The sequence below is a fragment of the Photobacterium lipolyticum genome (genome assembly GCF_003026475.1).
Classification (GTDB): domain Bacteria; phylum Pseudomonadota; class Gammaproteobacteria; order Enterobacterales; family Vibrionaceae; genus Photobacterium; species Photobacterium lipolyticum.
In genome coordinates, this window is sequence record NZ_PYMC01000014.1 from 57,672 (window position 1) to 114,042 (window position 56,371).

General features: G+C 45.8%; 48 protein-coding genes and 1 riboswitch (1 of these 49 running past the window's edge). Of the genes, 25 read left to right on the top strand and 23 right to left on the bottom strand.

What is annotated here, in order from left to right:
• On the bottom strand, positions 1-371 hold the 5' end (the start) of the coding sequence (gene ushA, locus C9I89_RS17110; RefSeq protein WP_281258263.1) for a bifunctional UDP-sugar hydrolase/5'-nucleotidase UshA. It extends 1,363 nt beyond the left edge of the window; only the first 371 of its 1,734 coding nucleotides appear in the window; it begins with the start codon at positions 369-371; its stop codon lies beyond the left edge, outside the window.
• A gap of 545 nt (positions 372-916) precedes the next feature.
• On the opposite strand from ushA, the gene uvrB reads away from it, so the two are divergent.
• The 3 genes from uvrB to C9I89_RS17125 all read left to right on the top strand — a co-directional run bounded on the left by uvrB (position 917) and on the right by C9I89_RS17125 (position 5,094).
• Positions 917-2,941 (top strand): excinuclease ABC subunit UvrB, encoded by a 2,025-nt coding sequence (uvrB, locus tag C9I89_RS17115; protein ID WP_107284537.1) that lies wholly within the window; start codon positions 917-919, stop codon positions 2,939-2,941.
• A 351-nt stretch (positions 2,942-3,292) separates the two neighbouring features.
• Complete coding sequence (gene luxO, locus C9I89_RS17120) at positions 3,293-4,741, top strand: quorum-sensing sigma-54 dependent transcriptional regulator LuxO (protein ID WP_245905513.1); 1,449 nt, start codon at positions 3,293-3,295, stop codon at positions 4,739-4,741.
• Positions 4,735-5,094 (top strand): Hpt domain-containing protein, encoded by a 360-nt coding sequence (locus C9I89_RS17125; protein ID WP_107284539.1) that lies wholly within the window; start codon positions 4,735-4,737, stop codon positions 5,092-5,094. The genes luxO and C9I89_RS17125 overlap by 7 nt, the downstream gene beginning before the upstream one ends.
• On the opposite strand, the gene yvcK is transcribed toward C9I89_RS17125, so the two are convergent.
• The 3 genes from yvcK to C9I89_RS17140 all read right to left on the bottom strand — a co-directional run bounded on the left by yvcK (position 5,056) and on the right by C9I89_RS17140 (position 7,052).
• Positions 5,056-5,955, bottom strand: a complete 900-nt coding sequence (gene yvcK / locus C9I89_RS17130) for a uridine diphosphate-N-acetylglucosamine-binding protein YvcK (protein ID WP_107284540.1) — start codon at positions 5,953-5,955, stop codon at positions 5,056-5,058. The genes C9I89_RS17125 and yvcK overlap by 39 nt on opposite strands.
• 117 nt (positions 5,956-6,072) lie before the next feature.
• Positions 6,073-6,648 carry an LON peptidase substrate-binding domain-containing protein gene (locus C9I89_RS17135; RefSeq protein WP_107284541.1) on the bottom strand — a complete coding sequence of 192 codons (576 nt, stop codon included), beginning with the start codon at positions 6,646-6,648 and terminating at the stop codon, positions 6,073-6,075.
• A 176-nt stretch (positions 6,649-6,824) separates the two neighbouring features.
• Complete coding sequence (locus tag C9I89_RS17140) at positions 6,825-7,052, bottom strand: hypothetical protein (RefSeq protein ID WP_107284542.1); 228 nt, start codon at positions 7,050-7,052, stop codon at positions 6,825-6,827.
• Positions 7,053-7,232: 180 nt separating this feature from the next.
• Positions 7,233-7,400: riboswitch (molybdenum cofactor riboswitch) on the top strand.
• Here C9I89_RS17140 and moaA point away from each other — a divergent pair.
• From moaA to C9I89_RS17165, 5 genes are all read left to right on the top strand, one after another.
• Positions 7,374-8,396 carry a GTP 3',8-cyclase MoaA gene (moaA, locus tag C9I89_RS17145; RefSeq protein ID WP_211315272.1) on the top strand — a complete coding sequence of 341 codons (1,023 nt, stop codon included), beginning with the start codon at positions 7,374-7,376 and terminating at the stop codon, positions 8,394-8,396. It overlaps the preceding riboswitch by 27 nt.
• A 58-nt stretch (positions 8,397-8,454) precedes the next feature.
• Positions 8,455-8,934 carry a cyclic pyranopterin monophosphate synthase MoaC gene (gene moaC, locus C9I89_RS17150; RefSeq protein ID WP_107284543.1) on the top strand — a complete coding sequence of 160 codons (480 nt, stop codon included), beginning with the start codon at positions 8,455-8,457 and terminating at the stop codon, positions 8,932-8,934.
• Complete coding sequence (gene moaD / locus C9I89_RS17155; RefSeq protein WP_107284544.1) at positions 8,931-9,176, top strand: molybdopterin synthase sulfur carrier subunit; 246 nt, start codon at positions 8,931-8,933, stop codon at positions 9,174-9,176. The genes moaC and moaD overlap by 4 nt, the downstream gene beginning before the upstream one ends.
• A 2-nt stretch (positions 9,177-9,178) precedes the next feature.
• Positions 9,179-9,628 carry a molybdopterin synthase catalytic subunit MoaE gene (gene moaE, locus C9I89_RS17160; RefSeq protein ID WP_107284545.1) on the top strand — a complete coding sequence of 150 codons (450 nt, stop codon included), beginning with the start codon at positions 9,179-9,181 and terminating at the stop codon, positions 9,626-9,628.
• Positions 9,629-10,083: 455 nt separating this feature from the next.
• Complete coding sequence (locus C9I89_RS17165; protein ID WP_107284546.1) at positions 10,084-10,620, top strand: hypothetical protein; 537 nt, start codon at positions 10,084-10,086, stop codon at positions 10,618-10,620.
• A gap of 219 nt (positions 10,621-10,839) precedes the next feature.
• Here C9I89_RS17165 and C9I89_RS17170 read toward each other — a convergent pair whose 3' ends face one another.
• Positions 10,840-11,256 (bottom strand): MerR family transcriptional regulator, encoded by a 417-nt coding sequence (locus C9I89_RS17170; protein WP_107284547.1) that lies wholly within the window; start codon positions 11,254-11,256, stop codon positions 10,840-10,842.
• A gap of 647 nt (positions 11,257-11,903) precedes the next feature.
• Here C9I89_RS17170 and C9I89_RS22575 point away from each other — a divergent pair.
• From C9I89_RS22575 to oppF, 6 genes are all read left to right on the top strand, one after another.
• Positions 11,904-12,071 (top strand): hypothetical protein, encoded by a 168-nt coding sequence (locus C9I89_RS22575; protein ID WP_170107728.1) that lies wholly within the window; start codon positions 11,904-11,906, stop codon positions 12,069-12,071.
• A 460-nt stretch (positions 12,072-12,531) separates the two neighbouring features.
• Positions 12,532-14,163 carry an ABC transporter substrate-binding protein gene (locus tag C9I89_RS17175; RefSeq protein WP_107284548.1) on the top strand — a complete coding sequence of 544 codons (1,632 nt, stop codon included), beginning with the start codon at positions 12,532-12,534 and terminating at the stop codon, positions 14,161-14,163.
• Positions 14,164-14,254: 91 nt separating this feature from the next.
• Positions 14,255-15,175 carry an oligopeptide ABC transporter permease OppB gene (oppB, locus tag C9I89_RS17180; RefSeq protein WP_107284549.1) on the top strand — a complete coding sequence of 307 codons (921 nt, stop codon included), beginning with the start codon at positions 14,255-14,257 and terminating at the stop codon, positions 15,173-15,175.
• Positions 15,176-15,189: 14 nt separating this feature from the next.
• A complete protein-coding gene (gene oppC / locus C9I89_RS17185) occupies positions 15,190-16,101 on the top strand; it encodes an oligopeptide ABC transporter permease OppC (RefSeq protein ID WP_107284579.1) in 912 nt (303 codons plus the stop codon).
• 15 nt (positions 16,102-16,116) lie between these two features.
• Positions 16,117-17,082, top strand: coding sequence for an ABC transporter ATP-binding protein (gene oppD / locus C9I89_RS17190; protein WP_107284550.1), 966 nt, complete (start codon positions 16,117-16,119; stop codon positions 17,080-17,082).
• A complete protein-coding gene (oppF, locus tag C9I89_RS17195) occupies positions 17,082-18,071 on the top strand; it encodes a murein tripeptide/oligopeptide ABC transporter ATP binding protein OppF (protein ID WP_107284551.1) in 990 nt (329 codons plus the stop codon). The genes oppD and oppF overlap by 1 nt, the downstream gene beginning before the upstream one ends.
• A 110-nt stretch (positions 18,072-18,181) precedes the next feature.
• On the opposite strand, the gene C9I89_RS17200 is transcribed toward oppF, so the two are convergent.
• From C9I89_RS17200 to rluE, 7 genes are all read right to left on the bottom strand, one after another.
• Entirely contained in the window at positions 18,182-19,315 is a 1,134-nt protein-coding gene (locus C9I89_RS17200) for a ribosomal protein uL16 3-hydroxylase (RefSeq protein WP_107284552.1), read from the bottom strand.
• 256 nt (positions 19,316-19,571) lie between these two features.
• Complete coding sequence (gene norW, locus C9I89_RS17205) at positions 19,572-20,717, bottom strand: NADH:flavorubredoxin reductase NorW (protein ID WP_107284553.1); 1,146 nt, start codon at positions 20,715-20,717, stop codon at positions 19,572-19,574.
• 10 nt (positions 20,718-20,727) lie between these two features.
• The gene (gene norV / locus C9I89_RS17210) at positions 20,728-22,209 is read right to left on the bottom strand and encodes an anaerobic nitric oxide reductase flavorubredoxin (protein ID WP_107284580.1); all 1,482 of its coding nucleotides are present in this window, start codon (positions 22,207-22,209) and stop codon (positions 20,728-20,730) included.
• A gap of 247 nt (positions 22,210-22,456) precedes the next feature.
• Positions 22,457-23,824: an adenylosuccinate lyase gene (gene purB, locus C9I89_RS17215; protein ID WP_107284554.1), complete on the bottom strand. Its 1,368-nt coding sequence runs from the start codon at positions 23,822-23,824 to the stop codon at positions 22,457-22,459.
• Between the two features lie 141 nt (positions 23,825-23,965).
• A complete protein-coding gene (hflD, locus tag C9I89_RS17220) occupies positions 23,966-24,583 on the bottom strand; it encodes a high frequency lysogenization protein HflD (RefSeq protein WP_107284555.1) in 618 nt (205 codons plus the stop codon).
• 14 nt (positions 24,584-24,597) lie between these two features.
• Entirely contained in the window at positions 24,598-25,713 is a 1,116-nt protein-coding gene (mnmA, locus tag C9I89_RS17225; protein ID WP_107284556.1) for a tRNA 2-thiouridine(34) synthase MnmA, read from the bottom strand.
• A 316-nt stretch (positions 25,714-26,029) separates the two neighbouring features.
• Entirely contained in the window at positions 26,030-26,680 is a 651-nt protein-coding gene (rluE, locus tag C9I89_RS17230) for a 23S rRNA pseudouridine(2457) synthase RluE (protein ID WP_107284557.1), read from the bottom strand.
• 142 nt (positions 26,681-26,822) lie between these two features.
• On the opposite strand from rluE, the gene icd reads away from it, so the two are divergent.
• Positions 26,823-28,076, top strand: coding sequence for an NADP-dependent isocitrate dehydrogenase (icd, locus tag C9I89_RS17235; protein ID WP_107284558.1), 1,254 nt, complete (start codon positions 26,823-26,825; stop codon positions 28,074-28,076).
• Positions 28,077-28,409: 333 nt separating this feature from the next.
• Here the strand turns inward: icd and cspD are convergent, their stop codons facing one another.
• Entirely contained in the window at positions 28,410-28,631 is a 222-nt protein-coding gene (gene cspD, locus C9I89_RS17240; protein WP_107284559.1) for a cold shock domain-containing protein CspD, read from the bottom strand.
• A 983-nt stretch (positions 28,632-29,614) separates the two neighbouring features.
• On the opposite strand from cspD, the gene clpS reads away from it, so the two are divergent.
• On the top strand, positions 29,615-29,935 hold the full coding sequence (gene clpS / locus C9I89_RS17245; protein WP_107284560.1) for an ATP-dependent Clp protease adapter ClpS: 321 nt from the start codon (positions 29,615-29,617) through the stop codon (positions 29,933-29,935).
• A gap of 47 nt (positions 29,936-29,982) precedes the next feature.
• Positions 29,983-32,247, top strand: a complete 2,265-nt coding sequence (gene clpA, locus C9I89_RS17250; protein ID WP_107284561.1) for an ATP-dependent Clp protease ATP-binding subunit ClpA — start codon at positions 29,983-29,985, stop codon at positions 32,245-32,247.
• A gap of 170 nt (positions 32,248-32,417) precedes the next feature.
• Here the strand turns inward: clpA and infA are convergent, their stop codons facing one another.
• The 3 genes from infA to aat all read right to left on the bottom strand — a co-directional run bounded on the left by infA (position 32,418) and on the right by aat (position 34,267).
• Positions 32,418-32,636, bottom strand: a complete 219-nt coding sequence (gene infA, locus C9I89_RS17255; RefSeq protein ID WP_006231244.1) for a translation initiation factor IF-1 — start codon at positions 32,634-32,636, stop codon at positions 32,418-32,420.
• 216 nt (positions 32,637-32,852) lie between these two features.
• Positions 32,853-33,545, bottom strand: a complete 693-nt coding sequence (locus tag C9I89_RS17260) for an arginyltransferase (protein ID WP_107284562.1) — start codon at positions 33,543-33,545, stop codon at positions 32,853-32,855.
• Positions 33,546-33,553: 8 nt separating this feature from the next.
• On the bottom strand, positions 33,554-34,267 hold the full coding sequence (aat, locus tag C9I89_RS17265; protein WP_107284563.1) for a leucyl/phenylalanyl-tRNA--protein transferase: 714 nt from the start codon (positions 34,265-34,267) through the stop codon (positions 33,554-33,556).
• A gap of 50 nt (positions 34,268-34,317) precedes the next feature.
• On the opposite strand from aat, the gene C9I89_RS17270 reads away from it, so the two are divergent.
• Entirely contained in the window at positions 34,318-34,776 is a 459-nt protein-coding gene (locus C9I89_RS17270) for an outer membrane lipoprotein (protein WP_107284564.1), read from the top strand.
• A gap of 208 nt (positions 34,777-34,984) precedes the next feature.
• Here C9I89_RS17270 and cydC read toward each other — a convergent pair whose 3' ends face one another.
• From cydC to ald, 4 genes are all read right to left on the bottom strand, one after another.
• Complete coding sequence (gene cydC / locus C9I89_RS17275) at positions 34,985-36,706, bottom strand: heme ABC transporter ATP-binding protein/permease CydC (RefSeq protein ID WP_107284565.1); 1,722 nt, start codon at positions 36,704-36,706, stop codon at positions 34,985-34,987.
• On the bottom strand, positions 36,699-38,471 hold the full coding sequence (cydD, locus tag C9I89_RS17280) for a heme ABC transporter permease/ATP-binding protein CydD (protein ID WP_107284566.1): 1,773 nt from the start codon (positions 38,469-38,471) through the stop codon (positions 36,699-36,701). Before cydD ends, cydC begins: the two co-directional genes overlap by 8 nt.
• 101 nt (positions 38,472-38,572) lie before the next feature.
• The gene (trxB, locus tag C9I89_RS17285) at positions 38,573-39,535 is read right to left on the bottom strand and encodes a thioredoxin-disulfide reductase (protein WP_107284567.1); all 963 of its coding nucleotides are present in this window, start codon (positions 39,533-39,535) and stop codon (positions 38,573-38,575) included.
• Positions 39,536-39,778: 243 nt separating this feature from the next.
• On the bottom strand, positions 39,779-40,900 hold the full coding sequence (ald, locus tag C9I89_RS17290) for an alanine dehydrogenase (protein ID WP_107284568.1): 1,122 nt from the start codon (positions 40,898-40,900) through the stop codon (positions 39,779-39,781).
• A gap of 157 nt (positions 40,901-41,057) precedes the next feature.
• On the opposite strand from ald, the gene lrp reads away from it, so the two are divergent.
• From lrp to serS, 5 genes are all read left to right on the top strand, one after another.
• Positions 41,058-41,552, top strand: coding sequence for a leucine-responsive transcriptional regulator Lrp (gene lrp / locus C9I89_RS17295; protein WP_007467256.1), 495 nt, complete (start codon positions 41,058-41,060; stop codon positions 41,550-41,552).
• A 615-nt stretch (positions 41,553-42,167) separates the two neighbouring features.
• The gene (locus tag C9I89_RS17300) at positions 42,168-45,296 is read left to right on the top strand and encodes a DNA translocase FtsK (RefSeq protein ID WP_107284569.1); all 3,129 of its coding nucleotides are present in this window, start codon (positions 42,168-42,170) and stop codon (positions 45,294-45,296) included.
• 31 nt (positions 45,297-45,327) lie between these two features.
• Positions 45,328-45,945, top strand: coding sequence for an outer membrane lipoprotein periplasmic chaperone LolA (gene lolA / locus C9I89_RS17305; protein ID WP_107284570.1), 618 nt, complete (start codon positions 45,328-45,330; stop codon positions 45,943-45,945).
• A gap of 237 nt (positions 45,946-46,182) precedes the next feature.
• Positions 46,183-47,523 carry a replication-associated recombination protein A gene (locus tag C9I89_RS17310; RefSeq protein WP_107284581.1) on the top strand — a complete coding sequence of 447 codons (1,341 nt, stop codon included), beginning with the start codon at positions 46,183-46,185 and terminating at the stop codon, positions 47,521-47,523.
• 126 nt (positions 47,524-47,649) lie between these two features.
• A complete protein-coding gene (gene serS, locus C9I89_RS17315; protein WP_107284571.1) occupies positions 47,650-48,942 on the top strand; it encodes a serine--tRNA ligase in 1,293 nt (430 codons plus the stop codon).
• A 137-nt stretch (positions 48,943-49,079) separates the two neighbouring features.
• Here serS and C9I89_RS17320 read toward each other — a convergent pair whose 3' ends face one another.
• The 3 genes from C9I89_RS17320 to metG form a co-directional block, all read right to left on the bottom strand.
• Positions 49,080-49,946, bottom strand: a complete 867-nt coding sequence (locus C9I89_RS17320) for a hypothetical protein (protein ID WP_107284572.1) — start codon at positions 49,944-49,946, stop codon at positions 49,080-49,082.
• A 259-nt stretch (positions 49,947-50,205) separates the two neighbouring features.
• Positions 50,206-51,519, bottom strand: coding sequence for a dicarboxylate/amino acid:cation symporter (locus C9I89_RS17325; protein WP_107284573.1), 1,314 nt, complete (start codon positions 51,517-51,519; stop codon positions 50,206-50,208).
• Between the two features lie 517 nt (positions 51,520-52,036).
• Positions 52,037-54,082 (bottom strand): methionine--tRNA ligase, encoded by a 2,046-nt coding sequence (metG, locus tag C9I89_RS17330; protein WP_107284574.1) that lies wholly within the window; start codon positions 54,080-54,082, stop codon positions 52,037-52,039.
• A 169-nt stretch (positions 54,083-54,251) separates the two neighbouring features.
• Between metG and apbC the strand changes: the two genes are divergently transcribed.
• Together apbC and udk are read left to right on the top strand one after the other, a co-directional pair.
• Positions 54,252-55,343 (top strand): iron-sulfur cluster carrier protein ApbC, encoded by a 1,092-nt coding sequence (apbC, locus tag C9I89_RS17335; RefSeq protein WP_245905514.1) that lies wholly within the window; start codon positions 54,252-54,254, stop codon positions 55,341-55,343.
• Between the two features lie 142 nt (positions 55,344-55,485).
• A complete protein-coding gene (gene udk / locus C9I89_RS17340) occupies positions 55,486-56,130 on the top strand; it encodes a uridine kinase (RefSeq protein WP_107284575.1) in 645 nt (214 codons plus the stop codon).
• Positions 56,131-56,371: the final 241 nt, after the last annotated feature.

The window sequence follows — 56,371 nt, forward strand, 5'->3', positions numbered from 1 at the left end:
GCCATCGCATCGTATTTAATACGGTTCATGCCAATGAAGTCTGGCACGGCATCTTGCAAGTCTGATTCTGGTACCCCGGTATTAATATCACCACCTGAGAGCAGTAGTACTTCACCACCATCGGCTTCAACTTCTGCGCGCAGCTGATTGATCAGTGTCTTACGAGCAGCCATACCATACTCGCCATTATCATTCTGCCAGAAGCGACCATGGTTATCATTGGTATGAAGAACAGTAAATTTAGTTGTGGTTGCAACACCTGTTGTCGGTGTTGCGGTGTTAGTCGAATCACTGTCATTACAGCCGACAAGGGCGGTTAATATCGCAGCACTTAAGAGACTTATCGTTATTTTTTTATGTGCGTTCATCATATTATTCACTTAGCTAATTAAGGTAATAGGTGTCTTTGCTCATTTTTATACATAGGCAAAGATCATTAATTGTTCGAAGCGAACGCCAAAATAGCTAAATTGAGTAATTACTCCAACATGGTAAATGATTGAATGTGCGAATGATCACCTAGTGATAGGTAACTTAATTCAATAAGAATGGGTGCATCAACAAACCAACACAAAAAGTAAATAAGCAATAAATAACATACACGCATGTATGTATTTATGACCACCATCACGGATGCCGTGTAACCATTCGGTGTATCTAAGGCGTTGAAGTGTGATCTCACTCATTATGATATAACTATGCTGTATCCAATTGAGCGATACCATTAAACGACTGCCGAGGAAAATCAGTGTGCCCACTTTTGCGGCAAATGAGCTTGAAAGGGCCCCCCTCCTGTACTCAACTGCCTTGAATTGAACTCGCAGAGCGCACTCTGAATCCTGTATCTTGCAGTTACTTGGGTATAGTTGCAAAATAGCTAACTGAGTATTGTCTTCCCCTGCAACGGAAACTAAGCATGAGCAAAGCGTTCAAACTGTCTTCTCATTTTTCACCGTCGGGTGATCAGCCTACTGCGATCAATCAACTGCTTGATGGGTTAGATGCTGGCCTTGCTCATCAAACACTGTTAGGGGTTACCGGTTCAGGTAAAACTTTTACGGTGGCGAATGTGATTGCGAAAGCCAATCGTCCCACATTTATATTGGCACCTAATAAGACGCTGGCAGCGCAGCTATATGGGGAAATGAAAGAATTTTTTCCTGATAATGCAGTGGAATATTTCGTCTCTTACTATGACTATTATCAACCTGAAGCGTATGTGCCGACGACGGATACCTTCATCGAAAAAGATGCGTCGGTGAATGCCCATATTGAGCAGATGCGGTTGTCGGCAACGAAAGCGCTGATGGAGCGTCGTGATGTGATCATCATTGCTTCGGTTTCGGCGATTTATGGCCTGGGTGATCCTGACTCTTATCTTAAAATGATGTTGCATGTTCGCCGGGGCGATATGCTTGATCAGCGTGATATTCTGCGTCGTTTAGCTGAACTACAATACAAGCGGAACGATATGGTATTTGAGCGCGGTACTTTCCGCGTTCGGGGGGAAGTGATAGATGTCTTCCCGGCAGAATCGGAGCATGATGCAATTCGCATTGAGCTGTTTGATGATGAAGTTGATTGTATTAGTGTTTTTGACCCGTTGACCGGGGCGGTCCAGCAGCGTGATTTGCCACGGTGTACGATTTATCCGAAGACCCACTATGTAACCCCGCGCGAAAAAATACTGGAAGCGATCGATAAGATCAAAGATGAACTGGTAATACGCCGTAAGCAATTAATCGATAATAACAAGCTGGTCGAAGAGCAGCGTATTGCCCAACGCACTCAATTTGATATTGAGATGATGAACGAACTGGGTTTTTGTTCTGGGATCGAAAACTATTCTCGTTACCTCAGTGGACGTGCCGAGGGTGAGCCGCCTCCGACGTTATTTGATTATCTGCCTGCTGATGGCCTGCTAATTATCGACGAATCTCATGTCACGGTGTCGCAGATTGGTGCCATGTACCGTGGTGATCGCTCTCGAAAGGAAAACCTTGTCGAATACGGTTTTCGCCTGCCTTCAGCATTGGATAATCGTCCGATGAAGTTTGAAGAATTTGAATCATTAGCTCCACAAACCATTTATGTGTCGGCCACACCGGGCAAATATGAAATAGAGCGCTCCGGTGGTGATATCGCTGAGCAGGTGGTGCGTCCGACAGGATTGCTCGATCCGATCATCGAAGTTCGCCCGGTTGCCACACAGGTTGATGATTTATTGTCAGAAATCCGAATCCGAGAAGTAAAAGGAGAGCGAGTACTGGTTACAACACTGACCAAACGCATGGCGGAAGACCTGACGGAATACCTGGCGGAACATGGCGTTAAGGTGCGCTACCTACACTCCGATATTGATACGGTTGAGCGGGTTGAGATCATTCGCGATCTGCGTCTGGGTGAATTTGATGTTCTGGTTGGGATCAACCTGTTACGAGAAGGTCTGGATATGCCTGAAGTGTCGCTGGTGGCGATACTTGATGCCGACAAAGAAGGATTTTTACGTTCTGAACGTTCGTTGATCCAGACCATTGGTCGTGCGGCGCGTAACCTGGAAGGGCGTGCTATTTTATATGGCGATAAAATTACGGGCTCAATGGAGCGAGCAATTAACGAAACCAACCGCCGCCGAGAGAAGCAGCATGCCTATAATGAAAAACGTGGCATCGTACCTCAGGCGCTGAATAAAAAAGTTGGAGATATTCTTGAGTTGGGTAAGCCAAGTTCGCGCTCAAGGATCAACAAAGCAGCCCAACTAAACAGGGTTGCAGAAAGCAAGGGAACTTACACCAGCATGTCACCGCAGCAACTGGAAACGGAAATTCAGAAGCTGGAAACAGAAATGTATGATTTGGCGCAGAACTTAGAGTTCGAAAAAGCTGCCGAAACCCGTGACAAGATCCATACTCTTCGACAGCAGTTTATTACGAATAGCTAATCCTGCCATTCTGAATTTCAGGCAAAAAAAAACCAACCGATAATTATTTCGGTTGGCCTCATTGTTTTAGTGAAAAAATCCACAAACAACGTCAGTTGGCTAGGTTGACTCTTAATTCAGAGTCACTTTATATAATGCAGGCATCGTGCCAACTTTTTTGTGGTAATGATTTGTACTTTTTACCAATGGTAAAGATATTTTTGTCATATTTATTTGCTAAACTGGAGTTGTAATTCGCATTTTGCAAACCGTTTTGCGATTCATAGTGAGACGGAGGAAAATGAAAATCGTATTAACGCAACTACTTGTATTGATTAAAATTGGTTCATGGGACTCATGTCTGAGGTGGAAATGGAAAGCAGGGCACAACAACGGCAAGTATTGATGGTAGAAGACACCGCTTCTGTCGCGGCGTTGTATAAATCTTACCTTAATCCTCTGGGGCTAAGTGTCAATATTGTCGGCACGGGAAGAGAAGCACTCAGTTTCATTCAGGATATTGTTCCAGATCTGATCCTTCTTGATTTACGCTTGCCCGACATGACGGGTATGGAAGTCCTGGAAGCAGTTCGACGCGAGCATACCAATCTTCCTGTTGTGATCATGACAGCCCATGGGTCGATTGATGTAGCCGTTGAAGCCATGAGATATGGCGCTCAGGATTTTTTAATCAAACCCTGTGAAGCTGATCGGCTGCGTATTACCGTTAACAATGTTTTGAGGGAAGGCTGCCAAACTCGGGATGCTTCTCAATCCAAGCAAGGTGGCGCGCAATATCAAGGCTTCATTGGCAACAGTATTCCGATGCAAGCGGTATATCGTGTGATCGAATCAGCCGCGGCAAGTAAGGCGACGGTATTTATTACAGGTGAAAGCGGCACCGGGAAAGAGGTTTGTGCTGAGGCGGTTCATGCCGCGAGTCCGCGAAATGACAAACCGTTCATAGCCTTAAACTGTGCCGCAATTCCAAAAGAGTTGATTGAAAGTGAGTTGTTCGGCCATGTAAAAGGGGCATTTACCGGAGCTTCAACTGAACGTCAGGGAGCGGTAGAGCTCGCCCATCAAGGAACATTGTTCCTCGATGAGCTTTGCGAAATGGACTTAGATTTACAAAGTAAGTTGCTGCGTTTTATTCAAACCGGCACTTATCAGAAAGTGGGCTCTTCAAAAACCAGTACGGTAGATGTTCGTTTTGTTTGTGCGACTAACCGAAACCCTTGGGTGGAAGTGCAAGAAGGGCGTTTTCGGGAAGACTTGTATTATAGGTTACACGTTATTCCTATTGCACTGCCGCCTTTGCGTGATCGCAGTGATGACATGATTGAGATTGCCCATGCTTTACTGGCTTTGATGTCGGTGGAAGAAGGTAAAAACTTCAGTCGCTTTTCGCCAGATGTCATTGCGTCACTTAAAGCACACTCCTGGCCAGGCAATGTACGAGAGTTACAGAATGTCATCCGGAATATAGTGGTATTAAATGCTGGCGAAGAAGTGACTTTGCAAATGCTTCCACCGCAGATAAGCAGTATAGCTGGCGCTGAAATTGCATCTTCTATAAATAGTTCACCAGATATTGAAAACCGTCCAATCGAATTTGGTGCAAATTTACATATTGAACAAAGTGGACGGTGGACGATTGAGCCGCTTTGGGTGGTTGAAAAACGTGCAATTCAGGCTGCAATTGATGTCTGTAACGGAAACATTCCGCGTGCTGCAGGTTTACTGGAAGTTAGCCCTTCGACCATATACAGAAAATTACAAACCTGGCAGGAAACAACAGGGAGATCAAATAAATGGTAAAGAGTATTAATGCGGAAACCATCAAACGACTGGCAGAAGAAGTCGGTGAAGAAACGGTCATACTCTTACTTAATGTATTTAGTGATGAGCTACAGCAGTACTTACGCCAGTTATCTGATCAACCGTCGGTGAATCAGGTCGGGGAGATCAGCCATGCCATTAAAAGCAGCGCTGCCAGCTTTGGGGCTGACAGTCTAGCTGAAATGGCTCAAGAATGTGAATCGCGTGTGAGACAAGGGCAAAATGAGTGGATGGTGGATCATTTGCCTGAATTGACACAAATGGTTAAGGGCATGGCACACGAGTATAAGCAATTAGCCGGTAACGATCAGTCTATCAATCGCTTGTTTTAACTTCATTCGGTCATGTCGCCACTCATGATTGCTGGAAGCTAAATCTTCAATCCGCTGTTCATACCTTGGGGCAAGTTCTGGACAAGGGTGATCTGTAATTATGCTATCAATGTGGCGCCCCTGCATTGCACGTTCACACCAATGCAGCATAGTACTAAGAGACATTTTTCCGGCAGGCCCCTTCTCTTTATCCAGATTGGTTATAAATACGATTTTGGCCGGACTTTCTTTTAGCGCTGAACCAATATCTTTGAGTAGTAAAGGCGGCATAATACTGGTTAGAAAGCTGCCAGGCCCTAACAATATGATATTGGCATCTTTAATTGCCTTCACCGTTTCCTTTGTGGCGGGTACCGCAGGCTCAATATAAAGCCGTTGCGGTACTTCTTCCAGTTCATCGACACTGGTTTCACCGCAAATAATCTCGCCCGCCGGCGTCAATGCAGATAAGTCAGCCGGGTGCTCAGACATCGGGATGATATGGGGTTTGACCTTCAGCATATCCCGGATAAGATTAATAGCTTCTAAGGGGCGAATGCAGAGATTATCGAGTGCGGTTAGCATCAAATTACCCAGATTATGCCCATTCAATTCGCCATTACCGCGAAAGCGATATTCAAAAATCATCGAACCGACAGAGGGCTCTGTGATTAATTGATTAATGCAATTACGGGTATCTCCCCATGCAATTCCTCCCTGACAAGCACGAATACGACCAGTCGATCCGCCATTATCAGTAGTGGTGACAATGCCGGTAACTTGGGAGCCATAATCAGACAGAGAGGAGAGCATACGGCCCAAGCCATGACCACCACCGATAGCAACGATCTTGGTTTTAATTTCAGTCTTTGTGTTTGTCATGAGCTTATTGCAATTTTTTGTGATCTTGATTGATGCCTAGAGTATACAAAGCAGCAAAATGAATACAAGACTTCGCTGGGGATATGCTATTAATGTCACTTTTTGCACACCCTAATATTAGTGAGGCTCTTGCATCATATTCATTAAATAATCACAGGTATCCAGACAATTTGGGGTATTAAGTAGTGCTTGTTTTTCACTGGCGGGAACGGGCAAAATCTCTAACCAGCGCTGACATAACCAGCTTAAATTATTGAATTCTTTGGTTTGGTGTAAACGGTCGAGTTCCGGGTATTTCTCAAACATAATTCTCAACTTAACTGCCAGCAATCGCTGGTTATTGTGGAGTTGGATTTCTGTCCACTGAGGTATTGTCTGATATTCGGCATAAAACACGCCATTGTTATCTTGCGTTAATGACTTAATACGGAAATTGTCGTGTCCGTAGACGGTAACGATGAGGGAGCCATCATCTGTTGAACGGTCAAAGTCTTCGACTGTGACGCGGGTGCCGATATGGAAAAAATGCTGACCGGGATTGCTTTCATCATGCATACAGACACCAAAGCCATCGGTTGATGACAAAGCCACTTTAAATGCTTCTGTTTGTGAGCCGGGAGCGATACGCATAGGCATTCTGCCCGTAGGTAAGACATGGCGTTTTTGAAAAAGTAGCGGTATTGATTGCGTCATACACAGCTCCATTCATCATTATTAGCGTCTGGTACCGTAAATAGTGCAAATGTGATGCCGAAGTGTCATGCCGCTAATGTGGTGAAGTTAAGTGTCTCAATTGATAAGCAAGAGATGCACTTTTTTTCATATTGCAAACCCCTGATGCAAATTGCAAAGCAGTTTACCCCCAAACCTCACTTACGGTTGGCAATGATTTTAAGCGCATTATCGCTGGGTAATAACTCAAGATGACCTTGTTCATTGAAGTACCAGCCTTTAATGATCCCTTTTGCCATCATGTCATGAAAGCCATCAATAATATGTTGCGCTTCCTGATGTGCATTCTGTGCATCAATGCCATCTTCGCGCTGGAGATAGAGAGCAATATCATCAACGCTGGCAGATTCGATAATGTTGGACATAATAGCCTCACTTGACATTAGATTAATCACTAATATTCCCTTTAGTAGTATTGTCGGGATCTTTCTCGAAAGGTAGAATGCAGCACGTTTTTTTTCGGTGTATTGTTTATATTGTCATTTCACTGATTTTTTTATGATGAGATTAGCAGCTGTGTGAGTGACTCTAAATGAGCGTTACATAGCAGCCCATAACTCCGAGCTTTGTTCACTAAGTTGCCGCCTTTTGTGTTCTGTAATATGGACCTGTGTCGGTAATAAGGGACCAACGCCAGTGACAGTCTGTCACCAGGGTCGATTTAGAAATGAATCGGCCTCCCGTATTTGGAAAGGTGTTCCGTGGCGAAACAATTAGAAGACAATCTTCATTTTGAAGATCGCTTTAATCGTAAGTTTTATTACTTGCGACTTTCAGTTACCGATGTGTGTAACTTCAAATGTACATATTGCCTGCCTGATGGTTATCATCCGACGGAAAAGAAGAAGCCTTCATTTCTAACGTTAGATGAGATCCAGCGTGTAACGGGTGCCTTCGCCGAATGTGGTACGACAAAAGTGCGTATTACAGGTGGCGAGCCGAGCTTACGTCGTGATTTTACCGATATTATCCGCACTGTTGCTTCTCAGCCCGGTATAACCAAAGTGGCGACAACTACTAATGGTTACCGTATGGCTAAACATGTTAAAAGTTGGAAAAAAGCAGGCCTGACTCATATTAACGTGAGTGTTGATAGTCTGGACCCGAAAATGTTTCATCAAATCACGGGTGAGAATATGTTTCATCAGGTGATGTCGGGTATAGATGCCGCTTTTGATGCGGGCTTTGAACAAGTCAAAATTAACACAGTGTTGCTCAAAGACTTAAATTCACAAGAGTTGCCGAAGTTTCTTGATTGGATAAAAACCAGGCCGATTCAACTGCGTTTCATTGAATTGATGCAGACTGGCGAGATGGACGATATGTTTAATAATCATCATCTCTCTGGGGTTAGCATCCGTAATCATCTGATTGGCAATGGTTGGATTTTAAAGATTAAGAGCAACAATGATGGTCCTGCCCAAGTCTTTTGTCACCCTGATTATGTCGGTGAAATCGGACTGATCATGCCTTACGAAAAAGATTTCTGCCAAAGTTGTAACCGTTTACGCGTATCGGCGAAAGGTAAGCTTCATCTGTGCCTGTTTGGCGAGCACGGGGTGGACTTGCGCGATTTGCTTGCCGAAAACGGGCAGCGTGCTGAGCTGATTGGGCGTATTCAAGGTGGCTTACAACAAAAAGCGGTGGGTCATTTTCTTGATGAAGGAAATTCTGGTATGACACCGCACCTTGCCTCTATTGGTGGTTAATACCGGTAAACCAAATAATTGATGACTGCTATCACCCATGTGAACGGAAGTAATAATAATGACACAACTAACGCATATCAATGCTTCAGGTGAAGCGAATATGGTCGATGTTTCAGCTAAGGTTGATACTGTTCGTGAAGCGCGAGCTGAAGCCTTCGTACATATGGCGCCGCAAACACTCGCTCTGATTGTATCGGGCAAGCACCATAAAGGTGATGTATTTGCAACGGCCCGTATTGCGGGTATTCAGGCGGCGAAAAAAACATGGGATTTGATCCCGCTATGTCACCCCTTGTTGCTGTCTAAAGTTGAGGTGCAGTTAGAGGCGATAGAAACGGAGAATATGGTGCGTATAGAATCGTGCTGTAAGCTGGCGGGTAAGACCGGCGTTGAAATGGAAGCATTAACAGCGGCATCGGTAGCGGCGCTGACCATTTACGATATGTGTAAAGCGGTACAGAAAGACATGGTTATTGGTCAGGTTCGTTTGTTAGAAAAAACGGGCGGTAAATCAGGTCACTTTAAGGTTGAAGCATGATTAATGTACTTTTCTTTGCTCAGGTAAAAGAGCTGGTTGGGGTTGATCGCTTAGAGATTGACGGAGAATTTACGACGGCAGAAGCCTTACGCGTTCATCTGACTGAACGTGGTGATAAATGGCCGCTGGCGCTGGAGTCTGGCAAATTACTGGTTGCTGTTAACCAGACAATTTGCCATTTAGAATCTGAAATCAAAGATGGTGATGAGGTTGCCTTCTTCCCGCCAGTAACCGGAGGCTAATTATGGTTTCTGTTCAGGTTGAGGATTTCTCAGTCGCTGATGAGTATGCAAAACTGGCTGAAGGCACTGATGCAGGAGCGGTTGTGACGTTTATCGGTAAAGTGCGTGATTTTAATCAAGGTGATGACGTCACGGGCCTGTCGCTAGAGCATTATCCGGGAATGACCGAGAAGGCCTTAGCTGAAATTATTGAGCAGGCCGGTGAGCGCTGGCCACTTATTAAAACCCGGGTTATTCACCGGGTGGGTGATTTGGAACTGGGTGATCAGATTGTGTTTGTTGGTGTAACCAGCGCACACCGGGGCGCAGCATTTGAAGCCTGTGAATTTATTATGGACTATCTGAAAACCCGCGCACCATTTTGGAAGAAAGAACAGACAAACAGTGAGAGTCGCTGGGTTGATGCCAGAGATACTGATACTTCTGCGGCTGATCGTTGGCAGATAAAATAACCTAATACAGGATGGTTAGGGTGTGAAAAAAGGAGCTGATAATCAGCTCCTTTTTTAATGGTTAAAATTCGTCATCCCTGGATGATTCGATAAGACATCGATAAAGAACTAATCTGTTCAATCATAATTAATGAGTAACGGTACTCGCTTTCACGAACTTCGCCCCTCCTCCCCGCATGAAATAGCATCTTCGGCTGTATTGCCTTGCGGAATATTTCTCTTTAATTGTCGAAACTGTAACATAAATGCAACTGCCAAGGGTGTTGGTAAATCGCCAAAAAAAAAGAGGGTTAACCATGTTGTAACAAGGGCTGGATAATCTTTCATAAATATTCAGGTTTTGTTTCAAAAAAAGCTGTGCTATGTTTTTCGTATGAGAATAAAAAACCATTTTTAATGAATGGTTATAAGGTTTTTGGTTAAGGTTTGAGTACGCGTAGTTATAGGAGGGGATTATGATCAGGAGCGATCGTTTACTCTATGAAATTGCACCCGATGGTTTTGGTGAACGTCGGTGTGAGCCTTGGGATCTCTGGCGTGACCGAGCACACTTGATGTTGCCTCATTTCCCCGATGAAGTACTTGAGCAATGGGTATATCGCCATTGGAAAGCGGTGCTATGTAATTGGGGCTGGCTTGATTTTCGTGCGATGTCATTTTCAAAGCAGATTTGGACGAATGATGAGATCCTTAACAGAATCAAGACTCCTCATAATGATGTAATCGAGAAGTTTTCACGGCGTATGAGCAATGAAATCTTCCAGCGCAGTTGGTTAGTGCAGAATATGCAAGAGCGTGGTACCTGGCCGGTGGCACCTATTATTTTGCATTACGAGCGTGATTTGTACGCGACCAATGGCCGGGTATTAAAAGCCCCGTTTAACTTGCTGGAAGGACATCATCGGTTAGGTTATCTGAAAGGTATGATAGATCACGGAGAATTTACCCAGGAAACACATGAGATCTGGATTGCAAAGATCCCCGTTCATTAAAGGTTAATCCTGATACTTCGTCATTCTGTAAAGTGAGGCACGAACTTATACGGAATCTAAGGCGCACACAGTTAGAGCTGGATCCGGGATATCTCGTACCTCGATTCCGGGATGACGTATTTAGGTGCTTCAGTTATTCATAATTCATATGAATAGTGTCGATTCATTGGTGCGGTGAGTGTCGATTCGGGTATAAAGGTTGCTTTTTTAATTCATCTCTTATGTACTGACTTTTCGCTGCTTCAGCTCCAGTTTTGCTAATTGCTGGTAACAGTTTTTTTCCGCTGCATTTAATTCCATCATTACAGCTTGAATATCGGCCTGTTGCTGTACCAGTAGACGTTGTCGATACTTAATCGCATTGAGCATGTCATGCAGCTGTTTTTTATTGCTCTTCTCTGAATCATACAGATCAAACAGTCCACGAATATCATCAAGGCTGAAACCGAGTCGCTTGCCACGAAGTGTCAGCTTTAAGCGAGCGCGGTCTTGCCTCGAATAAATACGGTTTTGACCATTTCTTTGCGGGGTTAATAATCCATGATCTTCATAAAATCGAATACTGCGCAGTGTCACACCAAACTCTTCAGCGAGTTGAGAGATAGAGAAAGTATCCTTACCTTCTGTCTTTAACATTGTTATTTAACCTAGCTCCATTGACCTGAGGGGATCATTTCATAACTGGGTAGCCATTGACAAGCTCCGCTGCGGGTTTGAGCAGGGGGAATAATGGTTCTGACAGGTATAAAGCAGGTAAATGTTTTAAGGTCGCGACAAAAAAATAGCCCCTTTGAGAAGAGGCTATTGAAAGATGTGAATGGGTAGTTAATAACTACTTGCTTTCACTTTTTGAATCGCCTTTAGTACTACGTGCTGGTGGCACATAACCGTGACGGACTCGGGATGGACTTGGACGTGAGAAGCAACCTGCTGGTCTCATATATTAACTCTCAAGATACAACGGAACGGGAACGGACTATTGAATGTTCAACCTAATTTGATGCGATCAGATTACCCCTTTCAATATAAATAATTCTAACGCGATTAACGTGTTGCAGATACTTGAAAAGTGTTAAAAAACAGCCTTGTGAAAAGTTAATCTATCAGTGTTTTTTTTATTCGGTTTCGTTATTAAAACGTAGTGCAGAGCTTCTGTGAGGCAGAGTGGGAATTTATGTGCCATATTTACTTGGCACATAAATTTTATTGCAAAGTGCTTTAGATGATGACTGTGCGTAACAGATTATTTTATCAAACTTGCTGAATTTGACAGCGGAGGGTTCATGAAACATAGGCGTGTATCGAATAAGAAAATCAAGCAGATGCTTAATGAAATTGGCATTGGGAATGATCTCGACAAAGACGATGATCAACAGCTTCTGCTGGAAAAAAGACAGCAATCAGTCAGCCCGGATAAACAGGTTTTTGACATAGACAGCGAGAATAAATAATTCTCCCCCATCTTTAAAAGCGCTCCTCGTGAGCGTTTTTTTATGCGTGTACATCAAGTTATTGGTTTTTTGTTATTGACTCTCACGGTCTTTGTTGGGTTGCTAAGTTGTTTGTGCTGATTATTTGTGTAAACATGCGGTTATTTATTCCTAATATGAATATTATCAGCTTTTTTGGCGGATATTTCTCTATAACCTGGTTTTTATAATAGAAAGGCCCAGATACTTCTTTTTGGGTGGTGGTTAATGCTGGGTAACTAATGATTATTAAGGGTAATATCTCTTTTTGTAATGGGTTTGTGGCAAATTACTTCAATGCCTGTTAAAGTTGCGAGCTATTCTTCGGTTTGTTCTGTGTCGTTTCACATAAATAATGCAATCATTGTTGTTGATTGCAGTTGTATGAACACCAACTGAAGAACGTCATGGATGCAATGAAATTATGTATTGGAGTTAATGCATGTATAAAAATAAAATCACTCAGGCGTTACTAATTAGCGCAAGTCTGACAGTCGCTGCCACTTCTTTTTCTGCTCTGGCTGCTGAGGTTCCTGAGGGTGTCAAGCTTGCTGCGAAACAGGAATTAGTTCGTGGTAATGGTACTGAAGTCGCCTCACTCGATCCCCACAAAACCGAAGGTGTGCCAGAATCTCACGTTATTCGTGACCTTCTTGAAGGTCTGGTAAACCAAGACGGTGACGGTAAGACCGTACCTGGTGTAGCTGAAAGCTGGGAAACAACCGATAACCGCACATTTATCTTCCACCTGCGTAAAGATGCGAAGTGGTCAAATGGCGATCCGGTTACAGCAAGCGACTTTGTTTACAGCTTCAAGCGTGCAGTCGATCCGGCAACGGCATCACCTTATTCATGGTACCTGGAAATGACGACCATGAAGAACGCAGCACAGATCATTGCAGGTAAAGCCGAGAAAGAAACACTGGGTGTTACTGCGGTAGATGCAAATACGCTAAAAATTGAGCTGGAATCAGCCGTACCATATTTTGTCATGATGATGGGCCACACAACAATGAAGCCTGTTAATCAAAAAGTGGTTGAGAAATTCGGTGACGATTGGACGAAGCCAGAAAACTTTGTCGGTAACGGTGCTTACGTTCTTGATAAGTGGGTTGTGAATGAACGTATTGTTCTAAAAAACAACCCTCAGTACTGGGATAACGAAAAGACAGTTATCAAGCAGGTAACCTTCTTACCGATTGAAAACCAAGTTGCCGAGATGAACCGCTTCCTTGCGGGTGAAATCGATATTACCAACGAACTGCCGAATGAACACTTCCGTCGCCTGCAGAAAGAGCATGCGGAAGAGGTAACCATTCGGGGTAACCTGTGTTCGTACTACTACGGCTTTAATAATGCTAAAGCGCCATTTGATGATGTTCGTGTACGTAAGGCGCTATCTTACGCAATCGATCGTGACATCATTACTAAAGCGCTACTAGGTCAAGGTCAGAAATCAGGATACTTCCTAACACCAGAAATTACCGCTAACTTTAACCCAGTGATGCCTGATTACGGTAAGCTAACTCAGAAAGAGCGTAACGCGAAAGCGAAAGAGCTTCTGGCTGAGGCAGGGTTTGATAGCAGTAATCCGCTAGAGTTTACACTGCTTTATAACACTTCTGAGAACCACAAGAAGCTAGCAGTTGCTATCGCATCTATGTGGAAGAAAAATCTGGGCGCTAAAGCTAACCTGGAAAACCAAGAGTGGAAAACCTACTTGGATAACCGCCGTCAAGGCAACTTCGATGTTACCCGTGCCGGCTGGTGTGGTGACTACAACGAAGCATCCAGCTTCCTTTCTCTAATGCAGAGCAACAACAGCTCTAACGATCCTAAATATCATAGCAAAGCATATGACAGCATCATGGAAAAAGCACTTAACTCAACCTCAGAAACTGAGCGTGAGCAGCTTTACGTTGATGCAGAAAAACTGCTGGCTAAAGATATGCCGATTGCTCCTATCTACCAATATGTGAAAGCGCGTCTGGTAAACCCTAAAGTTGGCGGTTTCCCTGCAAATAACGCAGAAGACAAACTCTTCACTAAAGATATGTACATCATTGCTGACTAATAAACAGCAAGATATATAACAATACTAACGCTACACCCTATGGCTAGGGTGTAGCGCTTTCTGTCACAGATAAAAAATAACGGTACAGTTTATGATTAAATTCGTAGCTAAACGGATATTTGAAGCAATACCGACGCTGTTGGTATTAATCACTATTTCGTTTTTCCTGATGCGCTTTGCGCCTGGTAACCCTTTTTCGAGTGAGCGTCCGCTTCCTCCTGAGGTTATGGCAAATATCGAAGCGAAATATGGCTTAGATAAGCCGGTGTTTGAACAATACACCACTTATCTGGGTAATATCATTCAAGGTGATTTTGGCCCATCTTTCAAATACAAAGATTTCACCGTAAATGAATTGGTAGTTAAAGCACTGCCTGTATCTGCAAAAATCGGCTTTTTCGCCTTTATTTTTGCACTTGTGATGGGGGTAACTGTCGGCACCCTTGCCGCATTGAAGCAAAATACGTGGTTAGACTACACCATTATGTCAACTGCAATGGCCGGGGTGGTGATGCCATCCTTTATATTGGCACCAGTACTTATATATATATTCTCCATTAATCTAGGTTGGCTTCCTGCTGGTGGCTGGCAAGACGGCTCTATGAAGTTCTTACTGCTGCCGATGTTTGGTATGTCACTGTTGTATGTGGCCACTTTTGCCCGTATTACCCGTGGTAGCATGATTGAAACCCTGAACAGTAACTTCATTCGTACCGCGCGTGCGAAAGGTTTGAGCTATCCGTATATCATCGTAAAACACGCACTGCGACCAGCATTGCTACCGGTTGTCTCTTATATGGGGCCGGCATTCGTTGGTATCATCACCGGTTCCGTGGTTATTGAAACCATTTTCGGCTTGCCGGGTATCGGCAAACTCTTTGTTAACGCTGCCTTTAACCGCGATTACTCACTGGTTCTTGGTATCACTATTCTTATTGGTACGCTGACCATTATCTTCAATGCCATTGTTGATATCGTATTAGCGTATATCGATCCGAAAATTCGTTACTAAGAGGCCTTACGATGATATTAACTAAAAAAGACAATGTAGAGGCTATCGAAAAATTTTCAGAGAATCTGGAAATTGAAGGTCGCAGCCTGTGGCAAGATGCGCGTACTCGATTTATGCGCAACAGAGCGGCAATGATGAGTTTAACCATTCTGTTTCTGATCACATTGGCTGTTGTATTTGGTCCGATGTTAAGTAGCTATGCCTTTGATGACACTGACTGGTATGCCTTGCATGCCGCGCCAAGCTTTGGCGAGGAAGGTCACTTCTTTGGAACCGATAGCCTGGGACGTGATTTATATACCCGTACCTTAATTGGCGGTCGTATTTCACTGATGGTTGGTATCTTAGGTGCGTTAGTTGCCGTCGTTATCGGTACCCTTTACGGTGCAACCTCTGGTTTTATCGGCGGTCGTACTGACCGCGTGATGATGCGTATTCTTGAAATTCTGTATTCCATTCCATTCATGTTCTTCGTGATTGTTCTGGTGACCTTTTTTGGCCGGAATATCATGCTTATCTTTGTGGCGATTGGTGCGATTTCCTGGCTGGATATGGCGCGTATTGTTCGTGGCCAGACCCTGTCTCTCCGTAGCAAAGAGTTCATCGAAGCTGCACATGTATCAGGTGTTAGCCGCTGGAGAATTATCACTCGCCATATCGTACCAAACGTTTTAGGTATTGTTGCCGTGTACTCAACCCTGCTGGTACCGCAAATGATCCTGACTGAATCATTCTTAAGTTTCCTCGGTCTTGGTGTTCAAGAGCCAATGACGAGCTGGGGGGCTTTGCTCCAAGAAGGTTCGCAAACCATGGAAGTTGCCCTGTGGCAGTTAATGTTCCCGGCTGCATTTATGGTTGTAACCCTGTTCTGCTTTAACTATGTGGGTGACGGTTTACGTGACGCACTAGATCCAAAAGACAGATAATTATAGGAAGTTATTATGAGCTTATTAGATGTCAAAGATCTACGCGTAGAATTTACAACACAAGATGGTATCGTCACCGCGGTTAACGATCTGAATTTTTCTCTTAATCTGGGGGAAACCCTAGGTATTGTTGGCGAATCTGGTTCAGGTAAAAGCCAGACCGTATTCGCGATCATGGGTCTGCTTGCTAAGAACGGTATTATTAGCGGCAGTGCAAAATTTGAAGGCCGTGAAATTCTGAATTTGTCAGAAAAAGAACTGAATAAAGTTCGTGCTGAACAAATTGCAATGATTTTCCAAGACCCAATGACTTCTCTCAACCCTTACATGAAAGTAAGCGATCAGCTTATGGAAGTGTTAATGCTGCACAAAGGCATGGGTAAGAAAGAAGCGTTTGAAGAAAGTGTACGTATGTTGGATGCGGTAAAGATCCCTGAAGCCCGCCAGCGTATTACGATGTATCCCCACGAGTTCTCTGGTGGTATGCGTCAGCGTGTAATGATTGCGATGGCATTGTTATGCCGTCCTAAGCTGCTGATTGCCGATGAACCAACGACAGCATTAGATGTAACGGTTCAAGCACAGATAATGGAAATGTTGAACGATCTGAAAAAGGACTTCAATACATCGATCATTATGATCACTCATGATCTGGGCGTAGTCGCAGGCAGCTGTGACAAGGTATTGGTGATGTACGCGGGTCGTACCATGGAATATGGCAAAATCGATGAGATTTTCTATAAACCATCTCATCCATATACTGAAGGTCTGCTAAGAGCTATTCCACGTTTGGATACGGAAGGCGAAGAACTGCCGACGATTCCAGGCAACCCACCAAACCTGTTGCGCTTGCCTGTTGGTTGTCCATACCAGGATCGCTGCCATCGTGTTACTAGTCGATGCTCGCAGGAAGCACCTGAATTGAAAGCGTTTACTGAAGGACGTTTACGTGCTTGTTTTTCTGATGTGGGGACGTGGTAATGGATGCACAAAAAAACCTATTGTTAGATATTAAAAATCTGAAAGTTCATTTTAATATTGCGCCAAAATCAGCATGGCCCTGGACTAAGCCTTTAAAGCTTAAGGCGGTTGATGGTGTTGATATTCGCCTTTATGAAGGTGAAACCTTAGGGGTAGTGGGTGAGTCAGGCTGCGGTAAATCGACGTTTGCTCGTGCGGTTATCGGTCTGGTAGAAGCTACCGATGGTAACGTTGTATGGCTGGGGCAGGATTTAACCAAGCTCGATCATGTCAACATGCGTGAAAAGCGCAAAGAGATTCAGATGATTTTCCAAGATCCGCTGGCATCGCTGAACCCGCGTATGACGGTGGGAGAAATCATTGCTGAGCCATTGAAAGCCTTCTATCCGGAACTCGCAGCTGACGATGTTAAAGCGCAGGTAAAAGAGATGATGACAAAGGTAGGTTTGCTACCGAATGTGATCAACCGTTATCCGCATGAATTCTCTGGTGGCCAGTGTCAGCGTATTGGTATTGCACGAGCACTGATTTTAAAGCCTAAAATGATCATTTGTGATGAGCCGGTATCGGCATTGGATGTATCGATTCAGGCCCAGGTGGTAAACCTGTTGAAATCATTACAGAAAGAAATGGGTCTTAGCCTGATTTTCATCGCTCACGATTTGTCTGTGGTTAAACATATTTCTGACCGTGTGTTGGTGATGTACCTGGGTAATGCCGTAGAAATGGGTGAGAGTAAAGCGCTGTTCGCTGAGCCTAAACACCCTTATACCAAAGCATTAATGTCAGCAGTGCCTATCCCTGATCCTGAACTGGAAAGAAATAAGCATATTCAAATGCTTGAAGGTGAACTTCCTTCGCCGATTAATCCACCATCGGGTTGCGTATTCCGTACTCGTTGCCCACAAGCAATGGAGTCATGCGCACAAAATAAGCCTGAACTACGAGGTGACGAAGTTCATGCGGTTTCATGTCTGCATGTACACTAGTTTAAGCCTGTGACAGGCTTTAAGCGCGGTGTAAAAGCCGCGCTTTTTTTATACTTCCATTACTTAATTGCTGAGGCAAGATAGTTGACTGTCTCAATATACTGATAACGCTATTCTACCGGATACCAGTAACCCAGGTTGATGAGTTGTGTCAGCAAGGCGAGGAAGGCCGGATTATCAAGTTGCTTACCCAGCAATGTTAATGTGAGTTGCTCTTCATCACACAGGCACTTAGCCGCAGCTTTACACTCTTCAGGCAGTTCAAAACGCTCCCCGTTAATATAAAGCACATATGGTTTCTCAGGATGATAAAAAGCGCGTAAGCCACCTAAGCGCTTAAATGCTTCGCCATCTTCTAAAAACTGGTATGTTTCACCGTTCTGCCAGGGTGGTTCCGATGCAATGATATCCAGATCATGACGGCTTTGGCTTAAATACTCACCCATCCATTGCTTCATCAGCTGAGGGTGATCCAGCAGGCTGCGCAGCATGGCTTCCAGATCGGTATATTCAGCCTCTAGAATCGCACCGCAGTTATTGCGAGCTGGCAGGGAAGGGTTATGGTAATGCACATCACCAATATTATTGGCGATGACAAAGTCAGCAAAACTGCTTAACAATTCCTGCTTCTTCGGTGATCTGAATCCAACGGAAAAGCTCATTGCGGTTTCTGTGGCGTAACCGTCATGAGGAAATCCCGGCGGAATATATAAAATATCTCCAGGTTCAAGGATCTCATCGATAATAGGATCAAAGCCTTTAATTTGTCGGAGCGCAGGATGATGAAGTTCTTCCTCGTAGTTGTCATCCTTTGGCCCTACACGCCAGTGGCGCTTTCCCGAACCTTGAATAATAAATACATCGTATTGATCGATATGGGGGCCAACGCCACCGCCTGGGGTGGAGTAGCTAATCATTAAGTCATCAAATAACCAGTTCGGTAACTGGCGGAAAGGCGTGACGAGTTGTGCAGCCCCTTCGTGCCAGTGGTTGGCAGCCTGAACGACAAATGACCAATGATCTTCCGGTGTATTTTCAAATGTTAGCGGGCCATGGTGGACTTCCCATTCCGTACCTATTTGGGCGACATAACGGGAATCGACCTCTTCTTCCATGGCTAAACCCGCTAGTTCATCCGGGCTTATCGGATCGATAAAGTCTTTAAATCCACCTTTAATGACCGTGGGCTTTTTTTGCCAGAATTCGGCAAGAAATTCATCAAATGAGAATGTGAACTGGTACATGTACAGACTTTTGATTGCTGAGCCGAGTAATTATTATACCACTGGATGCTTAGCAAAATTGAATTTATTCTGAATATATGAACTGGGTTATTTACGTTGCTGATAGCAAGGGTAAGAGAATGTTTATTCGACGGGATGACTGCAGTTACAGTCTTTGTTACGGGAGCTAAAAAAAGAGGCAAAGAATGCCTCTTAAAGTGAATTCCATTTCAGCTCTTGTCATCTAAGAACAGAGCAAGCAGTGTCGACTTAAAAATTACTCAGCGGGTAATAGTCGCAATAAAGGGAAGGCGGCTTTATGTTGATCGTGACTGACAACAAATCCGACTAACTGAGCGGTTTCCTTATCAAAAGCTTTAGCTATCAGGCCATTTGATTCCGTAACGACTTCCCACGACAGATCTTTCCTTACCGTGTTGCCAGACATGTGGAGTGGTAACCAGGGCGTTTTGGCCTTAATCAGACTAGCCGGAAGACGAACCGGGGTCGGGGAGCCCAATAGTGTCTTTGCCAGTGCCATAGCACTTAACATGGCCGGCTGTATGAAAGCCCGAACTTTCCCTTCCAGCTCAGCGCAATCACCTAACGCATAGACGTTCGACGCCGATGTTTGCATTATCCGATCAACCGTTATTCCCCGGTCAGTTTCAATCCCCGTTTTTTTTGCCAACCCAATATTGGGTTTCAGACCCATAGCCGCAATCACCGCATCTGTTTTGATATGCTCACTACCGGAAAGTGAAACAACCAGTTCCTGGTGGTGACGGTTGATAGCGGTCACGTTGGAGTTGAGTCGGATTTGCACGCCTTTCCCGTGCATCTCCTGAAATAATCCGGCACTAATAAATGGCGGTAGCAGTGTCGGCATCAGGCTTGATGCCCTATCACATAAGGTGACGCTCTTGCCCGAGCTCGCCAGATCCATCGCGATTTCCGTGCCGATCAAACCAGCTCCCAGCACCAGAACAGATTTTGCACAAGCCAGTTTGTCCTGCTGCTGTTCATATTCGGTCAGGCTGTTTAACGTCACAATCTCGTCGATGGCATTTCCTGCAAACGCTGGAACCAATGCCGATGCCCCTGTTGCTAATACTAGCTCGGAGTAGGTAATCGCATTATCGCCGTAATGCACTGTCTGGCTATCGGTATCGATAGATTCAATCAGAGTATTGTTGATTAATAGAATGTTATTATCTGCCGCGAATTCACAGGCAGATTGTCTGATCAGATCATTAGCTGTTTGCTGCTTGCTGAATACATGGCTGATCTCGGGCTTAGAGTACTCATTACCGCTATCGGCAGTAATGACGGTAATCGGGGTATCAGCATTTAGCTTCCGCAATGATTTCACTAACTGGTAAGCGGCAAAGCCGCTCCCAATAATTACAATGTGCTTGTCCATGATCTTCGTTTTACTCCGTTGGTTCGAATACTTCTTTACCGATGCCACATTCAGGGCAAAGGAAATAGTCTGGTACTTCGTACCACGGTGTCTTCGGTTCAACATCCTGGTTAGGCTCACCGAATTCAGGGTCGTAAACCCACTGACAAACAGTACAAATCATTTTCTGATCTTGCTCAGTAGTAACAGAGTGACTGGTATCCGTTTTTTCTGACTCCGAACGAGAGATAGTCACTGTTTTTGGTTGTGTTGAACCTGTAGCGGTAACCCCTGCTTCTGCCTGCTTTGGTAGCGGCTGAAGTGCCCATTCGCGCGCAATTTTGCGGCCATGTTCGCGGCATGTTTCCAGTGCATTTGAGTCTGGTCGCCATTTTGTTTTAAGGCTAACAGTGGTAAAGAAACCGGCATCCGTTAAGCGGGCATGAATACGGTCAACAGCACCGCCATTCCAGCCGTAGCTGCCAAAAGCCCCCGCTTTTTTTGCTTTAAAGCGCAGGCCGGTAATTTCTTCTAGCATGCCGGCAACTTTAGGCATCATCACGTTGTTCATTGTTGATGAGCCGACTAATACACCTTTAGAGCCGAAGACATGGGTCAAAATTTCATTCTTATCATGACGTGAGACGTTGAATATTTTTACCGCCACATTAGGATCCGCTTCGGTGATCCCCTGGGCGATACCATCAGCCATCATACGGGTGTTATTTGACATAGAGTCATAGAAGATTGTGATTTTGTCTTCTTTATACTCATCAGCCCATTCAAGATATTTTTCAATGATCTGAGTAGGGTTGTCACGCCAAATCACACCGTGAGAGGTGGCAACCATATCAACAGGCAGATTAAAGCCAAGTACCTCGTGGATCTTCGCGGTTACCAGCGGGCTAAATGGTGTCAGAATGTTTGCGTAATAGCGCAGGCATTGTTCCATTAACTCGTTTTGCTCTACTTCATCATTGAACAGGCGCTCATCGCAGTAATGCTGACCAAACGCGTCGTTACTAAATAACACCGCATCTTCTGTCATATAAGTCATCATGCTGTCAGGCCAGTGCAGCATAGGAGTTTCAATAAAGACCAGTGACTTGCCATTACCAATATCAATACTGTCGCCCGTTTTGACGGTATTGAAATTCCATTCCGGATGGTGGTGATGACCGGTAATGGAGTCAATCGCATTTTCAGTACAGTAAATAGGGGTGTTTGGGATCTTGCTCATCAGAACAGATAATGCACCGGCATGATCTTCTTCCGCGTGATTGATCACGATAAGATCAATTTCGTTCAGGTCGATCTCTTGCTCAAGTTGTTGGATGAAATCGTAGCTAAACTTATGATCAACGGTATCAATTAACACGTTTTTACCTTCACGGATCAGGTAACTGTTATAGCTCGTTCCTTTTAATGTTTTATATTCTGTGCCGTGGAAATCTCGAACTTCCCAGTCGCGTTGACCAACCCAGTGAATATTGTTCTTAACGTGAATAGACATATCATTAACCTGCACTTTGCTTAACATGTATTTTGATTGCATGTTATATCCAGGAAAGACTTCTTGCAATGCTAAAGTAGTATAAATTATACATGTTATAAATATATTATTGATATATATGGTTTATTTTCAATAAAAGCTTTTTCAGTCTTTGCTGCTACAGAGGGCGGATAAGAATAGGGGGGGATAATGAATGAAAAAGGGCCGGCAAAAATGCCAGCCCATTTCGTAATGATATTTGAAAGAATTACAGCTTGTCAGTGAGCTTAATTGCGTCACCGATGTAGTTAGCCGGTGTCATTTCTTTCAGACGTGCTTTCTCGTGCTCAGGCAGCTCAAGACCATCGATGAAGGTACGCATGCCTTCGCCATCCACACGCTTGCCGCGAGTCAGCTCTTTCAGCTTCTCGTATGGTTTTTCGATGCCGTAGCGACGCATAACCGTTTGTACAGGCTCAGCCAGAACTTCCCAGTTCTTGTCCAGTTCAGCTTCTAGTGCTGCCCGGTTTACTTCCAGCTTGCTGATACCTTTCAGTGTCGAAGTATAAGCAATGATTGCGTAGCCACAGCCTACACCCAGGTTACGTAAAACGGTTGAGTCAGTCAGATCACGCTGCCAGCGGGAAACAGGCAGTTTCTGGGCAAGGTGAGAGAACAGCGCGTTAGCCAGACCCAGGTTACCTTCAGAGTTCTCGAAGTCGATCGGGTTTACTTTGTGCGGCATCGTTGAAGAGCCGATTTCGCCCGCGATTGTTCTTTGCTTGAAGTGACCCAGAGCAATGTAGCCCCAAACGTCACGGTCAAAGTCCAGAAGAATAGTATTGAAACGAGCAAACGCATCAAACAGCTCAGCAATATAATCATGCGGTTCGATTTGCGTTGTATACGGGTTCCAGGTAATGCCAAGAGATGTGACGAACTCTTCGCTGTACTGGTGCCAGTCGATTTCTGGGTAAGCAGAAATGTGAGCGTTGTAGTTACCTACCGCACCGTTGATTTTACCCAGAATTTCAACGTTTGCGATTTGCTTGAACTGACGTTCCATACGGTACGCCACGTTGGCCATTTCTTTGCCCATCGTCGATGGAGAAGCGGGCTGGCCGTGGGTACGGGAAAGTAATGGAATGTCGCGGTATTCGTTCGCAAGGCCTTTGATTGCATCGATAACGTTGCGGATCTCTGGCTGCATCACTTTTTCACGCGCTTCATTAAGCATTAGCGCGTGAGACAGGTTGTTGATGTCTTCAGAAGTACAGGCAAAGTGAATGAATTCATTGACAGCGTGTAGTTCTGGTACTTCTGCAACTTTCTCTTTCAGGAAGTATTCAACAGCTTTAACGTCGTGGTTAGTCGTACGCTCGATTGTTTTTATACGTAGTGCATCTTCTTCGCTAAATTCAGCAGCGATGCGATCTAAAAACTGATTTGCTTCATCACTGAACGCAGGAACTTCGACGATAGCATCAGTAGCGGCTAGTTTTTGTAACCAACGGACTTCAACAATAGTGCGATATTTTAGCAGACCAAATTCGCTGAAAATGCTGCGAAGTGCACTTGTTTTACTTCCGTAACGGCCGTCTACCGGGGAAACAGCAGTCAATGCTGACAGTTCCATGTTGTCTCTCTCCTGATATTGATGAGGTTAGAACAGTATGTGTAATAAATCCTGAATAGCTATTCACTCAGATGAACAGCTAAGGATATCGATTAATAAACTACATTATGGCTTATCACATAAGCGGATAAGCCAGTAAAATTAACAGCGAGCGAGTAAGATTTTTGCTTGCTCAACCATTTGCTTGCGACCGAAGATCAGGTGACGACGTTTGCCGCCGACCTGGCGCCAAAGTACGGCACTTCGTACAGCAGCTAAAAGCAAAGCGCGTACTTTATGCTGCACTTGTGGTTGTTGAAGATGCGCAGGTGTACCGGTTACCTGAATTCTTGGGCCGAGAGGGCTGATAATATCCAGATAGATACTGGCAAGATTACTTACCATTTGATCATCTAATAACTCGTAATGACCAGTTTGACGTTTTATGGTATCAATACGATCACCCAGCTGCGCCATGCTGTCACGTCGGCCGGATAGCTTGCGTTCCAGTGCCATAACGCTAACCAGATAACGCGTAATTTCATTACCTGATGGCGTGTTATCTATTTCGGTCGCTAAGGTTTCAAGACCAAGTTTCAGGTTGGCCTCATTACCATAAATTTCAACAGTATTTGAAGGATCTGTTACAGAGATACTGTTCAGACACGCTTCCAGTTCATTGCTGTCACAAGTGCCGTCACGGGCGATTTTTTGAACAAGCTTTATAGCCTGACAAATACCGGCAAATGCGATAGTTCGGTCATACAGAGTGTGTGCCACGAGTGACTGCTCCTTTAGATTCGCTGCTCAATAATACCGCCGCCAAGGCAGATCTCATCTTGATAAAATACTGCGGACTGACCTGGAGTAACCGCAATTTGAGGCTCATCGAAAATCACTTTGATGTTCTCATCATCCACAGGGATAATTGTGCAAGGAATATCTTGCTGACGGTAACGGGTTTTTACGGTGCAAGCCATTGGTTCGCGAATTGGCTGACGATCAACCCAGTGTAGCTGAGAGGCCATTAAACCATTCGATTTAAGGCGTGGGTGATCTTTACCCTGTCCAACAACCAGTACGTTACGCTCAACATCTTTATCGACAACGTACCATGCATCTTCATTGCCGCCACCGCCTTTCTGACCACCGATATGCAGACCTTTACGCTGACCCAGAGTGTGGTACATCAGGCCCTGGTGCTCGCCAATCACTTTGCCTTCATCTGCCGTCTCGATATTTCCTGGCTGAGCCGGAAGGTACTTACTTAAAAACTCAGTGAATTTACGCTCACCGATAAAGCAGATACCGGTTGAATCTTTTTTCTTCGCCGTGATCAGATCTTGCTCTTCTGCAATACGGCGTACTTCTGGTTTTTCCAGTTCACCAACCGGGAACAGGCTGCGCGCAATTTGTTCATGGCTAAGGGTATACAGGAAGTAGCTCTGATCTTTGTTGGTGTCTACACCGCGTAACATCTGTGGCTTTTCGCCTTCACCTGTCGGGAAGCTACGGCGTGTGTAGTGACCCATAGCAATGTAATCAGCTTCCAGAACTTCATCGGCGAACTCCAGGAAGGCTTTGAATTTGATCTCTTTGTTGCAAAGGATATCCGGGTTAGGTGTACGACCTGCTTTATATTCAGCCAGAAAGTACTCGAACACGTTGTCCCAGTATTCTGCTGCAAAGTTAATCGTATGAAGGTGGATCCCTAGCTTGTCACATACAGCTTGCGCATCAGCGAGATCTTCTGCGGCAGAGCAGTATTCTTCATTATCGTCTTCTTCCCAGTTCTTCATAAACAGGCCTTCAACCTGATAGCCCTGTTGAAGCAATAAGTAAGCTGATACGGAAGAGTCAACGCCGCCGGACATGCCGACAATGACTTTTTTCTGGCTGTTATCTGACATATTTCTCTTAAGTCGCTAGTAGTGATAAGAGTGTAATTCTAACAGAAAGCTTAGGGACGAAACAGACCGAGAGCAGAATCACACTTTAATAATTTTATCGTACTGAAAAAACGACAATATGCTGTATGAATAAGTCTTTATGATAAAGACGTAACGCCTTACACCACAACAAAGCAAACGTTTGCTAATTGCTGGCAATAATAGTTGAACACGCATGCAATGTGTAGCTTTTTATGTGTGGAGTCGTGATAAAAACCGGTCAGAAAATACCGGCAGCGAACGCTACCGGCAAGCAATGATTATTTAGTCGCAGGGGTTAATGGTCAGTTGTCGGCATCAAAGTAACTTCACGCCACTCGCCGGGCGCCAGATCATTAACTGTCCAGTCAGCCATCTTGTAGCGGATCAGGCGCAAGGTAGGAAAACCGATATGAGCAGTCATACGACGTACCTGGCGATTCCGGCCTTCTCTTAACGTTATCGCAAGCCAGGTTGTCGGTATGTTTTTGCGTTCACGAATCGGTGGATTACGATCCCATATTTCAGGATGAGTAATACGCTCAATATCTGCTGGTAGGGTTGGCCCGTCATTTAAGGTTACCCCTTTACGGAGTTGCTCCAGATCGTCATCGCTCGGAACGCCCTCGACCTGCGCCCAATAGATTTTAGGTGACTTAGATTTTGGCTGAGTTAAGCGTGCCTGAAGTACGCCATCGTTAGTTAATACCAACAAACCTTCGCTGTCTTTATCTAACCGTCCGGCAGGATAGATGTCTTTTACCGGGATGAAATCAGCCAGTGTTTTATCGCCAGGCTCACCGGAAAACTGAGTCAAAACATTGAATGGTTTGTTAAATAAAATGATCTTTTGCGGACCGCGAGGGCGCTTTGGTTTATGCAGCTTTCTTGATGCTCTGCGCTCATTGTTGGACCGTTGAGTTTGACGATAGGAGGTGTTTGGCTTCATAGGTAGCGTGCTGTACTGGGGATTGGTAATTTCGACTGGCCGATTATACGCTAAAAAAACTCAATTGGCGTGTTGATAAAATTTCAAGTATGATTTGCGCGCATCTTACAAAAAGATAACAAATGGACGCTAGGAGATTTAAATGGATAGTAAAGTAGTTGTACCAGCTGAAGGTCAAAAAATTACACTTGACGCAAACGGTAAGCTGGTCGTTCCTAACAACCCGATCATTCCATACATTGAAGGTGATGGTATTGGTGTTGATGTAAGCCCTGCAATGATCAAAGTTGTCGATGCGGCAGTAAAAAAAGCGTACGCTGGCGACCGTAAAATTGAGTGGATGGAAATCTACACAGGTGAGAAATCAACTCAGGTGTATGGTGAAGACGCGTGGTTACCGCAAGAAACTTTAGATTTCATTCGTGAATATAAAGTGGCTATTAAAGGCCCGTTAACGACGCCAGTTGGCGGTGGTATTCGCTCTCTAAATGTTGCCCTGCGCCAAGAACTTGATCTGTACATCTGTGCACGTCCGGTTCGTTACTTCGAAGGCGTACCAAGCCCGGTTAAACAACCTGAACTGACAGACATGGTTATCTACCGTGAAAACTCAGAAGATATCTACGCCGGCGTTGAATTCCAGGCTGGCACTGCAGAAGCAGATAAAGTAATTAAATTCCTGCAAGACGAAATGGGCGCAACGAAAATCCGCTTTCCGCAGCAGTGTGGTATCGGTATCAAGCCTGTTTCTGAGGAAGGTACTAAGCGTCTGATCCGCGCAGCTCTTCAGTATACAATCGATAATGACCGTGACTCACTAACGCTGGTTCACAAAGGGAATATTATGAAGTTCACCGAAGGTGCCTTCAAAGATTGGGGTTACGAAGTCGCATTGCAAGAGTTTGGAGCTGAGCTATTGGACGGTGGTCCATGGATGACACTGAAGAATCCAAACACTGGCAAAGAGATCATTATTAAAGACTGTATCGCAGATGCATTCCTGCAACAGATCCTGCTTCGTCCTGCTGAGTACGATGTTATTGCGACAATGAACCTCAACGGTGACTACATTTCGGATGCACTTGCCGCTCAGGTTGGTGGTATTGGTATTGCTCCTGGTGCAAACATCGGTGATGGCGTAGCTCTATTTGAAGCCACTCATGGTACCGCGCCGAAGTATGCCGGTCAGGATAAAGTAAACCCTGGCTCACTCATTCTTTCTGCGGAAATGATGCTTCGCCATATGGGCTGGACTGAGGCTGCTGATCTCATCATCAGCGCGACAGAAGCTGCCATTAGCAATAAGACGGTAACTTATGATTTTGAGCGCCTGATGGAAGGTGCAACGCTTCGTAAGTGCTCTGAGTTTGCTAACGATATTATTGAGCAGATGTAAAAATTCATTTTTTACTCTCGTGAGATGTAAAGGGCTCAGCTTCGGCTGGGCCTTTTTGTATGTATTTCAACCAGTCGGGTGCAATAGATTGAACTTGTTAATAAATATGTTAATAATAACGGCGGGTTTATTCACTTTTTATTCAGTGAGCAGGAAGGCCTGATTTTTTGCTATTGATGCATTACGCAAGTAAAACTGAGATGAGAAATAGATCATTTAAATGTACGTAAGTTTGCATTGTAAATGCAGCTTAGTAGGAAGGTCGGGTCGTTTGATAAAAAAAGGCGAGCACATTGCTCACCCTTAGGATTTGATGCGATTTACCGTTGACGATTATTTTGCAGTATCACCGTCGAGCGGGACTATCTCGCTGGCATGGAAACCTTTAGGACCAGTTTGAACATGATAGTTGACCTGCTGGCCAGCTTTTAGTGTTCGATACCCATCCATCTGGATAGTTGAATAGTGTGCAAAGATATCACCATCACCCCCTTCAGGGCAGATGAAACCAAAACCTTTGGCGTTATTGAACCATTTAACCGTACCTGTTGCCATGCTTTACATCCCTCTTGCATTCAAGTTCCATTCTGCATTAGTTAGCAAGGCTCCTCCTCGAACTCCTGCATACTAATGCTATTTGATGCAGTTTATATCTACTACAGGTTACACTTTAGTAAAAAGTACTAGACAGTCAAGTGCATATTGTAACATTTGGATAAAATCTTTTTTTATCAGCCTGGATACAGTAAGCGCTTGAACAAATGACGACGGTGAAATCGTAAGCTTCGCCTCCCACACCCCGCGCCATATGGGGCCTGAGCCGATAATCAAGGACCGTCCAGAATCACCACGCTCAAATAAAATCATATTTGGTATCTATTTATTGCATGTGCGCTACTTTTCGCTATTTGTGACGGACTCGATATTTAATGGCGTGAGTATAAGCCATCCACAGAAAGCGCAGCTCCCCACGAGCCGCAAAGCCAGAAGATTCGCAGGGCTGCGGGATAGTAAGGTGTTTGAAACGGGTGATTAATCATTTGGTGAAATTTCAGAGAATGATTTTTTTACTACTTCAGGTTAAAGAGTTCGATGACGATACTGACATAAGTTTTAACGTGTTGATATTAATAGTCAATTTTTCTCTTTACTAGCGGGAGTGTATTGAACAGGTGAGTATTTAATTAAATTCGTGAAGTCAGATAAAACAAGGGCTAGTCGGAATTTGTCAAAAATGAAAACCTGAAATCGTGGAAATAGTTAATGCCGTTAAGAATCAGATTAAGCTGGCACTTGTCGACCAGTTTATGAAAAACGTGGCCATATTGACTGTTTTAACAGGCCTAAACAGCTAGATGTTACTGTAAAAATTAATTTGGTCGTAGCCACCTTAGATTTGCTGGAATACAATTGGTGGATTAGTGTTGATGTATAGGTAGAGAAAAAGTGTCGCCATTTTGTCGCCATGGATTTATGCATTGAACTTTAAGTTGTTGTTAATAAATGGCATTTGGATTCTTTAGCTATAAGATGAGATTATGAGTAAGTTATATGAATGGATTATTCCTGAGTCAGATGTATTAGATGAGGAAAAAACTCAGGTTAAACCACCATCGATGTATAAAGTTATTTTAAACAATGATGATTACACTCCGATGGATTTTGTGATAGAAGTGTTACAGAAGTTCTTCTCCATGGATCTGGAGAAAGCCACACAGTTGATGCTTTCTGTACATTATGAAGGGAAAGCAATTTGCGGAACCTTCACCGCTGAAGTCGCTGAAACGAAAGTGGCACAAGTGATGATGTATGCAAGGGAGCATGAACATCCGCTACTGTGTACTATGGAGAAAGCTTAAACTTTTTCCGGCACGCCATATTGAGTGGTATTTAGGGGAGGTGCCTTATGCTAAATAAAGAACTTGAAGCCAGCTTGAACGGTGCATTTGCACGTGCGAGAGAAAAGCGCCATGAGTTTATGACCGTCGAGCATTTACTGTTGGCCTTACTAGAAAATGTCGCCGCTCAAGAAGCGCTGTTAGCGTGTCGCGCTGACCTAGATGTTTTACGGAAAGAGCTTGATTCATTCATCGAGCAGACCACACCTCTTATTCCTGTGGATGATGAGAGCCGTGAAACGCAACCAACACTAAGCTTCCAGCGTGTTCTGCAGCGCGCTGTGTTCCATGTTCAATCATCTGGTCGCAGCGAAGTCACGGGTGCTAATGTCCTTGTTGCTATTTTCAGCGAGCAAGAATCTCATGCCGCTTATCTACTTAAGAAAAGTGATATTAGCCGTTTAGACGTGGTCAATTTCATTTCGCACGGTACCGTCAAGGACAGTGACAATGATGATTTGGGTGGCTCAGATGTCGGGGGGGATGAACCTCGCGCTGAACAAGGCTCAGAAGACAAGCTGGAAAACTTTGCAACTAACCTGAATCAACTAGCCCGTGCTGGTGGTATTGATCCGTTAATTGGCCGTGATAGCGAACTTGAGCGTACCGTTCAGGTTCTGTGTCGCCGTCGAAAAAACAACCCATTACTGGTTGGTGAGGCCGGTGTCGGTAAAACCGCCATAGCTGAGGGGCTGGCATGGCGTATTGTTGAAGGCCAGGTTCCTGAAATTATTAAAGACTGTGTCATCTATTCGTTAGATATTGGTTCTTTGCTGGCAGGAACGAAATATCGTGGTGACTTCGAGAAGCGCTTTAAAGGCATTTTGAAACAGCTTGAAAAAGAAGATCACGCCGTTCTGTTCATTGATGAAATTCATACTATCATTGGTGCGGGTGCCGCGTCTGGCGGTCAGGTAGACGCCGCCAATCTCATCAAGCCTTTACTGAGCAGCGGTAAAATACGCTGCATGGGGTCAACAACCTATCAGGAATACAGCAATATTTTTGAGAAAGAGCGTGCGTTGGCTCGTCGTTTCCAGAAGATCGATGTTATTGAGCCTACGATCGATGACACCACTAAAATCTTGATGGGCCTGAAGCCTAAATACGAAGCACACCACGATGTACGCTATACCAATAAAGCGATTCGTGCGGCGGTCGAATTGTCGGCGAAATACATCAATGAACGTCACCTGCCTGATAAGGCGATTGATGTGATAGATGAAGCCGGTGCCCGTTGTCGTCTTGCGCCTGCGAGTCGCCGTAAGAAAACAGTTAACGTCAGTGACATCGAAGCGATGATCGCTAAAATGGCACGTATTCCCGAAAAATCAGTGTCATCGAGTGACCGTGATGTCCTGAAGAATCTGGATGGTAAGCTGAAGATGCTGGTGTTTGGTCAGGATCCTGCTATTGATGCGCTGACTGAAGCGATCAAGTTAAGTCGTGCCGGTTTGGGGGCTGAGAATAAACCTGTCGGTTCATTCCTGTTTGCGGGCCCTACCGGGGTGGGTAAAACGGAAGTAACCGTTCAGCTGGCACGCACTTTAGGTATTGAGTTGCTTCGTTTTGATATGTCGGAATATATGGAGCGTCATACCGTTAGCCGTTTGATTGGTGCGCCTCCTGGTTATGTCGGTTATGACCAAGGTGGGCTACTAACCGATGCCGTTATTAAGCAGCCGCACTCAGTCGTATTGCTCGATGAAATTGAAAAAGCGCACCCTGATGTCTTTAACTTGCTACTTCAGATAATGGATAACGGTACATTAACTGATAATAACGGACGTAAAGCAGATTTTCGTAATGTGATTTTTGTCATGACCACCAATGCCGGTGTGACGGAGACCGTACGTAAGTCGATTGGTTTGATTCAGCAAGATCACAGCCTTGATGCGATGTCGGAAATTAAGCGTGTGTTTACACCAGAATTCCGTAACCGATTAGATAGCATCATTTGGTTTAACAACCTTGATAAAGATGTTATTTCTCAAGTGGTCGATAAGTTCATTGTTGAGCTGCAAGCCCAACTCGATGCCCGTGGTGTTTCGATGGAAGTCTCTGATAGTGCTCGTGCCTGGCTGGCAGAGAAAGGGTATGACAAGACCATGGGGGCACGTCCGATGGCCCGCCTCATTCAAGACCGTCTCAAGAAGCCTTTGGCAAATGAATTGTTGTTCGGTTGCCTGGTAAACGGCGGTTCGGTACGTGTTGATTATATTAATGGCGAACTCGATTTCCAATTCAATAGTGAAATGGAACCTGCGCATTAAGCATTGCTTTTACCAACAATTGTTTCCAACAATACAAACGAAATAACCGCCTGAAAGGCGGTTATTTTTATCTGCCGATGTGATTGGTATTAGGTGAATACATAACAACAGGCAAAATAAAACCCGGCAACTGGCCGGGCTTCATAGTATTCTTTAATCTTGTTTCAAGATTAACGTGCGCGGAAGACGATGCGGCCTTTAGTCAGGTCGTACGGAGTCAGTTCCACGGTAACCTTGTCACCAGTCAGAATACGGATGTAGTTTTTACGCATTTTACCAGAGATGTGAGCGGTAACTACGTGACCGTTTTCCAGTTCAACGCGGAACATAGTGTTAGGCAGTGTATCTTGTACAGTACCTTGCATTTCAATTACGTCTTCTTTTGCCATTGAATCCTCTTAGGCTACCTGCCATTCTTCTGATCGGGCAGAATAATGCCTTTAAACTGTTTAAGTGTAAAGTTTAGGTCGCAATTCTACCCTTGCCAGTACTCTTTGTCAGCTTTTGTTACCGACTAAAGTTCATTTTATCCTGATTTTATCGAAATACATCTGTTAGGTAACGGTTAAGCGTATCAATTTCAGTCATGATGACGATGTAACTGGCTACTCTTGCCATCGTCCCTGAATTAATTTTTGGTGTGGCTTAAATCTGATTTTGTAATTCATCGCCTTGCAGGCATCAATCTGATAACCGGGGTAGAGCCATTTTCGTCCTGTCTGCTGGCAGTATTGAATCTGAAATAATATACACAGAGTACCTAGTGAAAATGTGGAATCGGGCTCGAAAAAACTATATACCGCGCTTAAGGCATCAACAAACACGTCAGTAACGGCAATGGCAATCAGGGTGTCGTCTTCATAGACGTGAAGAAAAAGAGTATCCATCCATTCTGCGGTACAGAAATCAAAGAACTGTTGTTTGTTCGCGGGATACATGGCGCCATCAGAATGACGTAAGCGGATGTACTTCTCATATAGCGTGAACCAGTTGTCATCTAACTTGGCTTTAAATTCCCAACGCAGTTTCTTCATCTGATTGAGCTGGCGCTTCTGACTTTTCGATGGTGTGAAATATTGGCAATCAACACGGATTGGGGTACAAGCCGTACATTGTTCGCACATGGGTTTATAGACAGCACAGCCGCTGCGACGATAGCCAGAGGCTAATAGTACGCTGTAACCCTTGGGTGAAAGCCAGTGTTGATCCATCACCACTCCCAATTGCTCTTGGTTGCCGGGTAAATAGTTACAATAAGAAAAGGGAGTTAAACCAATTCGTAAAGAGAGGTTATTCATAGACGCCTTTATTCTGATGGGAGCAGTAACTCTTGTGCTGTGTAACAGCCTATTTTAAGTATTGCATCTCTATCCCGATGCAATTGTTGCATGAACGGACGACGTTTAATTTCGATAGCACCTAATGATTCTAGATGGTCATTCATGATTTGGCAGTCGATTAAGGTACCGCCGTGCGCGGTGAAGTGGCGACAGAAAAACCATAGCGCGATCTTTGACGCATTGTCTGCCAGCGAGAACATCGATTCACCACAGAAGATTGTCCCGATTTGTAAGCCATACAGGCCTCCGACCAGCTTGCCCTGATCCCATACTTCGACTGAGTGGCAATAGCCGAGATTATGCATGACTTGATAAGCTTGTATCATACTGGTCGTTATCCAGGTGGCGTCCGGGCCTCGACTGGAGGCACATTGACGGATCACTTCATGACAGGCTTTATTCAGCGTGATTTGGTATCCTGACTTACGGTAAAATTTACGCAGGCTTTTGCTCGGTCTAAACTTGTCGGGGAGAAAGATCGCCCTGGGAGCAGGGCTCCACCATAAAATAGGCTCGCCATCAGAATACCAGGGGAAGATCCCTTGTCGATAAGCAGAAACCAAACGTTCAGGTCTTAAGTCTCCGCCGAAAGCCAGTAAGCCATTGGGATCGTCGAGTGCGGTTTCCGGGTTAGGGAAATGCGTATCAACCGGGTCTAATTCCGGCAGGTAAATAGCCATAGAAACTCAATTTTTTCAGTTTAGTATTAGGGCCTGTGGAGAAATTATATATGAGAACGTTGTTAATGTTACTGTTATTGCTGCCACTTACTTTAACGGCAGCACCATACAACCGTAATGAAGCCCGGACTGTTAACAAGATTGTCTTCGGCCAAGTTGATACTGTTCGCTATATCACCCAGCAAGAAGTGATTAACTCTCGGCACAATGGCTGGGAAACCTTATTAGGTGGCGTTGTGGGAGGCTTGATTGGTAATCAGTTTGGCGGAGGTACAGGCCGTGAGGTCGCAACTGCTGTCGGTGTCGTGGCCGGAGCCAGCATTGCGCATAATCGCCAGCCTGGTCAAACAGTAGTTGAATATCGCCTGGTGGAAATACTGATTAAAACCGATGACGGTAAATTGATTGATGTCATTCAGGATGTCGACCAGAGTATGATTTTTGGCCGGGGTGATAATGTGCGTATTCTCTATTTCAATGAGGGAGTACGGGTGGATAAGGTTTTTTAAGAGCGGTTCGATGGCCCTGAGGACCTAAGGATAAACAGTTTCGAGTAATCAGGTTCGAGTTTCGAGAAAGAGCCACAGCTTGACTCCCAACTATGGCTCGGAGAGCCTGCTTGCAGGACCGCAGGACTTATACAACATAATAAAAACGAGGAACTCTCATTCCTCGCTGCATTCTTTTCTCGACTCTCGACTCTCGACTCTCGACTCTTTAAATACGTTGCCACAATTCTGAATAACGGCCGTTAGCAGCCAGTAGTTCTTTGTGCTTCCCGTGTTCAATGATTTCGCCTTCATCCATCAGGCAAATCTGATCCATCTGTTCCAGACCGACCAAGCGGTGGGTGATAAACAGAACGGTTTTGTCTTTGGCATGTTCCAGTAACAGGTTCAGGATCTGCTGCTCGGTACGGCGATCCAGCCCTTCTGTCGGTTCATCGAGCAGCAGGATCGGTGCATCGTGTAACAGCGCACGGGCAATACCTAAGCGACGACGTTCACCACCAGAGATCTGCCTCCCCCCCTCACCAAGCCAGGTATCTAATCCCTTACCGTCAAGCAGCGCTTGCAGGCCGACGCTATTCAGTGCTGCCACAAACTCTTCGTCGGTACCTTCCGGTTTTGCCAGTATCAGGTTTTCACGCAATGAGCCGTTAAACACGTCAACGCGCTGGCTGACGACGGTCACAGCTTTACGGAGTGAGTCTTCGTGCCATTCAGCCAGTGCCACATCATCAATACGGATTTGGCCCTGTTGCGGATCCCAGTTTCGGGTCAGAAGCTGAAGCAGGGTAGATTTACCGCAACCTGTACGGCCAAGCAGTGCCAGCTTCTCACCTTGCTTAAGGCTGACGGACACATTGCTCAGTACGGGTTGGTCACTGCCGTAATAGGTATAGCCGATGTTATCGATAGTGATATCACCCTTCACTGTAGCCTGATGACCGTTCGGATCAAATGGCGTGTCCGGTGTGGCTTCGATGATTTCGTTCAGGCGACGAGCCGATGTCAGCGTCTGTCCCAGATATTGGAAGGCACCCGCAACAGGCATCATCAGCTCAAAGCTGGCCATCGTGGCAAAGGCAACCATGGCGACGAAAGGATCGGGGGCTGCACCCCCGACACCATCGGCGGCGATCCAGATAATCAGTACCAGAGTCCAGCCCGTTGCTGCCAGCAGAATGGCATTGGCTAATCCGGTCAGGCTGGCCATCTGGCGTTGCGCTGTCAGCAATGACTGCTGTTCATCTTCTGCCTGTTTTCGGTAACGCTCTTCGGCATTGAACAACAATAATTCTGCGTGTCCCTGTAACCAATCCAGCAGCTTAATGCGATAGTTGGCTTTGGCATAGGTTAGCGCTGCACCGTTGGATTTACCTAAGCGGTAGAAAATCACAGGCAGGGCTAACATCAATGCCAGCAGGATAGCCCCTAGTGTCAGGCCGATCGTTAAATCAAACCAGGCCAGAAAGCCGGTAATAGTAAGCAGGCCAATAATGCCGATAGTCAGCGGGCTGATCAGGCGCAGGTAGACGTGATCCATCGCATCGACATCCGCCACCAGACGGTTTAGCAAGTCGGCATCTCGTAAGTTAGCCTGGCGGCCCGGAATTAAGGGTATCAGCTTTTTGAAAAAGAACAGACGTAGATCGGCCAGTAATTTAAAGGTGGCATTATGGCTGACCACGCGCTCGCCCCAGCGGCCTGCGGTACGGGCAATTGAAAACCCGCGAACACCGGCTCCGGGCAGCATGTAGTTGAACGTTTCACGGGCAATGGTTAAGCCTGCAACGGCAGAAGCGGAAATAAACCAGCCGGAAAGGGTTAACAGGCTCATTGCCGCAAGCAGGGTCGCCAGACCTAATAGCATGCCCAGCGTCAGGCCGAACCAGTGTTTGCGGTAGAGCTTCAGGTAAGGGATTAAATCACGCATTGAGATCCCTCTTATCGGTATGGGAAAGCATGTCGGCGAGTAAACCTTCATGACTAATTTGATCGAAATGACCGTTCTGAACCAGCTTACCGTCTTCTAATACCAGAACACGGTCAATGGTCGATAACTGATCTAGGCGGTGGCTGACCATTAAAGTTGTTTGGCCTTGTACGGCTTGACTCAGGCTTTTCAGCACCAGTTTTTCACTGTTAGCATCAAGACTGGCGGTGGGTTCATCTAATACCCAAAATGCACCGCCTTGCAGCATGGCCCGGGCAACAGCGATACGTTGTGCCTGACCCACAGATAAGCCTCCGGAGCGATCGCCGACCTGGTGTTGGTAACCCTTTTCGAGACGGCTGATAAACTCGTCTGCATAGGCCTGTTTAGCTACCAGGCTAACGTGATCATCGGTTGCCAGCGTGTTCCCTAGGGTGATGTTGTCATGGATACTGCCGTGAACGAGCAGCGGGTTTTGTCCCACCCAGCTAATCGCCTGACGCCACTCGCTGTGATCCAGCTCTTTCAGTTCGATGCCGTTAATTTTCAGGCTGCCGCGATAAGGGAGGAAACCGAGCAGGGCATTAAGCAGGCTGGTCTTACCCGCGCCGCTAGGTCCAACCAGAGCAACCTGTTCGCGGGCCTGAATATCGAAGCTTAACGGGCCTGCCAGTACCTGACCCTGAGGGCTTAGTACTTCCAGATCGCTCACATTGATCTCTATGGTTTCCGGTGACGGCAGTTCTTGGTCACCAGCAGCCATTTCGTCGGCTTCAACGTTAAGAAACTCAACGATCGATTCTGCCGCACCGATAGCCTGGGCCTTAGCGTGGTAGAAGGTTCCCAGATCTCGGAGAGGCTGGTAGAACTCAGGGGCCAGCACGAGAACGAAAAGGCCGGTAAACAGCGAGATCGGTACACCATAGTGGCCGAAATTTAATTCGCCGATAAACGAGAAACCAAAGTAAACGGCAACGATAGCGACCGAAATGGCGGAGAAAAATTCCAGTACCGCAGATGACAGGAAGGCGAGACGCAATACTTCCATGGTGCGTTTACGTAACACATGCGAGGCAGCATGAAGGTTTTCTGCTTCAGCATCTGCACGGTTAAATAAACGAAGGGTAGATAGCCCTTGCAAACGGTCGTAAAAGTGGCCAGAAAGGCGCTGTAATGCTTTAAAGTTGCGTCGGTTTGCATCTGCTGCCCCTAAACCGACTAATGCCATAAACATTGGTACAAGCGGAGCTGTGACTAAAAAAATCAAGCCTGCTGCCCAGTTAATCGGGAAGACTGTCACCAGGATGACGACAGGAACCAGTACCGCAATCGACATCTGGGGGAGGTAGCGAGCAAAAAAGTCTTGCATCTCTTCGACTTGCTCAAGGACCAAACTCGCCCAGGCACCGGCTGGTTTGCCTTTGATGTAAGCCGGACCTAAGCTGTGCAGACGGTTTAAGATCAGCTGACGGATATGGAGGCGAATTTGTTCACCGCAGCGGTAGCCGAAAATTTCCCGTCCCCAGCTGCATGCAGCACGTAAGCCTACAATGGCGATCAGGCCGATAAACTGATCGACGAGTTCATACTTGTCGGTGTGTTCAATGATCAGTTGGTGGAGAATATTCGCTAATAGCGCAGCTTGGCCGACTAAGAGCAACCCTGAAAGGAAACCAAGCCCGACACTCAGCATAAGCCAGCGTTTGGCTAACTTGCTTTGTGACTTTAACCATTGGGTTAAATCACGTTGTAATTGTTTATCCATAAAAAGGTATCGTTGTTAAACGGTGCGCTGCAGTATGCAGGCAGGTGTTGAGCAGACTGAAAAGATCTGGCCGTTATTAACCATAACGGCCAGAAATATGATTATTTTTGTTGTTCTAATGCATCCAGATAACGCTCTGCATCAAGGGCGGCCATACAACCGGTTCCCGCAGAGGTAATAGCCTGGCGGTAGGTATGATCCATGACATCACCGGCAGCGAAGATCCCTTCAACACTGGTTTGGGTGGCATTGCCCTGAGTACCGGACTGGACTTTGATATAGCCGTTTGCCATATCCAGCTGGTCTTCAAAGATTGCCGTGTTCGGCTGGTGGCCGATAGCAATGAAGGCACCCATAACGTCAATAGTTTCTGTCGCATCAGATTTGGTATCTTTAATGCGAACCCCCGTAACCCCCATATCGTCGCCCAGAATTTCGTCCAGAATGCGATCGGTGTGAAGAACAATATTGCCGTTTTCTACCTTATCCATCAGGCGGTTGATCAGAATTTTCTCTGAACGGAATGCGTCGCGACGGTGAATAAGATGCACTTCAGAAGCGATGTTTGACAGATATAATGCTTCTTCAACCGCAGTATTACCGCCACCCACGACGGCAACTTTTTGGTTACGGTAGAAAAAACCATCGCATGTCGCACAAGCTGATACCCCGCGGCCTTTAAAGGTTTCTTCCGACTCCAGCCCCAGGTATTTAGCTGAAGCGCCGGTTGAAATGATTAGCGCATCACACGTGTATTCACCATTGTCGCCTTTCAGACGAAAAGGGCGCTGACTAAAATCGGTTTCATTGATGTGATCAAAGATGATTTCAGTCTCAAACTTCTCGGCGTGAGCTTTCATGCGATCCATCAGGGCCGGACCGGTTAAACCTTCCGCATCACCTGGCCAGTTTTCAACGTCGGTTGTCGTCGTTAGCTGACCGCCTTGCTGCATACCCGTGATCATCACTGGGTTCAGGTTGGCACGAGCAGCATAAACCGCGGCGGTATAGCCAGCAGGGCCAGAACCGAGGATGAGCAGATTACAATGTCTTATGTTACTCATTACTTCTCCAGGCTGAATGGGATTATCTATTTAAGTGAGTGATTGTAGGTAAATTGGGGGCGTAAAGAAAGCGCGTCATTGTGCCAGATCAAATACAGTCCAAAAGAGAGCGTAAAAAGGAGGGGGATCAATAGAGTAAAAAGGAAAACTTGTAGGAAGATTTCCTCTTTTTCTCTATACCCAAATCCTGCATCTTGAGGTAACTTGGATATACATTACGTTTTCAGCGATATGATCGGCCGATCAATGCATACTGAGCGCAACGGTGGGATCGGTGAAGTGGAGGTCGAAGGCATCCGCCACTTCTTTACAAGTCACTTTACCGTACATGATGTTCATGCCATTTAAGAAGCCTTCATCCTCTAACAACGCTTTCTTATATCCCTTGTTTGCCAAGTTGAGCACATAGGGCAGGGTGGCATTGTTTAACGCGAACGTTGACGTACGGGCAACGGCGCCGGGCATATTGGCAACACAATAATGGACGACATCATCAATAATATAGGTCGGTTCGGAATGTGTCGTCGGGCGAGAGGTCTCAAAGCAGCCGCCTTGGTCGATAGCAACATCAACCAGCGCAGAGCCCTGCTTCATGATTTTGACATGTTCTGCAGTAATCAGTTTGGGCGCAGCAGCGCCGGGGATCAGTACCGCTCCGATAATCAAATCGGCATCGACAACCAGATTATTGATGGCTTCTCCGGTTGAATAGATGACTTTTGCCCGGCCTTGAAATTCAGCATCTAATGCCCGAAGTGTATGTATGTTCCGGTCGAGAATCGTTACGTCAGCCCGCATACCTAAAGCGATACGCGCAGCATTCGAGCCAACGACACCACCCCCTAAAATGACGACTTTTGCAGGCTCGACCCCCGGTACGCCACTTAACAATAGTCCGCGTCCGCCCCGCGAATTTTCCAGTGTCTGGGCTCCTGCCTGAACAGACATTCGTCCTGCAACTTCAGACATTGGCGCTAAAAGTGGTAATGTACCCTTATTATCTGTTACCGTTTCATAAGCAATACAGACAGCTTTACTCTTTATCAGGTCTTTTGTTTGTGGAAGATCTGGTGCAAGATGGAGATAGGTGAATAAAATCTGTCCTTCGTGGAGCATAGTTCTTTCTACTGCCTGAGGCTCTTTTACTTTGACAATCATCTCTGATCTGGTAAAAACTTCTTTGGCGCTAGAAATAATGAAAGCACCTGCAGCTTGGTAGTCAGCATCGCTGAGGCCAATACCAGCTCCGGCATTGGTTTCGACGAGGACTTGGTGGTTGAGTAAGACAAGCTCACGAACGCTCGCTGGGATCAGACCTACGCGGTACTCATGGTCTTTGATTTCTTTGGGTACACCAATGATCATCCTGCTTCTCCCTTGGCATCATAGTGTTATTTGCTATTGGCAAGGTTGTTAATGCGGATCTAATGGCAGTATAGTTTGACTATTAGAGTATTTGATTCTAAATATTGGAAAGTTGTAGTATATTTTTTTGCAAGGAAGTAAGAAGGTGGAATAAAAAATGGTAGATACCAAAAAGAAACCATCCAAGGAATTGGATCGCATTGACCGTAACATTCTGAATGAGCTGCAAAAAGATGGTCGCATTTCGAATGTTGAACTGTCTAAGCGTGTTGGACTTTCTCCAACACCCTGTCTTGAGCGTGTGCGTCGACTAGAGCGTCAAGGTTATATCAGCGGCTATACTGCACTGTTGAACCCTCAGTTTCTAGATGCATCGCTGCTTGTTTTTGTTGAAATCACGTTAAACCGTGGTGCACCTGACGTATTTGAGCAATTCAACAAATCAGTTCAGGAGCTGGAAGATATCCAGGAATGCCATCTTGTATCCGGTGATTTCGATTACCTGTTAAAAACGCGCGTATCTGATATGTCGGCTTATCGTAAACTGCTAGGTGAAACACTACTTCGTCTACCTGGTGTTAACGACACCCGCACTTACGTGGTAATGGAAGAAGTTAAGCAAACTAATAACTTGGTTATTAAAACTCGCTAATTATACTGTGAGCTATCTTTGATGGTGATTCAGTTGCTGGTGGCTGAGTGAGGCGAGTGGATCGAGCGGCGTATGCCGCTCGATTTGTATCTGTCGGTATAACATCCAGATATTAACCACTTCGGTGTTGGCTGCTCCGAGCCTGACACTAAGTTATCTTTTATCCTTATAAACGCGCTATATTTCCCTTCTGTTTTTCTTTTCTGGCAAGAATCAGTTTCTATCCAAAGGTTCAACTCATCAACATAGTTCCCTAAAAAATATTCTGAATGGTTAGATAATTAATGGATTTGGCAGAACGCCGATAAATTGAGCGATTGTCTCCGTAAATTGACAAAATGATGGATTTTATCAAAGTAAAAACGGCTACAATACTGAGTTTCAGTGCCTTGCTTCCAGTTTTTGTTTCTTACACTGATAACATCACAAATGACGTGAACTGGTATAAGATAGGGCAAATAGAAACGCATTTTTCTGGGTGTGCAACTCAATGCATCCAATAATAAATTAAGCAATGAATCAACCAGCAAGTGTTGGTGGCTGGTACTGAGATAGCCCGTTTTCAAGATTGGTTATGATCCTAGTTATTAAAATAGATACACCGGAGTTTTTTTTTTGAGGAAGGTTAAAGGCAAACAACAGCCCAAAGCGCGTCTTTCTGGCGGACAGCGCATTCTTGAGAGCTTTCTAATTATCGGCATTCTGGCCGCCATTTTTATCATGGTGGCATTGGTTAGCTTTGATCCTGCCGACCCGTCATGGTCTCAAACCGCGTGGGAAGGCCCCGTACAAAATAAAGCGGGGGCCATGGGGGCACTCGTCGCGGACACTTTTTTCTTTGCTTTCGGCTCTCTGGCTTACCCGTTACCGGCTGCCATCGTGCTGGCCGCATGGGTATTATTCAGCCGCCGTAAAGAGCCGAAGTCGATCGATTATACGATCTACGGAACGCGTCTGCTCGGCTTGCTCTTGCTGTTTCTGACCAGCTGTGGTTTGGCCGATTTGAACTTTGATGATATCTGGTACTTTTCGTCCGGCGGGGTAATTGGTGATGTTGTTTCGAATATGACCTTACCCCTGCTCAACATACTCGGTACCACTTTGGTGATGATGTTTGTCTGGGCCGTCGGCTTTACATTATTTACCGGCATTTCCTGGTTATCTATTGTCGATACATTAGGCGACACTACGTTAGGCAGCCTGTCTTGGCTGCTGAACAAGATCCGTGCCGATAAATCAGAAACCTTGACACCGTTTGCGGCCGACATCCCTGATGAGCAGCAAACCCCATATGCCCGGCAGTTGCTACCTGCACAGCAGATGATCCAACCTCAGCCAGACGCTGATGATGTGTTATTAGCCTCTTACAGCCAGAAATCGGGAGCAGGAGAGCCGTTTGCACAAGAGGAACAATTACCTGCGCGCCAGCCATGGGAAGCCGAAGCTCCGGCTCCGAGAATTGTAATGTCTGGCCGTGCCCAAATGTCCAGAAACGAAGCCGCTGCGGTTGAAACCGTGAGTGCTGCTGTGGCCGATGAGCTCTTTGCCGGCACGGTGTCGGTACAACAACGTCCGGGTCTGGAAGAGCTATCGCCAGCATCGGTTGAGATAACCTCAACGGTACAGGCAAAAGGGCTGACCATTGCCCAATTGGAACGTGAATTAGAAAATGACGAAGATTTTACGGTTTATGTCGAAGAGCAAGAGCCGTTGACAGCTCCAAGTAGCGTGTTGTCAGAAGATGTGTCTGCTGAACCCGAGTCATTAACGGAAATGGCAGAGCATTCGTTACAGGAGCCCTATGAGCCAGTTTTAGGTGACTTGTCGCTCGTTGATGACCTACCACCTACCGATAAGCCTATGGGGCATGCTCAAGCCACGCATCAAGACTCACAGTGGCAAGGCGGTGGCGACGTACAAGCAAGTATCGCTTTACCGAAAAATGAGCTTGTCTCGGAGCAGACCCTTCCCATCATGGAGGCCAATCAACAACCGATGGACTCCATGCAAGTTACTGAACCTGAACAAGCTGCTGTTGAGCGGGATATCGAACCACACACCAGTATCGAGATCGGCGTCCATGACGGCATGTCTGAATTAGAACGCGCACAACAAGCCAGCGCTGAGCCTATGTCAGATGAAGAGATCTTTTTACAGAAGATCCGGGACGCGCAAAAAGAGCAAGCCCATGCAGCCGGCCTCGATAATCCGTTTTTAATGAAAAAAGATCCAGATCTACCTGCACCGACCTCACCCATGCCGACAATTGATTTACTGGCACCGCCAAAGCAAAACGTTGAGCCGACATCAGAAGAAGAGCTGATGGAAACGGCCCGGTTAGTTGAGTCAAAGCTGGCGGATTATAAAATAAAAGCACGGGTGGTCGCGGTGTGTCCCGGGCCGGTTATCACCCGTTATGAATTGGATCTTGCGCCGGGTGTCAAAGTCAGTCGAATTTCCGGTCTGGCAAAAGATTTAGCCCGTGCATTATCGGCAACGGCGGTACGTGTTGTCGAGGTTATACCAGGCAAGCCCTATATCGGTCTGGAGCTGCCTAACCATAGCCGTGAGACCGTGTATATGTCGGAAGTGGTCGACAGCGAGCGCTTCCAAAATATGAAAGGCGCGCTGCCTATCGTATTGGGTAATGACATAGCCGGTGAAGCGGTGGTGGCGGATTTGAGCAAAATGCCGCACTTGCTGGTCGCCGGTACAACGGGTTCTGGTAAGTCGGTGGGTGTCAACGTCATGATCCTTAGCTTGCTGTATAAATGTAAGCCGGAAGATTGTCGTTTCATCATGATCGACCCGAAAATGCTGGAGCTCTCGATCTATGAAGGGATCCCGCACCTGTTGACGGAAGTGGTTACCGACATGAAAGATGCAGGTAATGCACTTCGCTGGTGTGTGGGTGAGATGGAACGCCGTTATAAATTGATGTCAGCGGTCGGGGTGCGTAACCTTGCCGGCTATAATGCGAAATTACAGGAAGCGGCTGATGCCGGCCATCCGATTTATGACCCGTTGTGGAAACCCGGCGATAGCATGGATGAACATCCCCCGTTGCTGGAGAAAATGCCAAGTATTGTTGTTATCGTCGACGAATTTGCCGACTTAATGATGGTTGTTGGTAAAAAAGTGGAAGAATTGATCGCCCGCCTGGCCCAGAAAGCACGTGCTGCCGGAATCCACCTTGTACTGGCGACTCAGCGCCCATCGGTGGATGTGATCACCGGCTTGATTAAAGCCAATATTCCAACCCGTATGGCATTTACGGTATCGACCAAAACCGATTCCCGCACCATTCTTGATCAGGGCGGCGCAGAGTCGCTACTGGGTATGGGTGATATGCTGTATTTACCACCAGGCCAGAGCCATACCATACGTGTTCATGGTGCCTTTGCGTCAGATGATGATGTGCATAATGTTGTCAATGACTGGAAAGCCCGTGGACGGCCGCAATATATCGACAGTATCTTAAATGCAGAGCAAGGTTCAGAGAGCTTATTACCGGGTGAATCAACACCGGCAGATGACGACCGAGATCAATTATTTGATGAGGTTGCCGCTTTTGTAGCAGAAACACGGCGGGGCTCAGTCTCCGGCGTACAACGCAAATTTAAAATTGGTTATAACCGCGCGGCGCGTATTGTGGAGCAATTGGAAGCACACGGGATTGTGAGCCCTCCGGGGCACAATGGTAACCGTGAAGTATTGGCTCCCCCCCCGCCACCAAGGGATTAGCCTGAGTGATTGAAAATATAGGTTGTTGATAATGATTAAAAAAACAGTAATGAGCTTGCTGGTTGCAGCCCCAATAATCGTATCCTCTGCTGCTTGGGCTGATCCGCAGCAAGAGCTAAGCGAACGATTAAATTTAGTGAATGCGTTCAGTGCGCAGTTTGATCAGCAAGTGCTGAGCCCCGAAGGTGATGTGCTGGTGGAAGGTCAGGGCGATGTTGCAATTAAACGCCCGAATCTTTTCCGCTGGAATACCGTCATACCTGACGAAAATATATTGATCTCAGATGGCAAAACGCTGTGGTACTACAGCCCGTTCATCGAACAGGTCACGGCAATGTGGCTGAAAGATGCCACAGAGCAGACGCCATTTGTGTTGCTGACTCGCAATAGTGACAGTGACTGGGCGCATTACAACGTGGCGCAAACGTCGGATACGTTCACCCTGACGCCTAAAGACAGCACGTCCTCGATGGGCAAGTTTGTTGTCACTGTCGCTAAAAGCGGTGAAGTTCGTAATTTCTCCGTTGTTGAACAAGACGGGCAGCGTAGCCATTTCACTTTCCGTCAGTTCAGCAAGCAGATGCCTGAAGGCCGTATGTTTACCTTTACGCCACCTAAAGGTGTTGAGTTAGATGATCAGCGCAATTAGGTGTTTCAGAGATGAGCGTATTTTAGGGGCGAGTAGCGAGTATCTAGAACCGAGTGTCTAGAATCGAGTGTCTAGAATCGAGTATCTAGAACCGAGTGTCTAGAATCGAGTGTCTAGAATCGAGTGTCTAGAATCGAGTGTCGAGGATCTAGCCCCTTGCTCCTCGAACCTAGCGCATTTTTATAAAATCGGTGGTACTGAGTACCGCCTTTTTCTGTATTAAAGAGAGTGGTTATTTTGAGTAACTTTAGCCTCGATTTTTCTTCTGACTTTCGCCCGTTAGCGGCACGTATGCGTCCCCGTACCGTAGAAGAGTACATTGGTCAGCACCACATTCTGGGTGAAGGCAAACCGCTGCGTCGTGCGCTTGAGGCGGGTCATCTGCACTCGATGATCCTCTGGGGGCCGCCAGGTACAGGTAAAACGACGTTAGCAGAAGTTGCGGCAAATTATGCCAACGCCGAGGTCGAACGAGTCTCTGCCGTCACCTCTGGGGTCAAAGACATCCGTGCTGCGATTGATAAGGCCAGAGACAATAAGATGGCCGGTCGCCGTACTATCTTGTTTGTCGACGAGGTGCATCGTTTCAACAAAAGCCAGCAAGATGCATTTTTGCCGCACATCGAAGACGGCACGGTGACGTTTATTGGTGCGACCACGGAAAATCCCTCTTTCGAGTTGAACAACGCATTGTTGTCACGTGCCCGGGTCTATAAATTGAAATCGCTGGAAACGGAAGAAATTCTGGCGGTTATCGAGCAGGCGCTGACCGATAAGATCCGCGGTATCAGCGATACTAATATTAACTTTGTCGATGATGTTACAGAGCGCTTGGCTGAGCTGGTTTGTGGTGATGCCCGTATGGTGCTGAACTATCTTGAGCAGCTCATTGATATGGCGGAAGAAGACGGCAACGGCATTAAGCAGATCACCTTATCTTTGCTGGCTGAAGTGGCCGGAGAGAAGATTGGCCGTTTCGATAACAAAGGCGATCTGTGGTACGACATGATCTCTGCTGTCCATAAATCGATCCGGGGCTCGAATCCTGATGCGGCGCTGTATTGGTATGCCCGTATGCTGCAAGCGGGGTGTGATCCGCTGTACGTCGCTCGCCGTTTACTGGCAATTGCTTCGGAAGATGTCGGTAATGCGGATCCGCGCGGTATGCAGATTGCCGTTTCTGCCTGGGATTGCTTTACCCGGGTCGGGGCATATGAAGGTGAGCGGGCGATTGCTCAGGCAATCGTCTATCTGGCATGTGCTCCGAAAAGCAATGCAGTCTACGTAGCCTTTGCGAATGCAAAAGAAGATGCCCGTAACCACCCTGATTATGAAGTGCCGCCTCATTTACGTAATGCACCAACCAAATTAATGAAGGAGTTAGGTTATGGGGCTGAGTATCGTTATGCCCATGACGAGCCTGGTGCCTATGCTGCCGGAGAGAACTATTTTCCACCGGAAATGAAAGAGACACGTTACTATCTGCCGACAAATCGAGGCTTAGAGACCAAAATTGCAGAAAAGTTGGATTATCTTGCCTCTTTAGATGCCAAAAGCCCATTAAAGCGCTACCAATAATAAGGCTTTTTGGGTATCGTTGAACAATTGACGTCAGACTTGCTGGCGTATCGAAAAATAAGATTATTTTGACATGAATTGTCTGAATAACATGCATTTCAGAATATTTAAGAGCACAGGATTAGCATGCTAGATTCTAAATTACTTCGAACTGAGCTGGACGAAACAGCTGAAAAACTCGCGCGTCGTGGTTTTAACCTCGATGTTGAAAAATTACGCAGCCTTGAAGAGAAACGTAAGTCGCTTCAGGTAAAGACAGAAGAGCTGCAGGCTCTGCGTAACTCGCGATCGAAGTCGATTGGTCAAGCTAAAGCTAAAGGCGATCATGACGCAGCCGAGAAGATCTTGGCTGAAGTTGCCAATCTTGGTAACGAGCTGGATGACGCGAAAAAAGCCCTTGCTGAACTTCAAATCGAACTTCAGGACATTACGCTATCTGTGCCTAACCTGCCGGATGATTCTGTACCAGCAGGTAGAGATGAAGACGAGAACGTTGAGATCTCTCGCTGGGGTGAGCCAAAAGCTTACGACTTCGAGGTGAAAGACCACGTTGATTTGGGTGAAATGGCCGGTGGTCTTGATTTCGCAAGTGCGGTTAAGATTTCGGGTTCACGCTTCATCGTAATGAAAGGCCAATTTGCGCGTCTACACCGTGCGATTGCACAGTTCATGCTGGACCTTCACACCGAAGAACACGGCTATACAGAAATGTATGTACCGTACCTAGTGAACAAAGACAGCTTATTCGGAACTGGTCAGTTACCTAAGTTTGGTGAAGACCTGTTTCACACCCAGCCGGCTACTGAAGAAGGCGTAGGTATGTCACTGATCCCGACTGCGGAAGTGCCAGTGACAAACATGGTGCGCGATACCATTACAGACGAAGCTGATCTTCCTCTGAAAATGACCGCACATACACCGTGTTTCCGTTCAGAAGCGGGCTCATACGGTCGTGATACTCGTGGTCTGATCCGTATGCACCAGTTCGACAAAGTTGAATTGGTACAAATCACCAAGCCTGAAGATTCAATGGCAGCCCTAGAAGAGCTGACAGGTCACGCTGAGAAAGTTCTTCAGTTGTTAGAGCTACCATACCGTAAAGTGATTCTATGTACGGGTGATATGGGCTTTGGTGCATGCAAAACCTACGATTTAGAAGTTTGGGTTCCTGCACAAGAAACTTACCGTGAAATCTCTTCATGCTCTAACATGTGGGATTTCCAGGCTCGTCGTATGCAAGCACGCTTCCGTCGTAAGGGCGAGAAGAAGCCTGAGCTTGCTCACACGCTAAATGGTTCTGGTCTTGCTGTTGGCCGTACGATGGTCGCTATTCTTGAGAACAACCAAGAAGCAGACGGCCGCATCGCGATCCCTCATGTACTGCGTAAGTACATGGGTGAGCAGACTCACATCGGTTAACTACTCTGATCACCTTGTGATCCTTACAGCTGTTAACAGCTGATAGAGTACAGTCTTGTTAAAACCCAGCTTTGGCTGGGTTTTTTTATTTATTATTTTAACTCCGACACCGTCATCACTATCTGGCTGTTTTATTGTTATGCCGCAGGTCGCTTGTCTGACTTAATGTCTAGCGGAATAATCTTCGCATCATTGAGATGAATCGTTGGAAAACGGACTGAAATATCATTGGCAATATCCCCCAGCATCACATCAAACAGAATAAAAATGGTATCTGAAATTCTTAAGGACAACTGATAGAGTGCTTGTTTAGTTATCATCACATCCTGCGCGTCTAGATTGATCTGACCAAAATCGGCCTGCAATTCATCAAGCATAAAGGCAGGGGGAGCCCGGTGCATGAGTAATGATAATTGTCCCAACCGGTGTTGAATTATCTGAATATGGAGTTTAAGTTCTCGTTTAGAAGCTGAATTATCAACATTGTAGCTTTCGATGGTGTGACGAAAGCGGCTTAGGCTATCGATAGCATTAAGCGTGATGGGCCAAACCGCTTGATATTGGTTGAATAATTGTTCTTTGCCAGCAGCCAGTAAACTTTGGGTAATAAGATCATCAATCAGATACAGTACGTGGCGTATAGCTTTGCCATGTACCGCTTGATTACGCCGTACAGAGTAGTAAAACCACTCATTTAGCAGGCTGTTAATACGCTGGCGCAAAATTCGATGCATGGGTTTATGCGTTTGCTCTGCCTGGTTAACTAAGGTATGTAGCAGGGCTTTAATTGCTTTGGCTTCATTCAGTTCTTCCAGCTTAGGGGAACGGATATGCGACAGGCACTGATGTGATTGCCGGCGGTGAAAGCGTAATAAGTAAATCAACTGGCGTAATCCAATCACTTGATCAAAACGTGCCTGTAATACGTCATTTGTTTGCTTCGACTGCCAGACCAAGAAACTGGTCGCGATCAAAAAAATCGCAAGTAGCAATGTTATCCACATAATCCCTCCTGACAGGTATTCAAACCTCTTGATACAGTGATTCTGCAATATCTGTGCCGAAGGGAAAATAGCAACAGAGTGAATTAGTCTCTTTTAAAACAAAGAGTTAGGATGGTGTTGTCGAGGGGGGATTAGGGGCTGTACTATTTTGGTGAGTATTTATCCAGATTGGTGCAAACGGCTGCTGGATCTGCAGGTATAAAAAAGGCTCCGAAGAGCCTTTTTAAGTAGAGTAATCGCTGTCTAGTTGAGTCAGTAATTAACTATTTTTTGTGATTGGATGAAGGTGGAACTCTTCGTCTTTCTCGCCCGCTCTCGGATCGTTGAAGCGTTTGATGTCCATTTCATTTTCTGATTTAGCAACAATACATGTTACAACGCTATCACCCGTGATATTCACCGCGGTACGGATCATATCCAGCAGACGGTCAACACCCATAATCAGTGCAATGCCTTCAATTGGGAGACCAACCTGGTTCAGTACCATTGCAAGCATGATCAGACCAACCCCCGGAACACCCGCAGTACCAATCGATGCCAGAGTTGCCGTCATAATGACTGCCAGGTAGTCACTCATGGTCAGGTCAATGTTAAAGGCCTGAGCAATAAAGACGGTCGCAACACCTTGCATGATGGCGGTACCATCCATGTTAATCGTCGCACCTAGCGGCACTGTAAATGAAGCAATCTTGTTGCTAACACCTAAGCGCTTGGTTGCTGTTTCCATGGTTACCGGAATCGTCGCATTTGAAGAGGCGGTAGAGAACGCAAACATAATGGCGTCTTCCATTTTCTTCAAAAATATCTTAGGACTAAGACCAGTGAAGAGCTTCAGCATTGCCGTATAAGTAACCAGGCCATGGATCAGTAGTGTTGCTGTGAGTACCAAGAAGTATTCGAATAAATTGAATATGGCATCCAGACCTAAGCTGGTGAACAATTTTGCCATCAGGAAGAAGACGCCGAACGGGGCGATGTTCATTAATAGCGCCACCAGTTTCATGATCACTTCATTTAAGTCAGTAAACATGGCAGAGATACGTTCACCCGGCTTCCCTGCTGCGCTGATAGCAATACCGAACAGAATCGCAAACACGATGATCTGAAGGGTATTACCCTGAGCCATTGCGCTGATTGGGTTTGTTGGGAACATGCCAATGATGACATCACCCAGAGATGGTGCTTCTTTTGAAGCAAAACTGGTTGCTGCCGTTAAGTCAGCACCTGTACCTGGCTGGAAAATCGTAGCCATGGTAAGGGCAAGTGTGATAGCAAGTGCGGTCGTTGCCAGATAAAAAGCCAGCGTCTTGCCACCAAGGCGACCCAGGGTCTTGATGTCATTTAGTGAGCTGGTACCACATACCAGAGAAACAAAGACGAGTGGAACAACAAGCATTTTCAAGCTTGCAATAAAGATTTTACCACCAACGTCGAACAGGCCATTCACAACGTATTCATAGACAAAAGAGGTTTCCGCAAAAAGGGAACGAATGACAAATCCTGTCAATATGCCCAACACCATGCCGAGAATGACACGGCCGGTAAGGGACATTTTTTTCTTCTGTGTATTCATGAATAGAACACTCCTTATAATTATTCACTCTGTAAATCATTCATCAGAGAGCGAAGCAGATTAGCAGTAGTTTGGGTGTTAAGGCGAAGTAAAAGAGTGTTCAAAATGCAAAGATATGTTTGAGATCACACTTTTAGAGCCAGAATAGCATCCTGAAAACATGAATATTAACCAAGTTTTAACCTGGAGCTCAATTGTTAACCAAATATGATGTCGTCGCCTTGATATTTTAAGATGTTGCTCGCGGAATTTTGAAGAAAAAGCCATGTTATCGTCTTTGCCAAAATTTTTGTTAACAATTAAAAATGGCTACCATCTATTTTATTAAGTGATTTTTTGTAGATAACGTAATGGTTTGGTTAACTATTTTACCTGTCAGGGGTATTTCAGAGTGGACTTTTCCAATATGGAACACGGTGCCGTGGATGCTGATGTGAATGTTTATGCAGGCTGGGGGTGAATAGTTTAAGCAATAAAAAAGGAGCCTGAGCTCCTTTTTTAACAATGGAGATAATGATTACATCACACGCATACCAGGCTGGGCGCCTTCGTGTGGCTCAAGAATCCATAGATCTTTACCACCCGGGCCAGCAGCCAGGATCATGCCTTCAGACATACCAAACTTCATTTTACGAGGTTTAAGGTTTGCCACCATGACAGTGTGCTTACCCACTAACTCTTCTGGCGTGTAGGCTGACTTGATGCCGGAGAATACCTGACGCATTTCGCCACCGATATCCAATTGGAACTTCAGCAGTTTGTTTGCTTTAGGTACTTCTTCACAAGAAACGATTTTCGCAATACGCATATCAACTTTTGCGAAGTCATCGAACTCGATTTCAGCTTCAATAGGCTCGTCAATAAGAGGACCGGTTGGTTTTTCCGCTGCTTCTTTTACTGCTTTTTCTGCCGCTGCATCCTCTTTAGATGCTTCTAGCATGGCTTCTACATGCTTAGGATCGATACGGTTGAATAGCGCCTTGAACTTAGTCACTTCGTGATCTGTGAGTGGCTGCACAATGCCTTCCCAAGTTAACGTCTCATTCAGGAATGCTTCAGTACGCTCTGCCAGCAGAGGCATAACCGGTTTCAGGTAAGTCATAAGAACGCGGAACAGGTTAATACCGACAGAGCAGATTTCTTGTAGCTCTTGATCTTTACCTTCTTGTTTCGCAACAACCCATGGGGCTTTCTCATCAACGTACTGGTTTGCTTTATCAGCAAGCGCGGTAATTTCGCGGATTGCGCGGCTGTACTCACGGGATTCGTACAGTTCAGCAATGCGATCAGCCGCTGCAACAAACTCGGTATACAGTTCTGGCTCGGCGAAGCTTTCAGAAAGCTTACCTTCAAAACGCTTAGCAATGAAGCCGGCATTACGAGATGCCAGGTTAACAATCTTGTTGACCACATCGCTGTTTACGCGCTGGGTAAAATCGTCAAGGTTAAGATCCAGATCATCAATACGGCTATTTAGCTTCGCCGCGTAGTAGTAACGAAGACATTCTGGATCCAGATGTTGAAGGTAAGTACCCGCTTTAATAAAGGTACCTTTAGACTTCGACATTTTCGCGCCGTTTACGGTGACATAACCATGAACAAAGACATTGTTTGGTTTACGGAAACCGGCACCATCAAGCATTGCCGGCCAGAACAGGCTGTGGAAGTAAACAATGTCTTTACCGATGAAGTGGTATAGCTCGGTAGAACTGTCTTTATTCCAGAACTCATCAAAGTTCAGGTCATCGCGCTTGTCGCATAGGTTCTTAAACGAGCCCATGTAGCCGATCGGTGCATCTAGCCATACATAGAAGTATTTGCCGGTTTCACCTGGAATTTCGAAACCGAAGTAAGGTGCATCACGGGAGATGTCCCACTGTTGCAGACCAGACTCAAACCACTCTTGCATTTTGTTTGAGGTTTCGGTTTGAAGTGCGCCTGATTTAGTCCATGCTTTCAGCATCTCTTCGAACTGAGGCAGGTCGAAGAAGAAATGTTCCGAATCTTTCATGATCGGCGTCGCACCAGAAACGGCAGACTTAGGATCGATCAGATCGGTCGGGCTGTAAGTTTCACCACAGTTGTCACAGTTATCGCCGTATTGGTCTTCAGCTTTACATTTCGGGCAAGTGCCTTTTACAAAACGGTCTGGCAGAAACATCTCTTTCTCAGGATCGAATAGCTGAGAAATAGTGCGGCTTGTAATAAAGCCATTTTCTTTAAGCTGAGTATATACAAATGATGCCAGCTCACGGTTTTCATCTGAGTGTGTGCTGTGGTAGTTATCAAAGCTAATATCAAAGCCAGCAAAGTCCGCTTGGTGCTCTTTGCTCACTTCCGCAATCATCTGCTCAGGTTCCATACCCATCTGCTGGGCCTTAAGCATGATTGGAGTACCGTGTGCATCGTCAGCACAAATGAAATGAACTTCGTTGCCGCGAAGGCGCTGATAGCGCACCCAAATATCCGCTTGTACATGCTCAAGCATGTGACCTAAGTGGATAGAACCGTTAGCGTACGGCAGGGCGCAGGTCACCAGAATTTTTCTTGGATTTGCAGCCATAATTACTTATTTCGCTCATGATGGGTAAAAAGATTTTAAGCCCCAAATATTACCTGATGGATGCTCTAATGCCTAGCATCATAAGGTGTTATTCGACCTTAACAGCAGCGATATTTAAGGTTTGGTGATACGCTATACCCGGAATAATAATAACGGAGCGCTATACATTATGGGTAACGACTCAATGATCCGATTTGAAAATGTTGCAGATATCTGTCTGTGGCTGAACCATTTTGAGCACCCCTGGCTGCATCACGCATGGGCTGAAACGCCGAATGTGGTATCGGTTTCGGCCCAGGGAATGGTCACCATTAGCTTACCTTTTGCCGCCGCAACGGTGGCTGAGCTGCTAGAACACTGGATTATTACCCAGCAACAATTACATCATGTTGCTGCCAATACGGCTTTCACTGTGCAATGTCATGTCGCTCCGTTATCGAGCGGTGATAAAGCACCGCTGAAAGGGGTAAAGAATATTATCGTTGTGAGCTCTGCCAAGGGTGGGGTCGGTAAATCAACCACTGCTGTTAATCTGGCGCTCGGTTTGAAACAGCAAGGTGCAAAAGTCGGGCTGCTCGATGCTGATATTTACGGTCCTTCTGTCCCTATGATGTTGGGAACGGTTGATCAAAAACCGCAATCGCCTGACGGCAAGATGATGATGCCCATTGAATCATGTGGCTTGTTTACTAACTCTGTCGGTTATCTGGTTCCTGCTGAGAGTGCGACGATCTGGCGTGGCCCGATGGCTTCAAAAGCACTGACCCAAATTCTGACTGAAACCTGGTGGCCCGATCTCGACTATTTGGTGATTGATATGCCACCGGGTACAGGAGATATTCAACTGACGCTGGCTCAGCAGATCCCAGTGACAGGAGCGATTGTTATTACGACACCGCAAGATTTAGCGTTGGCAGATGCGATTAAAGGCATCAGTATGTTTAATAAAGTAGAGGTGCCCGTCGTTGGGATCGTGGAAAACATGAGTTACCACATCTGCAGCAACTGCGGCCATCATGAACCTATTTTCGGAACGGGTGGTGCAGAACGAATGGCAAAGGAATATTCGGTACCCCTATTAGCCCAACTGCCGTTGCATATCAAAATTCGTGAAGACATTGACCGGGGAAAGCCAACCGTTGCAGCTTCTCCTGATTCAGAGCAAGCCGCTGCCTATATAGATTTGGCCGGGGCGGTTGCCAGTCGATTATTTTGGCAAGGTGAAGTGGTTGCAGAGCAGATTACTATTCGTACAATGTAACGTTTTGCGTGAAAATTTGTGAGGGATTTCTAATCTAATGTGCCAGGTGTCGCATTTTTGCTGGTATCTGACGCTGTGAATCCCTATAATCAGGCGGTTTAATTTTTCACCTTGCCACGTTGTCTTACAGGTGCTCTTTGATATGTCTGAAAACTCACACCAATGCGTAATTATCGGTATCGCAGGCGCTTCTGCGTCCGGTAAAAGTCTGATTGCCAGTACTGTTTATAAAGAATTAAAAGAAAAAGTAGGCGATCATCAGATCGGTGTAATCACGGAAGATTGTTACTACAACGATCAAAGCCACCTGAGCATGGATGAGCGGGTTAAAACGAATTATGATCACCCGAATGCCCTTGATCACAACCTTCTATGTGATCATCTGCAACAGTTGATCGAAGGTAAAGCCGTAGAAGTGCCTCAGTACAGCTACAGCGAACATACCCGCACGGAAGAGACTACCTCAATGACACCGAAGAAGGTGATCATTCTGGAAGGTATTCTGTTGCTGACCGATCCGCGTTTACGTGAAATTATGCACGCAAGTATATTCATGGATACGCCATTAGATATTTGTTTGCTACGTCGCCTGCAGCGCGATGTTGCTGAACGTGGCCGTACAATGGAATCTGTGCTTGTGCAGTACCAAAAGACCGTACGTCCTATGTTTATGCAGTTTATTGAGCCATCGAAACAATATGCTGACATCATTGTTCCACGAGGCGGTAAAAACCGTATCGCGATCGACGTGTTGAAGGCGCATATTGCAAGGCTTCTTAAATCATAAGATTGATCATTAAGGCTGACGTTGTCAGCCTTTTTTCTACCCGCTTTTTAAATAAACATGAGTAAATGCGGATAACATGACTATTTTAATGGGCAGCCTTAACGGCTGCCCTTTTTTTTTGTTTGCCCAGCAAAGCTGGCAAACCCGTTCACTTGAAAGATAGTGGAGTCACCCCGGCTAAGGGGAAGACAATCCGAATGGCAAGGGCGTCACTGGCTAACGGTGGGGTCTGAAGGAAGCC

Bases quoted from the DNA above. Each gene is read 5' to 3' on its own strand.
- clpS (WP_107284560.1), top strand. From the start codon at position 29,615: ATGAGTAAGTTATATGAATGGATTATTCCTGAGTCAGATGTATTAGAT.
- oppB (WP_107284549.1), top strand. From the start codon at position 14,255: ATGATTAAATTCGTAGCTAAACGGATATTTGAAGCAATACCGACGCTG.
- C9I89_RS17140 (WP_107284542.1), bottom strand. From the start codon at position 7,052: ATGTCCAACATTATCGAATCTGCCAGCGTTGATGATATTGCTCTCTAT.
- clpA (WP_107284561.1), top strand. From the start codon at position 29,983: ATGCTAAATAAAGAACTTGAAGCCAGCTTGAACGGTGCATTTGCACGT.
- C9I89_RS17135 (WP_107284541.1), bottom strand. From the start codon at position 6,648: ATGACGCAATCAATACCGCTACTTTTTCAAAAACGCCATGTCTTACCT.
- C9I89_RS17200 (WP_107284552.1), bottom strand. From the start codon at position 19,315: ATGTACCAGTTCACATTCTCATTTGATGAATTTCTTGCCGAATTCTGG.
- yvcK (WP_107284540.1), bottom strand. From the start codon at position 5,955: ATGACAAACACAAAGACTGAAATTAAAACCAAGATCGTTGCTATCGGT.
- serS (WP_107284571.1), top strand. From the start codon at position 47,650: ATGCTAGATTCTAAATTACTTCGAACTGAGCTGGACGAAACAGCTGAA.
- C9I89_RS17170 (WP_107284547.1), bottom strand. From the start codon at position 11,256: ATGTTAAAGACAGAAGGTAAGGATACTTTCTCTATCTCTCAACTCGCT.
- C9I89_RS22575 (WP_170107728.1), top strand. From the start codon at position 11,904: ATGAAACATAGGCGTGTATCGAATAAGAAAATCAAGCAGATGCTTAAT.
- lrp (WP_007467256.1), top strand. From the start codon at position 41,058: ATGGTAGATACCAAAAAGAAACCATCCAAGGAATTGGATCGCATTGAC.
- lolA (WP_107284570.1), top strand. From the start codon at position 45,328: ATGATTAAAAAAACAGTAATGAGCTTGCTGGTTGCAGCCCCAATAATC.
- infA (WP_006231244.1), bottom strand. From the start codon at position 32,636: ATGGCAAAAGAAGACGTAATTGAAATGCAAGGTACTGTACAAGATACA.
- luxO (WP_245905513.1), top strand. From the start codon at position 3,293: ATGGAAAGCAGGGCACAACAACGGCAAGTATTGATGGTAGAAGACACC.
- apbC (WP_245905514.1), top strand. From the start codon at position 54,252: ATGGGTAACGACTCAATGATCCGATTTGAAAATGTTGCAGATATCTGT.
- norW (WP_107284553.1), bottom strand. From the start codon at position 20,717: ATGGACAAGCACATTGTAATTATTGGGAGCGGCTTTGCCGCTTACCAG.
- uvrB (WP_107284537.1), top strand. From the start codon at position 917: ATGAGCAAAGCGTTCAAACTGTCTTCTCATTTTTCACCGTCGGGTGAT.
- oppF (WP_107284551.1), top strand. From the start codon at position 17,082: ATGGATGCACAAAAAAACCTATTGTTAGATATTAAAAATCTGAAAGTT.
- metG (WP_107284574.1), bottom strand. From the start codon at position 54,082: ATGGCTGCAAATCCAAGAAAAATTCTGGTGACCTGCGCCCTGCCGTAC.
- ald (WP_107284568.1), bottom strand. From the start codon at position 40,900: ATGATCATTGGTGTACCCAAAGAAATCAAAGACCATGAGTACCGCGTA.
- C9I89_RS17320 (WP_107284572.1), bottom strand. From the start codon at position 49,946: ATGTGGATAACATTGCTACTTGCGATTTTTTTGATCGCGACCAGTTTC.
- C9I89_RS17175 (WP_107284548.1), top strand. From the start codon at position 12,532: ATGTATAAAAATAAAATCACTCAGGCGTTACTAATTAGCGCAAGTCTG.
- C9I89_RS17165 (WP_107284546.1), top strand. From the start codon at position 10,084: ATGATCAGGAGCGATCGTTTACTCTATGAAATTGCACCCGATGGTTTT.
- moaD (WP_107284544.1), top strand. From the start codon at position 8,931: ATGATTAATGTACTTTTCTTTGCTCAGGTAAAAGAGCTGGTTGGGGTT.
- norV (WP_107284580.1), bottom strand. From the start codon at position 22,209: ATGTCTATTCACGTTAAGAACAATATTCACTGGGTTGGTCAACGCGAC.
- oppD (WP_107284550.1), top strand. From the start codon at position 16,117: ATGAGCTTATTAGATGTCAAAGATCTACGCGTAGAATTTACAACACAA.
- trxB (WP_107284567.1), bottom strand. From the start codon at position 39,535: ATGAGTAACATAAGACATTGTAATCTGCTCATCCTCGGTTCTGGCCCT.
- aat (WP_107284563.1), bottom strand. From the start codon at position 34,267: ATGGCTATTTACCTGCCGGAATTAGACCCGGTTGATACGCATTTCCCT.
- cspD (WP_107284559.1), bottom strand. From the start codon at position 28,631: ATGGCAACAGGTACGGTTAAATGGTTCAATAACGCCAAAGGTTTTGGT.
- icd (WP_107284558.1), top strand. From the start codon at position 26,823: ATGGATAGTAAAGTAGTTGTACCAGCTGAAGGTCAAAAAATTACACTT.
- C9I89_RS17270 (WP_107284564.1), top strand. From the start codon at position 34,318: ATGAGAACGTTGTTAATGTTACTGTTATTGCTGCCACTTACTTTAACG.
- rluE (WP_107284557.1), bottom strand. From the start codon at position 26,680: ATGAAGCCAAACACCTCCTATCGTCAAACTCAACGGTCCAACAATGAG.
- C9I89_RS17325 (WP_107284573.1), bottom strand. From the start codon at position 51,519: ATGAATACACAGAAGAAAAAAATGTCCCTTACCGGCCGTGTCATTCTC.
- moaE (WP_107284545.1), top strand. From the start codon at position 9,179: ATGGTTTCTGTTCAGGTTGAGGATTTCTCAGTCGCTGATGAGTATGCA.
- C9I89_RS17125 (WP_107284539.1), top strand. From the start codon at position 4,735: ATGGTAAAGAGTATTAATGCGGAAACCATCAAACGACTGGCAGAAGAA.
- cydC (WP_107284565.1), bottom strand. From the start codon at position 36,706: ATGCGTGATTTAATCCCTTACCTGAAGCTCTACCGCAAACACTGGTTC.
- udk (WP_107284575.1), top strand. From the start codon at position 55,486: ATGTCTGAAAACTCACACCAATGCGTAATTATCGGTATCGCAGGCGCT.
- mnmA (WP_107284556.1), bottom strand. From the start codon at position 25,713: ATGTCAGATAACAGCCAGAAAAAAGTCATTGTCGGCATGTCCGGCGGC.
- purB (WP_107284554.1), bottom strand. From the start codon at position 23,824: ATGGAACTGTCAGCATTGACTGCTGTTTCCCCGGTAGACGGCCGTTAC.
- cydD (WP_107284566.1), bottom strand. From the start codon at position 38,471: ATGGATAAACAATTACAACGTGATTTAACCCAATGGTTAAAGTCACAA.
- moaC (WP_107284543.1), top strand. From the start codon at position 8,455: ATGACACAACTAACGCATATCAATGCTTCAGGTGAAGCGAATATGGTC.
- C9I89_RS17260 (WP_107284562.1), bottom strand. From the start codon at position 33,545: ATGAATAACCTCTCTTTACGAATTGGTTTAACTCCCTTTTCTTATTGT.